Annotated in this window: 52 protein-coding genes; 31 read left to right on the top strand and 21 right to left on the bottom strand. The window is 40.5% G+C overall.

Annotated elements, in window-relative coordinates:
• The first annotated feature begins 1 nt into the window (after window position 1).
• The 3 genes from IQ244_RS07855 (at window position 2) to IQ244_RS07845 (ending at window position 3,482) form a co-directional block, all read left to right on the top strand.
• Window positions 2-196 carry a heavy-metal-associated domain-containing protein gene (locus tag IQ244_RS07855; protein WP_193891679.1) on the top strand — a complete coding sequence of 65 codons (195 nt, stop codon included), beginning with the start codon at window positions 2-4 and terminating at the stop codon, window positions 194-196.
• Between the two features lie 360 nt (window positions 197-556).
• On the top strand, window positions 557-1,645 hold the full coding sequence (locus IQ244_RS07850) for an aromatic ring-hydroxylating oxygenase subunit alpha (RefSeq protein ID WP_193891677.1): 1,089 nt from the start codon (window positions 557-559) through the stop codon (window positions 1,643-1,645).
• A gap of 292 nt (window positions 1,646-1,937) precedes the next feature.
• The gene (locus IQ244_RS07845; RefSeq protein WP_193891674.1) at window positions 1,938-3,482 is read left to right on the top strand and encodes a mercuric reductase; all 1,545 of its coding nucleotides are present in this window, start codon (window positions 1,938-1,940) and stop codon (window positions 3,480-3,482) included.
• 30 nt (window positions 3,483-3,512) lie between these two features.
• Here the strand turns inward: IQ244_RS07845 and IQ244_RS07840 are convergent, their stop codons facing one another.
• Entirely contained in the window at window positions 3,513-3,875 is a 363-nt protein-coding gene (locus IQ244_RS07840; protein ID WP_193891671.1) for a hypothetical protein, read from the bottom strand.
• A 33-nt stretch (window positions 3,876-3,908) separates the two neighbouring features.
• On the opposite strand from IQ244_RS07840, the gene IQ244_RS07835 reads away from it, so the two are divergent.
• The 3 genes from IQ244_RS07835 to IQ244_RS07825 all read left to right on the top strand — a co-directional run bounded on the left by IQ244_RS07835 (window position 3,909) and on the right by IQ244_RS07825 (window position 6,367).
• Entirely contained in the window at window positions 3,909-4,049 is a 141-nt protein-coding gene (locus IQ244_RS07835) for a hypothetical protein (RefSeq protein ID WP_193891667.1), read from the top strand.
• 232 nt (window positions 4,050-4,281) lie between these two features.
• The gene (gene mgtE, locus IQ244_RS07830; protein ID WP_193891664.1) at window positions 4,282-5,682 is read left to right on the top strand and encodes a magnesium transporter; all 1,401 of its coding nucleotides are present in this window, start codon (window positions 4,282-4,284) and stop codon (window positions 5,680-5,682) included.
• A 145-nt stretch (window positions 5,683-5,827) separates the two neighbouring features.
• A complete protein-coding gene (locus tag IQ244_RS07825) occupies window positions 5,828-6,367 on the top strand; it encodes a WcaF family extracellular polysaccharide biosynthesis acetyltransferase (RefSeq protein WP_193891661.1) in 540 nt (179 codons plus the stop codon).
• Window positions 6,368-6,515: 148 nt separating this feature from the next.
• Here IQ244_RS07825 and IQ244_RS07820 read toward each other — a convergent pair whose 3' ends face one another.
• Window positions 6,516-6,809, bottom strand: coding sequence for an acylphosphatase (locus IQ244_RS07820; RefSeq protein ID WP_193891658.1), 294 nt, complete (start codon window positions 6,807-6,809; stop codon window positions 6,516-6,518).
• A gap of 242 nt (window positions 6,810-7,051) precedes the next feature.
• Between IQ244_RS07820 and IQ244_RS07815 the strand changes: the two genes are divergently transcribed.
• From IQ244_RS07815 to IQ244_RS07805, 3 genes are all read left to right on the top strand, one after another.
• Window positions 7,052-7,423, top strand: a complete 372-nt coding sequence (locus IQ244_RS07815) for a DUF1823 family protein (protein ID WP_193891655.1) — start codon at window positions 7,052-7,054, stop codon at window positions 7,421-7,423.
• A 407-nt stretch (window positions 7,424-7,830) separates the two neighbouring features.
• Entirely contained in the window at window positions 7,831-9,489 is a 1,659-nt protein-coding gene (locus IQ244_RS07810) for an alpha-amylase family glycosyl hydrolase (protein ID WP_193891652.1), read from the top strand.
• 259 nt (window positions 9,490-9,748) lie between these two features.
• A complete protein-coding gene (locus IQ244_RS07805) occupies window positions 9,749-10,792 on the top strand; it encodes a 3-deoxy-7-phosphoheptulonate synthase (protein ID WP_193891648.1) in 1,044 nt (347 codons plus the stop codon).
• A 38-nt stretch (window positions 10,793-10,830) separates the two neighbouring features.
• Here IQ244_RS07805 and IQ244_RS07800 read toward each other — a convergent pair whose 3' ends face one another.
• Window positions 10,831-12,741: a cyanophycin synthetase gene (locus IQ244_RS07800; RefSeq protein ID WP_193891645.1), complete on the bottom strand. Its 1,911-nt coding sequence runs from the start codon at window positions 12,739-12,741 to the stop codon at window positions 10,831-10,833.
• 320 nt (window positions 12,742-13,061) lie between these two features.
• On the opposite strand from IQ244_RS07800, the gene IQ244_RS07795 reads away from it, so the two are divergent.
• Window positions 13,062-13,265 (top strand): hypothetical protein, encoded by a 204-nt coding sequence (locus tag IQ244_RS07795; protein WP_193891642.1) that lies wholly within the window; start codon window positions 13,062-13,064, stop codon window positions 13,263-13,265.
• Between the two features lie 637 nt (window positions 13,266-13,902).
• Window positions 13,903-14,757 (top strand): cyanophycinase, encoded by an 855-nt coding sequence (locus IQ244_RS07790; RefSeq protein WP_193891639.1) that lies wholly within the window; start codon window positions 13,903-13,905, stop codon window positions 14,755-14,757.
• Between the two features lie 231 nt (window positions 14,758-14,988).
• On the opposite strand, the gene IQ244_RS07785 is transcribed toward IQ244_RS07790, so the two are convergent.
• Window positions 14,989-16,410 carry an aldehyde dehydrogenase family protein gene (locus IQ244_RS07785; RefSeq protein ID WP_193891636.1) on the bottom strand — a complete coding sequence of 474 codons (1,422 nt, stop codon included), beginning with the start codon at window positions 16,408-16,410 and terminating at the stop codon, window positions 14,989-14,991.
• A gap of 143 nt (window positions 16,411-16,553) precedes the next feature.
• On the bottom strand, window positions 16,554-17,597 hold the full coding sequence (locus IQ244_RS07780) for a nitrilase-related carbon-nitrogen hydrolase (protein ID WP_193891634.1): 1,044 nt from the start codon (window positions 17,595-17,597) through the stop codon (window positions 16,554-16,556).
• Window positions 17,598-18,211: 614 nt separating this feature from the next.
• Here IQ244_RS07780 and IQ244_RS07775 point away from each other — a divergent pair.
• The gene (locus IQ244_RS07775; protein ID WP_193891631.1) at window positions 18,212-18,790 is read left to right on the top strand and encodes a hypothetical protein; all 579 of its coding nucleotides are present in this window, start codon (window positions 18,212-18,214) and stop codon (window positions 18,788-18,790) included.
• A 139-nt stretch (window positions 18,791-18,929) separates the two neighbouring features.
• Here IQ244_RS07775 and IQ244_RS07770 read toward each other — a convergent pair whose 3' ends face one another.
• Complete coding sequence (locus IQ244_RS07770; protein WP_193891628.1) at window positions 18,930-19,379, bottom strand: Hsp20/alpha crystallin family protein; 450 nt, start codon at window positions 19,377-19,379, stop codon at window positions 18,930-18,932.
• A gap of 330 nt (window positions 19,380-19,709) precedes the next feature.
• Here IQ244_RS07770 and IQ244_RS07765 point away from each other — a divergent pair, with 330 nt between their 5' ends.
• A complete protein-coding gene (locus IQ244_RS07765; protein WP_193891625.1) occupies window positions 19,710-20,030 on the top strand; it encodes a DMT family transporter in 321 nt (106 codons plus the stop codon).
• A gap of 346 nt (window positions 20,031-20,376) precedes the next feature.
• Here the strand turns inward: IQ244_RS07765 and hppD are convergent, their stop codons facing one another.
• The 3 genes from hppD to IQ244_RS07750 form a co-directional block, all read right to left on the bottom strand.
• Window positions 20,377-21,399 (bottom strand): 4-hydroxyphenylpyruvate dioxygenase, encoded by a 1,023-nt coding sequence (hppD, locus tag IQ244_RS07760; protein ID WP_193891622.1) that lies wholly within the window; start codon window positions 21,397-21,399, stop codon window positions 20,377-20,379.
• Window positions 21,400-21,539: 140 nt separating this feature from the next.
• A complete protein-coding gene (locus IQ244_RS07755) occupies window positions 21,540-22,625 on the bottom strand; it encodes an NYN domain-containing protein (protein ID WP_193891620.1) in 1,086 nt (361 codons plus the stop codon).
• A 280-nt stretch (window positions 22,626-22,905) separates the two neighbouring features.
• Window positions 22,906-23,712, bottom strand: coding sequence for a phosphate ABC transporter ATP-binding protein (locus tag IQ244_RS07750; protein WP_193891618.1), 807 nt, complete (start codon window positions 23,710-23,712; stop codon window positions 22,906-22,908).
• A 1,059-nt stretch (window positions 23,713-24,771) separates the two neighbouring features.
• On the opposite strand from IQ244_RS07750, the gene IQ244_RS07745 reads away from it, so the two are divergent.
• The 4 genes from IQ244_RS07745 to pstB all read left to right on the top strand — a co-directional run bounded on the left by IQ244_RS07745 (window position 24,772) and on the right by pstB (window position 28,833).
• The gene (locus tag IQ244_RS07745; RefSeq protein ID WP_193891616.1) at window positions 24,772-25,782 is read left to right on the top strand and encodes a PstS family phosphate ABC transporter substrate-binding protein; all 1,011 of its coding nucleotides are present in this window, start codon (window positions 24,772-24,774) and stop codon (window positions 25,780-25,782) included.
• A gap of 444 nt (window positions 25,783-26,226) precedes the next feature.
• Window positions 26,227-27,141, top strand: coding sequence for a phosphate ABC transporter permease subunit PstC (gene pstC / locus IQ244_RS07740; RefSeq protein WP_193891614.1), 915 nt, complete (start codon window positions 26,227-26,229; stop codon window positions 27,139-27,141).
• Between the two features lies 1 nt (window position 27,142).
• A complete protein-coding gene (gene pstA, locus IQ244_RS07735; protein ID WP_193891612.1) occupies window positions 27,143-28,066 on the top strand; it encodes a phosphate ABC transporter permease PstA in 924 nt (307 codons plus the stop codon).
• Window positions 28,060-28,833: a phosphate ABC transporter ATP-binding protein PstB gene (gene pstB, locus IQ244_RS07730; RefSeq protein WP_193891610.1), complete on the top strand. Its 774-nt coding sequence runs from the start codon at window positions 28,060-28,062 to the stop codon at window positions 28,831-28,833. The genes pstA and pstB overlap by 7 nt, the downstream gene beginning before the upstream one ends.
• Before the next feature lie 84 nt (window positions 28,834-28,917).
• On the opposite strand, the gene IQ244_RS07725 is transcribed toward pstB, so the two are convergent.
• The 3 genes from IQ244_RS07725 to IQ244_RS07715 form a co-directional block, all read right to left on the bottom strand.
• Window positions 28,918-29,076 (bottom strand): hypothetical protein, encoded by a 159-nt coding sequence (locus IQ244_RS07725; protein WP_193891608.1) that lies wholly within the window; start codon window positions 29,074-29,076, stop codon window positions 28,918-28,920.
• Between the two features lie 114 nt (window positions 29,077-29,190).
• Window positions 29,191-29,904, bottom strand: a complete 714-nt coding sequence (locus IQ244_RS07720; RefSeq protein ID WP_193891606.1) for an endonuclease NucS domain-containing protein — start codon at window positions 29,902-29,904, stop codon at window positions 29,191-29,193.
• Window positions 29,905-29,909: 5 nt separating this feature from the next.
• Entirely contained in the window at window positions 29,910-30,560 is a 651-nt protein-coding gene (locus IQ244_RS07715; protein ID WP_193891603.1) for a pentapeptide repeat-containing protein, read from the bottom strand.
• A 494-nt stretch (window positions 30,561-31,054) separates the two neighbouring features.
• Here IQ244_RS07715 and IQ244_RS07710 point away from each other — a divergent pair, with 494 nt between their 5' ends.
• Window positions 31,055-31,270: a ribbon-helix-helix domain-containing protein gene (locus tag IQ244_RS07710; RefSeq protein ID WP_193892078.1), complete on the top strand. Its 216-nt coding sequence runs from the start codon at window positions 31,055-31,057 to the stop codon at window positions 31,268-31,270.
• A gap of 145 nt (window positions 31,271-31,415) precedes the next feature.
• Here the strand turns inward: IQ244_RS07710 and IQ244_RS07705 are convergent, their stop codons facing one another.
• Both IQ244_RS07705 and IQ244_RS07700 read right to left on the bottom strand, forming a co-directional pair.
• Window positions 31,416-33,461 carry an FAD-dependent oxidoreductase gene (locus IQ244_RS07705; RefSeq protein ID WP_193891601.1) on the bottom strand — a complete coding sequence of 682 codons (2,046 nt, stop codon included), beginning with the start codon at window positions 33,459-33,461 and terminating at the stop codon, window positions 31,416-31,418.
• A 118-nt stretch (window positions 33,462-33,579) separates the two neighbouring features.
• Entirely contained in the window at window positions 33,580-34,254 is a 675-nt protein-coding gene (locus IQ244_RS07700; protein ID WP_193891598.1) for a Coq4 family protein, read from the bottom strand.
• Window positions 34,255-34,452: 198 nt separating this feature from the next.
• On the opposite strand from IQ244_RS07700, the gene IQ244_RS07695 reads away from it, so the two are divergent.
• Entirely contained in the window at window positions 34,453-36,771 is a 2,319-nt protein-coding gene (locus tag IQ244_RS07695) for a tetratricopeptide repeat protein (protein WP_193891595.1), read from the top strand.
• A 192-nt stretch (window positions 36,772-36,963) separates the two neighbouring features.
• Here the strand turns inward: IQ244_RS07695 and IQ244_RS07690 are convergent, their stop codons facing one another.
• From IQ244_RS07690 to IQ244_RS07680, 3 genes are all read right to left on the bottom strand, one after another.
• Window positions 36,964-37,476: a GNAT family N-acetyltransferase gene (locus tag IQ244_RS07690; RefSeq protein WP_193891592.1), complete on the bottom strand. Its 513-nt coding sequence runs from the start codon at window positions 37,474-37,476 to the stop codon at window positions 36,964-36,966.
• 219 nt (window positions 37,477-37,695) lie between these two features.
• Window positions 37,696-38,985: a serine hydrolase gene (locus IQ244_RS07685; RefSeq protein WP_193891589.1), complete on the bottom strand. Its 1,290-nt coding sequence runs from the start codon at window positions 38,983-38,985 to the stop codon at window positions 37,696-37,698.
• Window positions 38,986-39,364: 379 nt separating this feature from the next.
• The gene (locus tag IQ244_RS07680; RefSeq protein WP_193891586.1) at window positions 39,365-39,925 is read right to left on the bottom strand and encodes a pyridoxamine 5'-phosphate oxidase family protein; all 561 of its coding nucleotides are present in this window, start codon (window positions 39,923-39,925) and stop codon (window positions 39,365-39,367) included.
• 33 nt (window positions 39,926-39,958) lie between these two features.
• Here IQ244_RS07680 and IQ244_RS32960 point away from each other — a divergent pair, with 33 nt between their 5' ends.
• The 4 genes from IQ244_RS32960 (at window position 39,959) to IQ244_RS07665 (ending at window position 43,752) form a co-directional block, all read left to right on the top strand.
• Window positions 39,959-40,081 (top strand): hypothetical protein, encoded by a 123-nt coding sequence (locus tag IQ244_RS32960; RefSeq protein WP_265578910.1) that lies wholly within the window; start codon window positions 39,959-39,961, stop codon window positions 40,079-40,081.
• 306 nt (window positions 40,082-40,387) lie between these two features.
• Window positions 40,388-41,035, top strand: coding sequence for a MotA/TolQ/ExbB proton channel family protein (locus tag IQ244_RS07675; protein WP_416209764.1), 648 nt, complete (start codon window positions 40,388-40,390; stop codon window positions 41,033-41,035).
• Complete coding sequence (locus IQ244_RS07670) at window positions 41,019-41,423, top strand: ExbD/TolR family protein (RefSeq protein WP_193891583.1); 405 nt, start codon at window positions 41,019-41,021, stop codon at window positions 41,421-41,423. Before IQ244_RS07675 ends, IQ244_RS07670 begins: the two co-directional genes overlap by 17 nt.
• Before the next feature lie 283 nt (window positions 41,424-41,706).
• Window positions 41,707-43,752 carry a serine/threonine-protein kinase gene (locus IQ244_RS07665; protein ID WP_193891580.1) on the top strand — a complete coding sequence of 682 codons (2,046 nt, stop codon included), beginning with the start codon at window positions 41,707-41,709 and terminating at the stop codon, window positions 43,750-43,752.
• Between the two features lie 446 nt (window positions 43,753-44,198).
• On the opposite strand, the gene IQ244_RS07660 is transcribed toward IQ244_RS07665, so the two are convergent.
• Together IQ244_RS07660 and IQ244_RS07655 are read right to left on the bottom strand one after the other, a co-directional pair.
• Entirely contained in the window at window positions 44,199-44,762 is a 564-nt protein-coding gene (locus IQ244_RS07660) for a Uma2 family endonuclease (protein ID WP_193891577.1), read from the bottom strand.
• A gap of 307 nt (window positions 44,763-45,069) precedes the next feature.
• Entirely contained in the window at window positions 45,070-46,191 is a 1,122-nt protein-coding gene (locus tag IQ244_RS07655; protein ID WP_193891573.1) for a sensor histidine kinase, read from the bottom strand.
• Between the two features lie 292 nt (window positions 46,192-46,483).
• Between IQ244_RS07655 and IQ244_RS07650 the strand changes: the two genes are divergently transcribed.
• The 4 genes from IQ244_RS07650 to IQ244_RS07635 all read left to right on the top strand — a co-directional run bounded on the left by IQ244_RS07650 (window position 46,484) and on the right by IQ244_RS07635 (window position 52,485).
• Window positions 46,484-46,840, top strand: coding sequence for a hypothetical protein (locus tag IQ244_RS07650; RefSeq protein WP_193891570.1), 357 nt, complete (start codon window positions 46,484-46,486; stop codon window positions 46,838-46,840).
• 301 nt (window positions 46,841-47,141) lie between these two features.
• Window positions 47,142-48,341, top strand: coding sequence for an argininosuccinate synthase (locus IQ244_RS07645; RefSeq protein WP_193891567.1), 1,200 nt, complete (start codon window positions 47,142-47,144; stop codon window positions 48,339-48,341).
• Between the two features lie 514 nt (window positions 48,342-48,855).
• Window positions 48,856-50,574 (top strand): diflavin flavoprotein, encoded by a 1,719-nt coding sequence (locus IQ244_RS07640; RefSeq protein ID WP_193891564.1) that lies wholly within the window; start codon window positions 48,856-48,858, stop codon window positions 50,572-50,574.
• 198 nt (window positions 50,575-50,772) lie between these two features.
• On the top strand, window positions 50,773-52,485 hold the full coding sequence (locus tag IQ244_RS07635; protein ID WP_193891561.1) for a diflavin flavoprotein: 1,713 nt from the start codon (window positions 50,773-50,775) through the stop codon (window positions 52,483-52,485).
• 140 nt (window positions 52,486-52,625) lie between these two features.
• On the opposite strand, the gene IQ244_RS07630 is transcribed toward IQ244_RS07635, so the two are convergent.
• Window positions 52,626-54,209: a DHA2 family efflux MFS transporter permease subunit gene (locus IQ244_RS07630; RefSeq protein WP_193891558.1), complete on the bottom strand. Its 1,584-nt coding sequence runs from the start codon at window positions 54,207-54,209 to the stop codon at window positions 52,626-52,628.
• Between the two features lie 197 nt (window positions 54,210-54,406).
• Between IQ244_RS07630 and IQ244_RS07625 the strand changes: the two genes are divergently transcribed.
• The 4 genes from IQ244_RS07625 (at window position 54,407) to IQ244_RS07615 (ending at window position 56,861) form a co-directional block, all read left to right on the top strand.
• Window positions 54,407-55,072, top strand: coding sequence for a TetR/AcrR family transcriptional regulator (locus IQ244_RS07625; protein ID WP_228058797.1), 666 nt, complete (start codon window positions 54,407-54,409; stop codon window positions 55,070-55,072).
• Window positions 55,073-55,321: 249 nt separating this feature from the next.
• The gene (locus IQ244_RS07620; protein ID WP_193891555.1) at window positions 55,322-55,861 is read left to right on the top strand and encodes a CAP domain-containing protein; all 540 of its coding nucleotides are present in this window, start codon (window positions 55,322-55,324) and stop codon (window positions 55,859-55,861) included.
• A gap of 127 nt (window positions 55,862-55,988) precedes the next feature.
• Entirely contained in the window at window positions 55,989-56,114 is a 126-nt protein-coding gene (locus tag IQ244_RS32955; protein WP_265578909.1) for a hypothetical protein, read from the top strand.
• A 99-nt stretch (window positions 56,115-56,213) separates the two neighbouring features.
• Window positions 56,214-56,861: a Uma2 family endonuclease gene (locus IQ244_RS07615; protein WP_193891552.1), complete on the top strand. Its 648-nt coding sequence runs from the start codon at window positions 56,214-56,216 to the stop codon at window positions 56,859-56,861.
• A 71-nt stretch (window positions 56,862-56,932) separates the two neighbouring features.
• Here IQ244_RS07615 and IQ244_RS07610 read toward each other — a convergent pair whose 3' ends face one another.
• Window positions 56,933-57,514, bottom strand: a complete 582-nt coding sequence (locus IQ244_RS07610) for a Uma2 family endonuclease (protein ID WP_193891549.1) — start codon at window positions 57,512-57,514, stop codon at window positions 56,933-56,935.
• Window positions 57,515-57,671 lie beyond the last annotated feature (157 nt).

Genomic DNA, 57,671 nt, shown 5'->3' with positions numbered 1-57,671 from the left:
TATGACACTTACACTCACAGTTCCCAACATGGCTTGTTCTGCTTGTGCAAACAATATTACCAATGCAGTGAAAACAGTTGATGATAGTGCGATCGTTCAAGCAGATCCTAAAACTAAACTTGTTAGTGTGGAAACTCAAGCTTCTGAGCAAAAAATTAAGGATGCTTTAGCTGAAGCTGGCTATCCCGCGGCCTAATTCTTAATCAGAAACTAATAGACTTATTTGAGAATTTAGAGTAAGGGTTAAAGGATGAATTTCCTTTAGCCCTTATGTTTATGAAATGCTAACTTTCCCTATTAGTTATTAAATCAAAGTATCTGAAAATAGATGAGTATTTTCCGTTGTCTCCCTTTTGCAACTGCTGATAATAATTAGATTTCATCTAACACAAGCTTATATTAGTCAGCAAAAAAATTAACAGCTTATTTATCTGTATATAAAAAATATTCCTTAATTAATTGCGTAACTGTCTTTGCCAGTACTAAAAATAACCGTTTTTGTGGGATTAGCATGATATTCCTAAAGGAACCGCTTCACTTCTAGTGAACCTTGAATATGAATGTTAACTCGCAGAATTTTATTTCGATGCGTAAACCTAAAACTTTTAATAACCCAGAGCATTTTATTGAGGGCTGGTATTGGGTAATCCCATCTCAAAATCTGCGAATAGGTGAGGTAAAAGCTGTTACTATTTTAGGGAGAAACTTAGTAGTTTATCGTGGTCAAGATAAACGGGTAGTTATTTGTGATGCTTACTGTCCCCACATGGGCGCTCACCTTGCTGAAGGCAAAGTAGAAGGTAACGAATTACGCTGCTTTTTTCATAATTGGAAATTTGATAGTCAAGGAATATGTGTAGAAATTCCTTGTTTATATGAGCCATTACCTCTTAAATTAAAGACTTGGCCGACAGAAGAAAAGTACGGCATGATCTGGATTTGGACAGGGGAAACGACACAACAACCACTACCATTTATTCTAGATTTAGACCAAGATGAGTTTGATGTTACCTTTGGTTTTCACTTTTTCAAAAACTGTCATCCTAATATAGTGATGATCAATGCAATTGATGCTCAACATTTTAATACAATTCACAAATTACCATTTGAAATTATTTTTGATAAAGAGGAATACAGTCCAAATGCAATTATTTTCCGTAACACCACAGATGTTCGGGGAGATTATAGCTTTAAAAAACTGATTCGGACGATATCCAAAAGGTCGATTACTTACAATATTTGTTATTGGTATGGTAGTACATCTATCGTGACACTGGGGTTTGATTTTTTTAGTTTCCATATTATGTTTGCCCTGCGTCTTATAGAAGGTGGTAAAACGGAAGGGCGAACTATTTTAATGATGAAAAAACGTAAAAAATTTTTAGGGAAGTTATTTAATCAATTTGTGCTGTGGATACTCAAGCTTTTTGGGCAAAATTTTGTTAAGGGTGACAACAAAATTTTTAAGACAATGCGGTTTAATTTCAAAACTCCGATTAAAGCGGATCAGTCTATTATGCAACTAATCAACCATGTTGAAAAACAAAAACCACTGACATGGGGAACTTGGCAGTTAGTGCGATCGCGCGAAGTTGAACCTAAAGAAAGCCCCAAGAAATGGCGTGATGATTTAGTTAATGATTAAACGGCACTAAAGAGTAAAAAGTTACATCTGACTTTTTACTCTTTCTTTATATATAGGAATATGACTTGATTATTAAAATTACTTGTGCGCTGCGCGAAGCGCGATAAGTAGGGAACAGGGAAAGAAGTAATAGAGGTGTACTGAGTTGTGTTGTTAAGAATTCAGCACCCAGGAGTCAGAATTTAGAAGTATCTATATGATTAGCAAATTAATTCATCAAATCTTTCTCCTGATTCTTTCAACCTTCTGACTCCTGAATACTTACAATAATTAATACTTCATACTTTAAATTATGTCTGAATTAGAAAGAGTTATCGTTCGCCCAGTAGATGAGTACAACCAAAAATTAGTGTCTCATGTACATCCTGCTAATTGGGTAAATCCCCAGCCTGCTGATTATTACGACTTAGTAGTTATTGGTGCAGGAACGGCGGGATTAGTCGTGGCGGCTGGGGCGGCTGGTTTAGATTTGGGTTTGAAAGTTGCATTAATCGAAAAGCATCTCATGGGCGGAGATTGCTTGAATGTGGGTTGTGTACCATCGAAATGTATTATTCGTTCTTCGCGGGTAATTGGGGAAATTTGGAACGCCAAAAATCTGGGGATTAATATTCCCAAACAACAAGTTGAAATTGATTTTCCCGCAGTTATGGCGCGGATGCGGCGGGTAAGGGCGGGGATTAGCCATCATGATTCGGCGGAACGCTTTAAAAATATTGGTGTTGATGTTTTCTTAGATAATGGGAAGTTTGCCAGCAACAATACTGTAGAAGTTGGCGGAAAAACTCTCCGGTTTAAAAAAGCAGTCATCGCTACAGGTGCAAGGGCGGTACGTCCCGCGATTCCGGGAATTGAAAATGTCGGTTATTTGACTAACGAAACAGTTTTTTCTCTGACTCAGCGCCCAGATAAATTAGCGGTGATTGGTGGGGGGCCAATTGGTTGTGAATTGGCGCAAACATTTCAACGTTTGGGTTGTGAAGTCACGCTGTTACATCGCGGTTCTCATCTATTAAATAAAGAAGATGCTGACGCGGCAGAAATTGTCCAAAATGTCTTAATTCAAGAAGGCATTCGTGTAGTATTGAATTGTCAATTGGAAGAAGTAGTTGCTGTTACCGAAGGCAAAAGACTTTACTTTTCTACCAACGGTTACAGAGATTCGGTGACAGTGGATGAAATTTTAGTAGGTGCGGGACGATCGCCGAATGTCGAAGGTTTGAATTTAGAAGGGGTTGGGGTAAAGTATGATACCCGGCGCGGTGTGCAGGTAAATGATTATCTGCAAACAACAAATCCCAAGATTTATGCGGCTGGGGATATCTGTATGGACTGGAAATTTACCCATGCGGCTGATGCAGCAGCGCGGATTGTGATTAAGAATACGCTGTTTTCTCCCTTTGGGTTAGGACGTGCCAAACTCAGCAGTTTAATTATGCCGTGGGTGACATACACATCCCCAGAAATTGCCCATGTGGGAATGTATGAACATGAAGCGCAGAAAAAAGGCATGGAGATAGGGACAATCAAAATTCCTTTTAGTAGTGTAGACCGAGCGATCGCTGATGGTGAAGAAGATGGATTTCTCAAAATCCTCCACAAAAAAGGCTCTGATGAAATTCTCGGTGCTACGATTGTGGCCAGCCATGCAGGCGAGATGATTTCCGAAGTTACAACTGCGATCGTGAATAAAATAGGCTTGAGTAAATTAAGCAGTGTGATTCATCCTTACCCCACCCAAGCTGAAGCAATTAAAAAAGCCGCCGATGCTTACCGTCGCACTCTCTTGACTGCTAATACCAAACGCCTTCTCGGATTTTTGACCAAGCTTTCATAAAAGAGTTCGATAATTTTCGAGTACAGAAGCTCAAGTTTGCTGTTCAAAGGGTAAAAGTTGAGCCTTTGAGGGTAAAGTTTCAGCCTTTTTGCTTGAACGTTGAGGTTCAGAGGGTGAAAGTTGAGCCTTTGAGGGTAAAGTTTCAGCCTTTTTGCTCGAACGTTGAGGTTCAGAGGGTAAAAGTTGAGCCTTTGAGGGTAAAGTTTCAGCCTTTTTGCTCGAACGTTGAGGTTCAGAGGGTAAAAGTTGAGCCTTTGAGGATAAAGTTTCAGCCTTTTTGCTTGAATGTTGAGGTTCAGAGGGTGAAAGTTGAGCCTTTGAGGTGGAAGTGTCGATGAATTTTCTGTGTTGGGTGTTGTAGGATGTTGGATTTTCTCCTGCCTCGGAATTCATTCCGAGGCTCATAGCTCAAGTCATCTCAACAAGATGACTCAACGAGAAATACATTCCAGTCCACGCTTTGTGGACTTTGGCTATGAGCCAGGAACTTTAGTTCTAGGCGGGATGTGGTTGAACATAAAAATTTTTGACTTGTGTGTATACGGTAGCCTTGACAAAGGGATTTAGGGGGATCAGATCACTTGTGTGTACACCGTATGCAGGGAAGAGGTAGCCTGCGGGAAGCAAACTAGGGAGAGGAATTTTGAAAATCCGTCTATTTGCCGTGTTTATAGAGTGAAATCAGATAAAAATAACCTCAAAGTAAAAAAAAATACACTATTTAAGGTTTCATATTCCCACATTGTTTCATAGACTAGGGGCAGCAACCTTATTCAAAACTGGCTGAGGAAAGTGGAAATTGACTGAGACGAACAACTTGAACTCTTCCTTTCAGGATGTGTCCCGGAGAGAATTGCGAGATTTAGTGAGGACTCAACTGCAAATGCTGTTAGAAGCAGCAGATTTGCAAGCCGCAAAAGCAATTCTTGTACCTGTACAGCCTGCGGACATTGCTGAAGCGATTGAAGGTTTACCCGAAGCGATGCACGCTTTGGCTTTTCGGTTGCTTTCTAAAGATGAGGCGATCGAAGTTTATGAATATCTCGACTATAGCGTGCAAGAACGACTAATTGAGGAATTAAGAAGTCAGGAAGTCCGCGATATTGTTGATCAAATGTCTTCGGATGACAGAGCTAGGTTATTTGATGAATTACCTGCAAAAGTTGTCAACCGTTTACTAGAACAATTAAGTCCTACAGAACGTCAAGCTACAGCTTTGCTGTTGGGTTATGAACCTAATACGGCCGGGCGAATTATGACACTAGAGTTTATTTCCCTGAAAGAAAACATTACAGTTTCTCAGGCTCTAGAACGAATTCGCCGCTTGGCTAATGCCAGTGAAATAATTTACTATCTCTACGTTACTGACGTTGAAAGACGGTTGACGGGAATTGTCTCTTTGCGAGATTTAGTGACATCTCAGCCGGAACAAATTATTGGCGAAATTATGACCCGTGATGTTGTGTTTGTTCGCACAGATACAGACCAAGAAGAAGTAGCGAGGATAATTCAAAGATATGACTTTTTGGCTGTGCCTGTAGTAGATAAACAACAGCTTTTAGTCGGTATTGTTACGGTTGATGACATCATTGATATCTTAGAAGAAGAAACCACCAAAGATATTTACGCTTTAGGTGGTGGGGTGCAATCGAGTGGCGATAATTATTTCCAGATGAATTTAATGGAAGTAGCTCGCAAACGAGTGCTATGGTTATTTGTTTTATTAATAACTAATACTGTTACAGGCACAATTATTAAATCGCAAGAAGATATTTTAACCAAAGTAGTCACACTGACAGCATTTATTCCTTTATTAACCGGGACTGGTGGTAACGTCGGCGCTCAATCTTCTACAGTTGTGATTCGCGGGATGAATACTGACGAAATCCGTTCTCTTGGCCCCTTGCAAGTAATTGGCAGAGAAGCGATCGCCGGTTTATTATTAGGCGGTATGTTGGGGATAGTCGCCACCGTCTGGGCTTACTTTTTGCAAGGAAGCATTGAAGTTGCGATCGCTGTTGGTACTAGTTTGGTGGCGATTTCAATTTTAGCTTCCGTCTCTGGTTCAGCCTTGCCATTTTTATTTCGGCTGTTGCGTTTAGACCCAGCTTTGATGTCAGCACCATTTATTACTACCGCCGTCGATGTGTTAGGCGTTTTAATTTATTTTAATTTGGCACGGGTAATTTTAAAATTATGACAAATGACAACCTTAACTGATAAGCTAAAACACATCTAATTTACAGATTAAATTTTATAAATCTCTTGTGGGATGAGCATCTTGCCCGCCCAAATAATACAAATTAAATGCCGATTAGCTTGCAATACAATTTTTTTATTGATATATGCGGTTAGATAACTATACTCTTGATACTTATACACCAGGCGCACCCTTATGGAAACAAGTTTTGTGGTATTTTCTGGGTTCTCCTTTAGTGCAGAATCGTTGGTTAACTGTTTCCAGCTTCAAAGTTCGGTTACTCCGCAGTTTTGGCGCACAGATTGGTGAAAACGTCCGCATCAAACCAGGAGTGCGTGTGAAGTTTCCCTGGCGACTAACTGTAGGTGATCATGTTTGGATTGGCGAAGACGCTTGGATTGATAACCTAGCGACTGTAACCATCGAAAATCATGTGTGCATATCTCAAGGTGTGTATCTCTGCACAGGCAACCATGACTGGAGTCATCCTGATTTTAAATTAATTACTGCCCCAATCCACATTCAAGAAAGTAGCTGGATTGCTGCAAAATCAGTAATTGGGCCAGGAGTTACCGTTGGTAAGGGTGCAGTATTGACCTTGGGCGGAGTGACAGGACGTTCTTTAGACACAATGACAATTTATGCCGGGAATCCCGCCCAACCAATCAAGCAGCGTAAAATGTAATCTTTACCAAGCCCCATTGGTGCGGGTGTAGGAGTGTAAGGAAATAACAGCCCCATCCTATGGTACAACCTGGACTTACGTCTCGCTACACTAAAGTCCAACACCTGAACCCCCTATATCCTTATACCCCTACACCCCTTTTCTTTAACTACTTAACCTCAAACCCCCGCAAACCTTCGAGTTCTTCATACTCAGTCACCACCTCTTGCACTATAGCCGCAGGTGGGCCAGCATGACACCAACGAATCATTTCCTCAACAACCTCCCGCGCCCCTTCAAATACTGCTTCTACCCGACTATCAGGCAGATTTCGTACCCAACCAGTTAAGCCCAACTGGCTGGCGGTATCGACAGTTGCATAACGATAGCCCACTCCTTGAACTCGGCCAGAAATTAAGACATGGGCGCGAATTATTTTTGGCAGTTGTGTGGAATCTTGCATAAACTGGACAATTCTTTACGATTTCCAGTCTACCTGTTATGTGAATCTAGGACAAAATTTTAATTGCCCTCTCAAATTTTGGCAGATAAGTTTTTTAGGCAATATAGCTGCTTTAAGAGTAGCTAAAGATAATGATAAATTATTGTTTATGTGTCGCCATATTTTGGCAGATGCCTGCATCCCTAATTACAGATTACCATCTATCAATCTGCTAATTTTAAATTTTGAATTCTGCCTTACTTATGTCTAATTTACCACCTTTGAATACAGATACAATTTGGGAAATCATCAAGGATAAAATTGATGATGCTACAGTCAATCAGTTAGTCTGGCACTACTTGGGATATCGCTATAACTCCACAACTGACAAATGGGATAATCACGAAGTTCTACCAGAATGGCGAGATGAATACCCAGAACCACCAAACTTTCTCGATAGTCGTCCTGCAACCATGAAGTTAACACGTTCTATCCCCAAAGAATACAAGCAAGGACTTAAAGAAAAGCTAGGTTTTAAAGGTTACAAAATTGGAGAATTTACCCCCAGGGAAACACGCAGAGCAACAGCCGCTAACTGGTTGTTAAGTTATTGGCAACAACAGCATCCTGAATAATAGTTATTGATGAATGTTGAGATAGCAATTCTATTGGATTTTTAAACTATAGGTAGGTGGGCATTTTCCCTAAAACTCTCAATCAACCTAAGAATATATTAGTCAATGCCCACCTTACATAACACCTAAGTTTTTTTGAATCAAATATGAGTATTATTATTTATACTTTATATATAAACTCAATAAAATTAATTTTCTAAAATATATCAACTGATGGTAGATAGTTGATTCTAAACAGATATTCAGTATTTATCGGAATCAAATCGCCAAAAACACCCATTTAGATATTAGCGAGTCTCTCCATAGATAGAGGACGGGATTATTTAATTACTTCCCTAGACCGATTTGCAAATTGATTAATAATTACGAAAATATTGATATTCGCTTTATATAATTGCATCATTTTTATGGCTAATCCCATTGAATTTACTTTATTTGCACCTTATAACAAAGGCGCTGCGTTAATAGGTTCTTTTTCTGATTGGCAAGAAATTCCAATGGAAAAAGGTCAAGATGGTCATTTTCGGACAACAATTGAATTAGAAGATGGTGTTTATCAATATAAATTTCGCGTTCAGTCAAAATCATGGTTTGTTGAAGCAGATCAGTGGGTAGAGGTGACAGATCCATATGCAACTGATATTGACGAATTAAGCGGTCAAGATAATAGTATAATTCGGATTAAAGATGGACAAAAAATTGTTGATACTTATGTTTGGCATCATGATGATAAATCTTTACCAGCAGACCATGAGTTAGTTATTTATGAATTACACGTTGGGGATTTTTCTGGTGGTGAAGATGACCCTTATGCCAGAGGTAAATATAAACACGTTATTGAAAAGTTAGATTATTTATGTGAGTTAGGAATTAATGCTATTGAGTTACTGCCAGTTAAAGAATATCCTGGTGATTATAGTTGGGGTTATAACCCACGTTATTTTTTCGCAACTGAATCGAGTTATGGTTCTACAGAAGGTTTAAAGCAACTAATAGACGAATGCCATAACCGAGGTATTCGGGTAATTATGGACGGGATTTATAATCACTCGGAAGCCTCTAGTCCTTTAACTCAAATAGACCATGATTATTGGTATCATCATGCGCCCCGTGACCCAGATAATAGTTGGGGGCCAGAGTTTAACTATGAGTTCTATGATGAAAATTTAGAAACTTATCCAGCACGCAAATTTATTGGTGATACAGTTCGTTTTTGGGTGGAAGAATATCATATAGATGGGATTCGCTATGATGCAGCCAGACAAATAGCAAATTACGATTTTATGCACTGGATAGTCCAAGAAGCGAAAAAAACTGCCGGTGCTAAACCTTTTTATAATATTGCTGAACACATCCCTGAAACTACAAGTATTACTAATATTGACGGGCCAATGGATGGTTGTTGGCATGATAGTTTTATGCATACAATCACAGCACATCTATTTGGGGAAACTTTTGATTTAGAAAACCTCAAAGATGTTATTGATCCTAAACGTCAAGGCTTTATGGGTGCGACTAATGTCGTGAATTATCTCAGCAACCACGACCATAATCGGGTGATAGTTGAGTTAGGAAATCGGAATATTTTTGATGAGGAAGCTTTTAGACGCATCAAATTAGGTGTCGCTATTTTGATGACAGCTGTTGGTGTACCGTTAGTATGGATGGGACAAGAGTTTGGTGAATACAAACCTAAAACACCAGAATCATCAAAAATTGATTGGACACTACTCGGTAATGATTTAAATCGGAGTTTATTTGATTACTACAAAGGCTTGATTCATTTACGGAAAAATAGCCACGCCTTGTACACCGAAAATATTGATTTTATCCACGAAAACGCCGAAGCTAAGGTATTTGCTTATAGCCGTTGGAATGATGAGGGTTCCCGTGTAGTTGTAGTAGCCAATTTTTCGGAAAACTTTTTAGGTGGCTATCACGTTCCTAACTTTCCTTGTGGCGGTACTTGGCATGAGTGGACTGCCAATTATGATGTCGAGGCTGGCGATGATGGGATTATAACTGATATCGGCCCTTATGAAGCCAAGGTATTCGTTTGGCAATAACAGGATTCTCTGACATTGAGTTAGGCGTATCATAACGCAGTCAAAGGGGCGACATTTGCCCCTTTTTTATTAATGTTTAGATGATGAGCGATCGCCAGCAATTCTTCTCCTCCACAAGTACAATTAAACTATCAATAGACTCAGCAATAAAGTCTGTTTAAATAAAAATCCATGAATCGATTGTTGTGTTTTTGACCTAAAATGTGTATATTACTTTTCACTCCAGCAATGAGATTACAAAAATCTCCAGAGCGTCTCCATGCACAACAAATTATCTAATACTAACATTAAAAGTTCCCATATCTTGTTAACGCCTCACGACGTTAAAACAAGATTGCCAATCACTAAATCGGCAGAACATACAGTTTTAAACTATAGAGAAGAACTAGAACATATTTTAGATTTTCAGGACAGGAGAAAATTTATTGTAGTTGGGCCATGTTCTATCCACGACACCAAAGCAGCGATAGAATATGCCGAAAAATTGAAAGTTTTAGCTGATAAAGTCAAAGATAAACTCTTATTAATTATGAGAGTTTACTTTGAAAAACCTAGAACAACAGTAGGTTGGAAAGGTTTAATTAATGACCCAGACATGGATGATTCTTTCCATGTAGAAAAAGGTTTATTAACTGCTAGAAGCTTGCTATTAAAAATTACTGAATTAGAATTACCAGCTGGTACAGAAGCATTAGATCCAATCATCCCGCAATATATTAGTGAATTAATTACATGGTCTGCGATTGGGGCGAGAACCACAGAATCCCAAACGCACCGGGAAATGTCTAGTGGACTTTCTATGCCCGTAGGTTTTAAAAATGGTACGGATGGTAACATTCAAGTAGCTTTAAATGCGCTCCACTCAGCGAAAAGTCCCCATAACTTTTTAGGGATTAATCATAAAGGACAAGTCAGTGTTTTTCAAACAAAAGGGAATCCCTACGGTCATGTGATTCTCCGCGGTGGAAATCAGCCTAATTACGATGCAGCTAATGTCAAACTAGTAGAAGACAAATTAAAAGAGTCGAATTTACCACCAAGAATTGTGATTGATTGTAGTCATGGCAATACTAATAAAGACTACAGATTGCAGTCTCAAGTATTTGAAGATGTGATTGAGCAAATCGTTGATGGCAATACATCTATAGTGGGGATGATGCTGGAATCTCATTTATATGAAGGCAATCAACCCTTGAATTGCCAACCAGAAGAATTAAAATATGGGGTTTCTGTAACTGATAAATGTATTGGTTGGGAAGAAACAGAAAGAATTATTTTGGCAGCCCATGAAAAATTGAGATAATACTAGAGACGTTGCATGGCAACGTCTCTAGATTAGGTTTACAAAATCGTGCTAATTTCTTTCAAATAAACTCTGGTGAATGGTTCATCTTCTCCCAAAGTATAATCTTCAATTAATCCTTTGCGTTTAATGGAAACATCGTTGCCTTTTTTTATTACCACAGTAGAACCATCAATCAAATCACGCACTAACATCATTTCGGTTTCAGTGGGACTATCTAAAACTACAATGTTGCTTCCTTGATAGAACATCCCCTCTGTATCCAAAGTGTTGGATTCATACTCAGCAATTAACAAATCTAGTTTGGGATTTCGCAGTAAACTTTGGAGATTGCTGTTGTAATCTGGGCGGAGAACTTTTTGTGAGCGATTAACAAAAACTGCTTCACGACAAATAGCGCCTACTGTCCATTCAGGATGTTGTAATAAAATATGGTCAATTGTTGTTTGTAGTTCCTGAACGGAGATTTTGTTAAAGGTAATAGTGGGAATTCTGGCATCAATACCCGACGTAAAAAACGTTTCGAGGATGCGGGATGGAACATCAACGCTTTCACCCACGGCTGGGTTGAGGTGCATTAAAATACCTGGTGCGGCGTTAATTTCCAAGATAGCAAAGTTACCCTGTTTCCAAGATTCCGCTAAATCTTCGGTAATCACATCAATACCCAGACAAGTTAAGCGAAAATGTTGGGCAATGTCTTGAGCCAAGATAATATTATCATCATGAATTGTGTGGGTAGCATTGATACTCACGCCGCCTGCTGAAAGATTGGCAACTTTCCGCAGATAGATAGTCCGGCCTTTTTCGAGAATACTCTTCAAGGACAAACGCTGTTCTTCTAGATACAATTCCATCGCCTCATCAATCTGAATTTTGCTCATTGCTGAGGTGGGTGAATCTAAACGTTCAGGTTGGCGATTTTCTTGACGAATTAATTCGTTAATACTGGAGTAACCATCACCTGTCACCGATGCTGGACGGCGTTCTGTGGCTGCGACAAATTTGCCGTTGACACAAAGCAAGCGAAAATCCTTCCCGGAAATGCTTTTTTCCACAATTATGCGTGTGGATTGATTGTCGGGAATTGCAGCAAAGGCGCGACCGTAAGCAGATTCTAACTCGTAGGAGTCTTGTACTTCGGCGGTGACACCTATTCCTTTGTGACCAACAACAGGTTTGACGGCGACGGGGTAGCCAATTTCTCTAGCTACTATTGCGGCTTCCTTTTCACTAGTGACAATTTCACCCTTGGGAACTGGAAAGCCTAAATTCCCTAAAAAGTCTTTACAGTCATCTTTGCGGGTGGTGAAGTCGGAATCTATATGACTATCACAGTCAAAGGTGGTGGCGACACCACGAACTTGTTTTTTTCCCCAGCCGTATTGCATCAGTCCTTCATCCCAGAGATAAAAGGCGGGAATACCTTTTTCGTCGGCGGTGCGTAATAAGGCGTAGACGGTGGGGCCTCCATAGACAGATTCGCGGAATCTGGTTTGTAAATTAACTAGTTGGTCATCAAAGAGAAAATCTTCGTCTTGACCGATCGCTTCAAACCAGTCCCAAACACAATAAATTACCGCTCTAGTTGTGCGAGGATGCAGTGATTGGATACTAATGCGGGTAAACTTGTCCTCTGGTTTCACATGGAAGTGGTCGAGGTGCAAGTCCATTTCCAGTTTTCCCACTTCTGATGCAGTGCGTGCAAACAAATGGGCGTAAGATTCATAAGTTTGATTGCCTAGAAGAGGATAGCGATCGCTAATCTTGGCAACATAATCTTCTATGGGCAAAGGTTCTCTGTACCCAGTCAGCGCCACATCAAATACTAATGCGCCTCTATCCAAATAGGGGTTAGGCCCTGCATAATGCTGGAAGTTGAAAACATCAAACACATCAGTTCTTCTAGCATTCACACGGACTACATTGGTGCTTTTTTCTTGAATCATTGATTCTCAACCTTTGCTAAACACCCTGAAATTTCAACTTTAATTTATGGTTGCTTAGACTCAATCAATTATTGTAGATTGATTCACATTAACATGGGGCAAGCTATAACTTTGTCTTTGACTTCGTTAACTTCACCCTAGTTCTACTCATTAAGTATTTTCAACTATCTCAGGGCATAATTAAATCCATATGAGCTTGAAGAAAACTCTAGTATTCTACACGCAATCTGCAACGATAAAAATATAACCTTTGAAGGGTGATATTCTCTTTATAAAAATATATAAGTATAAAAATATGGTTTCGAGGAGACAGCCAAATTATGAATAGCACAAAAGCTGCTCTTAGAGATGAAGTTAGACAACTCGCCGAGGAAGCTTTTCACTGTAAGCTGATTTCTGGCTATGGAGATGGGCCAGATAGCAACGAATTCCAAATTGTATATCAAGGTAAACCAAGACATTTACCTCTTGAACAAGCGCGTTTGTTTTTAGTTAACTTGCTTTACAAAATTCGTCCGCAGTAGAAATCTCCCTTGAGATGTTTATATTACAATAGCTAACTTCATAAATCTAGGGCAATAACAAAATCAATTCATGACACTTCTCTTTGTCGCTTTCTACTCATTAGTAGAGCTACAAACTAGTGAAGAATAACTACAATATTGTAGTTATAGCAATTCTCATGCAGATAAAATACACCCCACCCGCGCTGTCGCGCACCCTCCCCTTGCCAAGGGGAGGGGTAGTTTTATACCACACCAGAATTGGAAACGCTATATTCTTCTAGAGAAGAGTTATAAGTAAATTCTTACTACATAAGTAATTGGTAATTCTGCCAAATAAATTACCAATTACTCACAACTCAAAACATGACAAAATTTCATACATAAGGCAAAACAATTTTTTATCTAAGACTCATATTTGATTTGGATAAAAAAACTCAGTACACTTTTATTCCTTCTTACCTTTTCCCCTTTCCCTCCCTACGCAAATCATTTCAGTCATCAAAGCGGATTCTTATATATACATAAAGTTATATACAATTTAACTTTTACTATTAAAAATTAATCTGCCAAATGGATGATTTGATTGGGGTAATTGTCATGTTTTATTGAAATTAATCTAAATTAAATTCTTAAATCCTGTTATCCGAGAGGCATTATGACAGAAGCTACACATAAACGCCAGTTAGTGATTATTGGTGGAGCAGAAGATAAAGAAGGCGATTGTCAAATCCTCCGAGAATTTGTCCGTCGGGCTGGGGGTACAAAAGCTAATATTGTAATTATGACGGCTGCCACAGAACTGCCTAGAGAAGTGGGAGAAAATTACATTAGAGTTTTTGAACGACTAGGTGCAGAAAACGTTCGCATTATTGATACAGAAACTCGTGAAGATGCGACTTCTTCCACTGCTTTAGAAGCGATTAGTAAGGCGACTGGGGTATTTTTTACCGGAGGAGACCAAGCGCGAATTACTAGTATCCTCAAAGATACCCAAATCGATGCAGCGATTCACCAACGCTATGCTGAAGGTGCAGTTATCGCAGGTACTAGTGCGGGTGCGGCGGTGATGCCCGATAAAATGATTGTTGAGGGTGATTCTCAAAGTACACCACGGATGGAAATTGTGGAAATGGGGCCTGGTCTGGGTTTTTTACCAGGAATAGTGATTGACCAACATTTCTTGCAACGGGGACGCTTAGGACGTTTGATTACAGCTTTAATCCATGAACCTGCGGTGTTAGGATTTGGGATTGATGAGAATACAGCGATCGCGGTGACTGATGACCAAATCGAAATTATTGGTGAAGGTTCGGTCACAATTGTGGATGAGTCTGAATCTACATATAACAACGCAGATCAAATTCTCAGAGATGAACCCTTGGCAATTTGTGGTGCAAAGCTGCACATTTTGCCTCACGGTTATAAATTTAACCTGAAAACCCGTCAACCGATTCTGACTAATGGTGTTGTAGCTAGTGATGTTGTGAATGAATCTGTAGGGGTGGGTTAGAAATATAGAGGTATAGGGTGTAGGGTGTAGGGGACGAAAAAAGTAGGTTGGGTAAAGCGACAGCGAAACCCAACAAAACACAATAAGGTTTTTAACGAACCACAGAGACGCAGAGGTCGCTGAGAGAAGATATAGCTGTAGGCAAGGTAGTTAAGACATTGGTAAGCGATAAGACTTAGACAATAAAAGACTTTTAACTCTGTCACCTGTCACCTGTCCCCTGCTATAGCACTACACCTGATGATCAAACCACCAAGGGTCTTGATGGGAATTGGTTTTAATCAAAAAAGCCTTTTTCCGCAAGAACCGTTTGATAGCGGCTGTACCCATACGTGAACCGCCTAAACCGGAGAATTTGAAGGCGTTTTTCTCACCTTCGTGCATAATGGCGGTGAGGGCGGCATCATTAATACTGATAGCACCTGCATCTATTTGCTGGGCAACTGTGATAGCTTCAGTTTCGGTTTCCGCAAACACCGCCGCACTCAGTCCATAAATTGAATCGTTGGCTAAATTTACTGCTTCCTCCACTGTGGTAAAAGGCATTATGGGCATGATAGGGCCGAAAGTCTCTTCGGTCATGACTTTCATTGTATGGTTAACATGAGTTAGCACCGTAGGACGACACCACCAACCACCGCCTAAATCTTCAACTTTACCGCCGCAATGAATCACCGCACCTTTTTCTACCGCATCGGCGAGATGTTCGTTAATGATTCCGGCTTGTCTTTCGGCAATAATGGGGCCGATTTCGCCACTTTCAATAGTGGGATGGGCTAGTTGTAGGCGATGCGCTTTAGCTACTAACTGATGATAAAACTTTTCAAAGATAGGTTCGGCGACGTAAATACGCTCAATTGATAAACATGATTGTCCGGTGTTGACGACGGAACCCCATAAAATCGCTGATGTGGCTAATTCTAAATTGGCTGACTCTAAAACGATCGCCGGATCTTTCCCGCCCAATTCCAAAAAAGCGGGGATAAATCTTCTCGCGGCGGCTTCTGCAACTTTGCGTCCAGTGGCGACACTACCGGTAAAACAGACTAAATCTACATTCTCAATTAAAGCAGCCCCAGTTTCTCCCGCACCTTCCACAAAACTCAAAACATCACGCAAAGCCGGAACTTCATTAATTGCGGCTATGAGTGGGGCGATGAAACGCGGTGCAATTTCACTCGGTTTAACAACTACAGCACAACCCGCCAGTAGTGCGGGAATGGTATCTATCGTAGACAGCAACAACGGGAAATTCCAGGGACTAATTACCCCAACTACAGGGTAAGGCGTTGATGTTTGTTGTAAAGCGATGAACGGAATAGATGTATTTTTCGCCGAATCTTGTAATAATTCTGGCGCTAATCCACACCAGCGATCGATAGTAGAAAAGAATGAGTCGATTTCCATCACCGAGATGGATAATCTACCCGTATCATTGACCAAAGCATCTGTTAGCTTCTCGCGTCCAGCCAAGATTGCTTGCTTCCATTCTTGTAAAGCTGCAACTCTTCCTTCTACGCCTAGTTTTTGCCAACGTATTTGCGCCCTCCTCGCTCGGTTACATTGCTGTGCTAGTAACTTCGGTGGCGGTGGGATAATTACATAATCATATTTTCCCGTTCTTGGGTTACGGACTTCGATTGGTTTTGTCATTGGTCATTTGTCATTGGTCATTTGTCATTTGCCATTTGTCAATGGTCAATAGTTAGCACAAAACAATCTCATTTCAGACTTCAGACTTCATACTTTTTCAGACTTCATACTTCAGACTTCATACTTTTTCACACTTCACACTTTTAAATCACTCCCAACTGAGATAGGCGTTCTATAGTTTGTTGTTGTGTTTGGATGAAGTGTTGGCGTTCAACTTCTTGATTTAGCATAGTATTTGCTGGATAAAATTGAGCTTGGCTGTAACTTTGGGCGTAGAGTTCAAAGCGCTGGCGAGAAAGTAAATTATTTAACCCTGGACGATGGCGATCGCGTCTTAAAGCAGTTAAATCTATCTCAGCAAAGGCTGCCATACTTTCCCCTGCACCTGTCTCTGCTAATACGATACCGCGATAATCGACTATTTTTGAGCCGCCATCAACGGAGGCGATGGGGATGGGGCTATTCGCTAGACCTGCGGTATTAGCAGAAACAACGTAAGCCATATTTTCCACAGCGCGAGAAATTTTTGCTGCGTCTTTTGGTGTGAGGTTTTTGCTGTAAACTTCGGAGGTGGAATGCAGAAAAATCTCTGCACCACGCATTGCTAAACACCGCGCCACTTCAGGATATAAAATTTCTTCGGAAGCTACAGCAGCTAAATTGCCGATAGCGGTTTTCGCCACGGGAAAAACCCCTTCTAAGCCGTAACAATCAAGATATTTATCCCAAACATCATGGGGTGTGGGTGCAAATAACGAATTTAGCCGCCGATATCGCAAGACAATAGCACCAGCCGGGTCAATTACAAAGCAAGTTTGAAAATATAAGCCGGGAAAATTGGGGTCGAGTTCGTAGGCGTTACCAGCTAAAAATATCTGATGTTTCTGAGCAATTTTACCGAGGGCTTCATACTCTGCACCGTGCATTTCTATACAAGCTTTTTCTCCCCACACAGCCAAAGGTTCCCCCATTGGGAAACCTGTCAGGAAATATTCTGGTAAGACAATTAAACGACAGTCAAAACCAATAAAAGCAATACTGGCGGCGATTTGTTGCGCCAAGCGGTTGATAGTATGATGAATGATTTCTTGGACAGTGTGGCGATCGCTGGCTTGATTCACAGTATGACAGGTAACTTGCAGTGCTAACGCACGGTATGATGCAATGGAATTTGGGATATCTGCCATGCTGTTTGCTGCTCAAAACGCCTCACTATCAATTTACTAGGATATGTTCACTCTTCCTAGGCGATCGCGCTACATTCCCATAAATTGTGCTTCTACCACATCAGTCTTAAAGGTTGTTTGAAAAGTATTATTGCTAACATCAAAATATTAAAAACCTAACTTCGTGAACCTCACCTTCCCTACATTCGCACAGCGTGTCGTTCGCGTTAGCGTTGCGTAGCAAAGACAGGGAATGGGGGTTTCTCCGTTGCGGGGAGAGGAATGGAAGTGGGGTTTTTGGTATATTTTTCCACTTTTCAAACATCCTCTTACACTAAACCAGTGTCAGCAATTGCTTACATATCAAAAATTCCGTATTCAACACAAAACAGTTAAGAATAGACGCATATTTAGCACCTACACCTAAAACCTGCGATGATAGTTTTCGCAGTTCTGGCAACTGGCTGGAGAATAAAGTATTTTGAGTGGCTTGATCTGATGTTGCCGATTTAACTATAAACTGACTATTAAACCTGCAACTTTTATTCTGCCAACTTGGCTATTTATCGGGACTGTACCCGGAAGCCAATGGGAAAGCGGGAATAAGTACTAGTAAATGACCAACAATTTTGCTAATGAGAATTTGGACTGCAATAGTTGTACTAACTTCTTCTTGGCTAGTTTCCGGGTTGGTAGCGTCTCAGCCAATCAATGCTACAGTAGCGATCGCCGACGAAAAAATAGCACCATCAGGGTCAATTTCTCAAGCAAACAATACTAAAAATTCGGTTGCGATCGACAAAGCTGAGTTTGGCATAGCGAGAGTTGATGCTAGAGGTAAAGTTAACTTCATCCCCACATTTAGAGTCCCACTACAAGAAGGTAGTAAATATGGGTGGCGAATTCAACTCAAAGACTACCAAGGTGAAGTTACATGGCGAGAAGTCCTACGCTTACCAAAACCCCCAGAAACTTGGGCTACAGATGATGGTGAAAACTTCACAGTCTCTGCTGATGGTACAGAGTCAGTAATGAGGCGCAAAACTTTAGTTAAAGATGGTGTGATTGAAAACTATTGGACGATCGCCGCAGGTGATCCACCTGGTAAACATAAAATACAGGTGTATGTTGATGATCGTCTGATTGCAACTTTCGATTTTGAAGTTTTTCCCGTAGACAGACAACAATCAACAGGTAGAAATCGTAGCTTATAACCAGATAAAAAAGCCTATTTACAATGTGTAAATAGGCTTTTTATTTTAAAGTTACGTCATGCAAGCTAACTTAGTTTTTATAGCTGTGACTTCCAGTTTTTGGGGTTAAGTTCAAAATGAAAGTAATCCAAAATTGAACTTAGCCAATAGATTCAAGATTTAGCTTGACAACTTTTTTCTTTTCTTCCTCAGCTTTAGGCAAAGTCAGAGTCAAAATACCATCTTTATAATCAGCCGTAACATTGGTATTTTGAATGCGAGTAGGTAAAGGAATCAAGCGTTGGAATTTACCATAATGAAATTCACTCTTGGTAACACCTTTTCCTTCTGTTTTGGTTTCAGATTTTCTTTCACCGCTGATGTATACAGCTTTTTCTGTAACTTGTACATCCAAGTCTTTAGCTTCAATTCCAGGCAGTTCTAGCTTGAGATGAATAGCTTCTTCAGTTTCGTGTAATTCAGCAGCCGGAACCTTTGCCAAGCTTTTCTCTAGTAAAGTAGATGGGAGCATTTCGTCTGCAAATAAACTGTTTATTTGTCTTTGAATAGTGTTCATTTCTTGCCAAGGATTCCAACGTACTAGTGTCATGTCTCTACCTCAGTTAATTTCTAATTTTTGTAGGTGATTTAGGTTTAGATCATTTGCGTTGTTTTTATAGTATTCACAATCCAGGATGGTTTAAATTCGGTTTTTTCCACCAATTTAATCATGATTACCGAACGTTATTCCTGGTACGGTAAACCCCCATAATATTGGTGTGGTAAACTGAATATAAATCATCGATTACAGCTTATCTAAGAAGACAAATGTTATCAAAATAGCAGAAATAGTTAATTTACTAACTATAGAATTTTTACTTATTATCCTTGGTCAGAAAAATTCATATTTTCATGATCCCCTTATAATCAATCAATAAACATGACAAGTAGTTGGATTTATCTCATTGCGGCCATCTTGTTTGAAGTTGCTGGTACAACTTCCATGAAATTATCAGAGGGATTTACGAGAACTATTCCCTCGGTGTTAATTTTTATCTGTTATGGAATCTGTTTTAGTTTTTTAACTTTAGCTCTTAGAAAAATTGAAGTCAGTGTTGCTTATTCGGTTTGGTCAGGTTTGGGAACAACTGTAATCGCTACTATTGGCATAATTTGGTTTCGGGAATCGATGTCTCTTGTCAAGTTTTTATCGATAGGTTTAATTATTATTGGTGTAATTGGAGTGAATTCTACTAAATAAAAAAAGCCCTCGTTCATCCCAGAATGAACGAGGTAAGGATAGGAGTAATCAACGAGGACTTCCTGTTATGTTTGTCCTTTTCAAGATAAAGAAGTTTGATGTCGATCGCTACAATAAAAACAGCAGCAATCTCTCATAAGAGTGAGCAAAATAAGCAACCAACCTAAATCCGTTCGTTGTTAATGCTTTAGCATGTTTAGTGTAGTAAACGTTGGCTCATCAAGCCCGCAAGTTATTTCCCATTCATAATTTAGCAGTGGTGCTTAAGTATATGTAGCCAAGTTGGCACGAATAAACAGAACTAGGTTACACACAGTAAATATCCATCAAAACCTAACAAATGAAATTATTGCAAAGTTCCGCGTTTTATTTGTTCGCTTTCAATTGCTTCAAATAAAGCCCGAAAATTACCCTCACCAAAACCTTGCGCTTGGAAACGCCGTTCAATAAACTCAAAGAAAAATGTCGGCTCTTCAAAGATCGGTTGGGTAAAAATTTGCAGTAATAGTGCGTTTTGACTATTAGCTTGCCAATCTACTAAAATTTCTTGTTGAGCGATCGCTTCTAATTCTAATGGCGATAGGGAAAATTCTGTCCGCTTTTTTAGTTGCAAGTAGTAAGTCTGCGGAACCGACAGTAAGGATAAACCACGGCTACGTAATTGGGCGATCGCACTAATCAAATTTGATGTTCGCAAAGCTATGTGCTGAATACCCGCACCGCGATTCACATTCAAAAATTCTTGAATTTGCGAATTACTAGAAGCTGGTTCATTAATGGGTAATTGTACACTGCCATTGCGGGAAACTAGCACTTGGCTGTACAACCCAGAGCGATCGGTTTTAATTTTAAATGCTTGCTGTGGTTGCAAATCTAAAACGTTTTTGTACCAAGCCACAGCACGCTCTAACTCCCCAACTGGTACATTTAACACTAGATGATCGATAGCGGTAAACATGGGGCGATCGCGTGTTTCCCATTTTTCCCCCACTGCTTTTTCGATCAAGGTATGAGTCATTCCGCCCCAAGCCGCAATTTTGCCACACTTGTAACCGCAATATTCGTGGCTGGGTTCTAAGATTGTAGCTCCTTGTGCGGCTGCTTGAGCGATCGCTGCTGCCACATCGGGTACATTAAAAGCAATATCCGCCACACCAGGGGGATGTTGACGCAAAAACTCCGCTACCGGACTGGTGGGCAATAATGGTGAAGACAACAAAAAACAGATAGCACCACTTTGTACAATTTCTGTACAAGTGTGATTTGAACTTATTCCACTAGTGACGGCGGAAAACCCTAGATAATATACGAACCAATCCCGCCAAGCCGGAGCATTTTCTACATAGAAGTGAACGTGAGCAATTTCCATAAATCCTGAAAATCTAGCATGAGAGCTTATCTATGTGTAAATTCTGCCTGTTTTGCTAGATTATCAAGTCCTTCCTAAGCAATAATTATGTAAGCATCCTACATGATTACACTTGAATAAGCAAGGAATTGGGTAGGAGGTTATTTAACTGCTATTTCCCATCCTTTGGGAGTTTGCTTGAGTTGTAAAGATGTACAAGATTGCAAAAATTTAATAAAATTGCAACTCAACTGCAAGGTTTTAATTTGTGCGCTAATGGGTTTACCATATTGCTGCATAAACTCACTACCTAAAGGGCCTATTTTAATGTAGTTTCCAGGAGCGTTGTGAGTTAATTTACTAACAATTCTTTTCAGTGCTTGCTCTAATTCTACTTTGCTATTAATATTTGCTGATAAAGATTTAGCCGTGCTTTCTATTACCATATCTTTATCTTCAGGAACTTCAAATAAGGTGATATATACCGGAGCATTTGGCTCAATTTGATGCAGCACAAATTCTGCTGGATAATTTACGAATATTTCCCTAGCTTTCTTCCCTGGTAAATATTTGGCAGCCACCTGAGTAATACTGATTTTATACTTATTTTTATAAGTTTGAGAAAGTGTAGCTAAGTTAATCCAATAACTGCGAGTGCATTTTTGTTCAGTTTTAATTAACTCTTTAATTTGTTGAATAAATTGGGCGATCGCCGGAATCTCTTGTCCAGTATTAGCACCCTTTCTCACAACTTGACCTGTATAACTATTCAATACTGTAATATCTTCACCTTGTTGACTCACTTGATATACTGTTAAACCATGTTGACGTAGATGGTTGCACAGATTCGTCATCACTTTATCAGAAGAACAAACCAAAACTTCTCTAGCTTTTGGGTATCTTTCGTGAATAGATGAACCAAAAGCAATCATTTTTCCATCAGCATTATCTTTACCTATAGGGACATGAATTAAATCGTAACCACGTCCATGTAACTCTACATCTAGTTTGCCCATGCTACACCAATTGGCAAAGGCGATTTTAATTTGAATGGGACAAGTACAAACTGTGGTTAAAAATTTTTCGGTTTCAGCATTCAGTTGGAGGTTTTCTGCATCTAATAATAAAACTGCTACCTCAGTTTTGTTACTAAAAGCAGAACAGACAAGCGCTTGTTCGGCTTCAGATAGCTGAATTTCGGTAATACTCCCTGAGCCATTCAACTCAGTTGTTTTAGCATAGCTCATAAATTACCTGGGGTAATTTAGCTTAGATGATTAAGTTATGATCCAAGCCAAGAAATTATCCATGTTATATCTGTGCAGTAAACTATCTGATAACCGTGAAACTCCCTAAAATAAATCCGCGGATATCCCCCACTTCTCAAAGAAGTCAGGGAACTGAAAATTACTAATTTTTATAACAAATAAATATAGGACTCATATTTAGATTTCGGAAAAAACAGTACACAAAAACTACTCTTTCTTCAGCCTGATGTCATACTTCATACTTCATACTTCATACTTTTTATCGGTTTTCATATTTATTACCACCAAGACGGCTTAACACATATTCCCGTGTGCGGACATCCAGAGCGTTAGTAAAAATTCTTTTTGTCAGTCCAAATTCTACCATTTGTCCGATGCGATATTCATTTGTGTTGAAAAAAGCTGTGAAATCAGATATGCGCGTGACTTGCTGTAAATTATGGCTAATAACCACCATTGTTAATTCCGATCGCAAGCGCAAACTCTGAATTAAACTTTCTACTTTTGTAGTCGCTATCGGATCAAGTCCAAAACAAGGTTCATCCATCAAAATGACTTTCGGTTTCACCGCTAAAGCACGGGCTATACAAAGTCGTTGTTGTTGTCCACCCGAAAGCTCTAAAGCAGATTTATGCAGTTTATTTTTGACTTCATCCCAAAGATCAGCGTCTTTGATTGCAGATTCGACAATTTGATCCAATTCCACTTTCGGCCGCCATCCCAGGATTTTCACCCCATAAGCCACATTATCATAAACGCTCATGGGAAACAGATTTGGTTTGGGCAAAACCATACTGACTTGGCGGCGTAATCGATTTAAATTAACTCGACGTTCATAAATATTTTGATTGTAAAATTCTACTTTCCCTTCAACTTGAACGTCAGCTTCTAATTCGTTCATCCGATTGAGGCTTTTAATAAAAGTAGACTTACCACAACCACTAGGGCCAATAATTGCTGTTACTTTGTCCTGGTAAATATCCATTGATACGCCTTCCAGGATTTTTTGGGTGTTGTAGTAAAGGCTAAGATTTTTAACTTTGATTGCTGGAATTAGCTTATTCATGCCAGAAAATCGTAAGTGTATAGATATTGACTAAACGCAATCATAAAAATCCGTGGCTCTGTATTACTACACTGGTGATAAAGCTGTAAGTTAATTTTCTTCAATTTAGCTATACAGCAAATATACTGATATTAGATACCTGTATAAGATTCTGGTAAAAAATTATCATCTTCCTCAAGATTTACTGTAAAATATGCTACCATGAAATCCTACATTTTTCGGTTTTTTATTGCTGAATTTGGGAATTTTTAGCATTAAATCTCAGCTATTTTTAGCAAAAAACAATATTTTAGACTTGTTTAGTAAACTCTTCTTTAAAAAAAGGCAATTGTTTTTTAAAATTTGAATAAATTTGTGCAAGCGCGTCATTATTTTTGCAAATAAATCATGTATTTGTAGTAACTAGCTTAGAGGTAGGACGGATGCGATCGCTACAACACGGAGACTGAAATATAGATATTACATACTTACGCCAGAAGATAGAAAAAAAATCAGCGTTAGTGTGTTTTCTAGCTACAGAGTGAATTTTGTGTGCCGTTATAGTAATTATGCTTGTTTATTTAACCGTATAAAATATTATACCTCAACTCAGGTAAATACTTAAGCAAGCAAAAACTTAAGGTATAAGTTACAGCTACGTTTTAATAATACCTTAAGAGCTTCTTTTTTAGCAGTTTAATTAATACAAAATTCCTGGACAATACAGAATATTTTTAATAAATCAAGTACACCATTTAAGCCTTAAAACTAGGTGGACAGGCTATTTTAATTCTGAATTCCAAATTCTGACTCCTAATTATGCTTGATTATTGACTCAGCAGAGATCCGGTTAACAATACATCTCCCAAAGAACACAGAAAATTTAGTGCTACTTAACCGCATCATCATAATCAAAAACACGTCAAAGCTTAACTAAGTTATAACCGACAATTAACTTCTTTATTACCTTGGTAAGTCACTTTTTTTACAGTGATAGGTAAAGTCTTGAGCAGTTATTAACCTGATCAATTTTTTAGACTTTTGTAACCACAAAGCATCAAACAAAAGGGGATCATTGTTGTGAGTAAAATTAGCTTGAAGCTTAATAGCTGGACAGTAGCTGCCGGGATTTCGATGATAGCAACTACTTTGGGTTTATCAATGTCTGCGGTTCAATCCCAAAGTGTGAAAACTATTACAATTGATGGTTCTAGTACCGTCTTCCCCATCACAGAAGCAGTAGCAGAAGAATTTCAAAAATCTCAAGGCGGTAGAGTGCGGGTGACAGTTGGTGTTTCCGGTACTGGTGGTGGGTTCAAAAAATTCTGTCGGGGTGAGACAGATATTTCCGGCGCTTCCCGTCCGATTTTGCAAAAAGAAATCGAAGCTTGTAAAGCAGCGGGTATTCGCTATATGGAACTACCAGTAGCGTATGATGCCATCACAGTAGTTGTTAATCCCCAAAATACTTGGGCGAAGAATTTGTCTGTAGCCGAACTCAAAAAAATATGGGAGCCAGGCGCACAAGGTAAAGTTAATAATTGGAGTTTAGTCCGTAAAGGTTTTCCCAATGCACCTTTAAAGTTATTTGGCCCTGGTGCTAATTCGGGAACTTTTGACTATTTTACCGAAGCTATTGTGGGTAAAGCTAAATCTAGCCGTGGTGACTTCACAGCCAGTGAAGACGACAACGTACTTGTACAAGGTGTTTCCCGCGATAAAAACGCCATTGGCTACTTTGGTTACGCCTACTATGCAGAAAACCAAAAAAGGTTAAAAGCAGTACCTGTTAATGGTGTATTACCATCGCCAACTACCGTAAAAAATGGTAGTTACTCTCCCTTGTCTCGTCCTTTGTTTATCTACGTCAGTTCCAAGTCTGTGGATAAACCAGAAGTGAAACAGTTTGTGCAATTCTATTTACGCAATGGGGCAAAATTCGCCCAAGAAACAAGATATGTAGCGCTACCAGCTTCCGCCTACACCACAGCCCAAAGCCATTTTGGTAAAAAGAGATTTGGGACTGTTTTTGGTGGTAAAGAAGCAGTTGGGTTGAAAATTGACGAACTGCTGCGTCGAGAAGCTCAATAATTTAATTTATTTCCTGATTTTATCGTTTTTCATTAGATCTCCGACTTCTTCTAGAAGTCGGAGATTTAGAAGTATCGATTCAGTAATCAAAAACCTAACCCCCCAGCCCCCTGGTGAGTTTATTTAGCTCTTCTCTCCTTCCCTTGTCTACCGTGTACACACAAGTCGAAAATTTGCAGTCTGAAACCGTATCCCCCTGGAACTTTAGTTCTAGGCTAATAGCCAAAGTCCACGCTTTGTGGACTGGAAGACATTTTTGCTTGAGTCATCTGAAGATGACTTTGGCTATGAGACTCGGAATTCATTCCGAGGCGGGACAGATGCACTCAACGAACATTTGTGTGTACACAGTAGCCGAAGCGGAGAGGGGTTAGGGAAGAGGTTATTCCAGAATTACTAAATTAGTGTTCTAGAAGTATCAAAGTTGAATCTGGTATTCTGAGCATGACTATTGCCAAAAAAACTCGATTTTCTGCCAAGCTATTACGTGATTTGCGAGAACGAATCATAGAATTTATCCTATTTCTCGCAGCGCTGTCTTCAGTAGCAACAACAATAGCTATTGTTGGTATCTTGCTTTACGAGTCGGTGAAATTTTTCCATCAAGTATCGTTATGGGAATTTTTGACAGATACTCAATGGACACCATTATTTGATGATAAGCATTTTGGTATTTGGCCTTTAGTGGCTGGTACATTAACTACAACAGCAGTCGCCTTATTCGTCGCTATTCCCTTGGGGACAGTCATCGCGATTTACCTGAGTGAATTTGCGCCTCCCATAGTTCGGGAAGTAGTTAAGCCAGTTTTGGAATTACTTGCAGGTATTCCGACTGTGGTTTACGGTTACTTTGCACTGTTATTCGTCACGCCATTGTTGCAAATTGTGTTACCAGACTTATCTGGTTTTAATATGCTGAGTGCAGGTTTAGTTATCGGGATGATGATTATTCCCTACGTGAGTTCCCTGAGTGAAGATGCGATGCGTGCTGTTCCGACACATTTACGGGAAGGATCTTACGCAACGGGAGCGACACGCTTACAGACAGCATTACGTGTGGTTTTACCGTCAGCAATTTCAGGTATTTCCGCTGCGTATATTTTGGGCATTTCCCGCGCTGTGGGGGAAACAATGGTGGTGGCTATTGCGGCGGGGGGACAACCAAATCTCACCTTTAACCCCTTGGAACCTGCTGCAACCATGACTGCTTATATTGTCGGCGTGAGTCTGGGGGACTTACCCCACGGCAGTTTGGAGTATGAAACTATCTTTGCAGTGGGACTAACGCTAATGCTGATGACCTTGGTATTCAACATTATTGGTTATTTCCTCAGCAAGCGCTATCGAGAAATTTATTAAGATGGTTAGTCAAACTATTCCCCACATTCGCAAAATTATCACGCGCAACAAGCGATCGCAAAATATTTTTAGCATCATTGGCTTGTTGTCCATGTTAGTAGGTATTGCCACCTTACTAGCACTAATCTTTGATTTGTTTAGTGATGGATGGCCGCGCCTTTCTTGGCAATTTCTCACCTCATTTCCCAGCCGGAAAGCCGAACAAGCAGGTGTGCTTTCGGCTTGGGTAGGGACAATGTTAGTTATGCTAGTTACAGCATTCGCTGCAATTCCCATCGGTATTGCATCAGGAATTTATCTAGAAGAATACGCCCGCAAAAACTGGGTATCTGCTTTAATCGAAATTAATGTTACCAACCTCGCCGGAGTTCCTTCCATCATTTACGGACTTTTGGCTTTGGGTGTATTCGTCTATGGCTTAAATTTAGGTCAAAGTGTAATTACTGCTGGGTTAACCTTGGCATTATTAATTTTACCAGTAGTCATTGTCACTACCCGCGAAGCCCTCCGCGCCATTCCTAATAGCATTCGGGAAGCCGCCTACGCCACTGGTGCTTCTAAATGGCAAATGATTTGGGATCATGTTTTGCCATATTCTACCGGGACAATTTTAACTGGAATTATTGTCGCATTAGCCAGAGCGATCGGGGAAACTGCACCCCTTGTTACCATTGGCGCACTCACATTTATCGCTTTTTTGCCAGACTCCCCCATCACAGGACAATTCCCTTATGTTTCCTTTGCTTGGTTGCTGGCTCCCTTCACAGTACTACCAATTCAAATGTTTGATTGGGTGTCTCGTCCCCAAGCCGAATTTCAGGTGAACGCCGCCGCCGCAGGTATTGTGCTAATTGCTATTACCCTCGTCATGAATGCTGTTGCTATTTACATCCGTTATCGTCTACGCCAAAAAATCAAATGGTAGAAACTCCTCTGAAAGCTTCTGTTGATTACCTCAATTTTTACTATGGTGGTAAAGTTCACGCCCTCAAAGACATTCATTTACCCATTGCAGACAAGCAGGTAACAGCCCTAATTGGCCCTTCTGGATGTGGTAAAACCACCTTGCTACGTTGCTTTAACCGGATGCACGACTTATATCCTGGAAATCGCTACAAAGGCGAAATCACCCTCAAACCAGATGGAATTAACCTCTTAAGTCATAAAGTAGACCCCATTGAAGTGCGGATGCGAATTAGCATGGTATTTCAAAGACCAAATCCTTTTCCTAAGTCAATTTACGAAAATGTTGCTTATGGCTTAAGGGTACGGGGTGAATCAAAACGTGGTGTGATTGATGAAAAAGTAGAAAAAGCTTTACGCAACGCCGCTTTGTGGGATGAAGTTAAGGATCGCTTAAATGATTTAGCCTACAATCTTTCTGGTGGTCAACAACAGAGGTTATGTATTGCCCGTGCATTAGCTACTGAACCAGAAATAGTATTATTTGATGAGCCAACATCTGCATTAGATCCCATTGCCACAGCCAGTATTGAAGAGTTGATTGGCAAGTTAAAAGAAACAGTGACAATATTGATTGTAACTCACAGTATGCAGCAAGCCGCACGAGTTTCTGACTATACCGCGTTTATGTATTTGGGTGAGTTGATTGAATTTAACAAAACAGAAGTGATTTTTCATCATCCCACAGATAAAAAGACCGCAGATTATGTCAGTGGGCGATTTGGGTAATTGTGGGAGTTTATAGTTTGGGCATTATTATTAATGCCCTTATAATCATGTTGAGCGGATGTATGCAAGAAATCATCAAGGAGTTCACCTTCTTTCTAGATTAAGTTTAACTGCCAAGTCAACTAATTTATCGATACTTTGATGATCTTGAGCTAACCCAACTTGATCAAGATAACTTTCGATAGGTATTGGTAAAGCGTTAGCATAACGGCTTGTTTGTGTCCAATAAGTAATTGTTTTCACAGTACGGAAATCAGAATCGCATTTGAGATACATTCTACCTATACCTGTTTGTTTGTTAAAACGTAGAAGACTTTTGGGAATAGGTAGTCAGAGGTAGTATTGTAGATAGTTTACTTATTGAGTTTGGGTGCGAGAAATAAATTTTAATTGACAACAAGGGTTGCTTTTACCACGCCCATAAAATATACTTTTAATTTCCTTAATTTCTTTTATTTTTTGGCCGTAACCTAGAATTTTTTCTCTAAGTCTCAAAACTTCTATTTTTGCTATAGGAGAAAGCTTATCTAAGAAATTCAGCAATACTCTTGGCGCTAAAACTATTGATTTTTCTGGTGACGATGTTTCTTGATCATTTTGAATTAATGTAAAAGGAATTTCTTTTTTTACAGTAATTTCTCTACGTCCTTTATGATTTAACTGTAAGTAAAAACTATTGGTATAATTGAGGATATTAAATCTAATAAATTCAATTTGTAACAAACTATAGCGACGGTCAATAAAATTATGCTTATGAAAATCTGGTGCAATTGCAATTAGACGAATTGGCTGACTGTAGTCTATCAAATCTTTAAAAGGTTGTTCTAAACTAAAACTGTGATAATAACGAGTGAGTTGGTGAATGATGTAGCGATCCTCACAATTTTTCAGTTCTAAGATTACAAGTTGATTATTTTTAGTTTTAGCAATAATATCACAATATCCTTCCTGAATGCTGAATTGGCGTTGAAGTGGAACCATATCTAAAGTATCTTCTAGAGTATCCCAAAGAAAATTTTCTAGTAGATATTCTTCGGTAAACATCCAGCCTTGTTGAGTTTTTTTCAGCACTGTCTTCAGTCCTCTAAATCTGTTATCTCCTCAATCAGTTCCATCCCCATCTCAATTGGATCAAAGTCGGGACTAAATTTTGTTTTCTGATTGTAGTAAGAATAGCGAATATCGACTGTGGTAGGAGTAGGTAATTCTATATCTCTCAAGTCCGCATCTAAAAAATCTGCTCCTTGAGAGTAAAAACTTTTAAAAGTTGCTTTACGTAAATTACTCTTACAAAATTTGGTATGAGAAAATTTACCAGACAGATAAGTTGACCGAAAATTAGCTTCAGTAAAGTTTGATGCCGTAAAATCTGTATCGTTGTTATAAATCATAATATTTTGCAGATTTGCTTTCATAAAGTCAGAAACTCGACAAGAAGAACGACTTAAATTGGCTCTTCTCAAATCTGAATTACTAAAGTTACATTGATCAAGCTTACAGGTAGATAAATCGGCTCCTTGAAGATTACAATTACTCAAATCTGACCCTGTTAAATCAACTTTGAGTGTTGCTGATCTACAAAGTACAACAGCCGTGAGATTAGATCTTCTAAGAATAATTTCGCGTAAATTTAGAGATTTAATTTCTTGACTAATTATATTTCCTGTTACTCCACGCAAGTCTGAATTAGAGAAGTTACGATGCCCCTCTGTATAAAGCCTCAGCAATGCTTCAAGTGTTCTTACTTATTGAGCAGGTTGCTGTTCTGCAATTATGAGATTATCAGTAGATTCTTTTGGCATAAATTTTCATGAAAATTCGTCAGCTTGTTTTCTTATAATTCCCAATTATCTTTGTTTAAACACAATGATTTGTGCAAGATGTTGTGAATGATGAAATTTGATGAGATAATCAAGCGATCGCACCCATTTTCAATGAGACTTATCCATAACAACGAAAAATTAAGGGTTTGTATATATCTTGCACCAAGCGACTGAATTCGTCGGGGTTAGGTGCAAGATATATGTTTAGGCGCTTTTGGTATGTGGAATTTAAGCTACTATATCGGTAGGAACTATATTTACGGCGTTGCTGATTGAGGGGATGATTTTTGTCTCACGCAAAGGCGCAAAGACTCAAAGAGCAAGAGTTTGAAAAGTAAAATTTTATGATTTCATCCCGCATTTATGCAACGCCATATTTACTACTAATTAGTAGGAAGATGAAAGTCGAAAAACTATCCATCTCTTTGCCACCGTATTTAGTGGAGTTTATTGAAAATTACAAGCTGAACAAAGGATGTAAATCACGCTCTCAAGTAATTGAAGCAGCCTTAGAATTGCTGCGAAACCAAGAACTGGAAGAAGCTTACCGCCAAGCATCTGCTGAAGTTGACAGTACTTGGGATGTAACTTTAGCCGATGGTTTGACAGTTTAAAAGCAGAGATAATGATACTAGTTGATGCGGCATTGAAATTACATTTAGGATTGAGTTGAGTTGGAAGAGGCGATCGCACCCATCTTAAATCAGGACTGAGAATGAAAGCAACAGATTTCTCATTCCCAATCCCTCAAACCAGTCACTATCGCCAGTCTTCCCAATTTTGATTAAAAATTGAAGTGTCAGGAAAGGCGGTGGGATTGCCGTTTTTCTCTAATAAACTTTTCAATGCTTGCAGTTGCGGTTCTGGTTTGGGTAAATCATCCACTAGTTGGTATGGTGCAATATTATTTTTGATGGCAAAAGCTACCATAGTTCCCGCCGCTGCGCCAGAAGACCATTCAAAGGAATGTACTCGATAAGCAGCCGAAGCAATATGGCTGGTAGCAATACTCTTACCACCAACGATTAAATTATCAATTTTTTGGGGAATCATTGCCCTGAGTGCAATTTGAAAAGGATAAGCTTGTCCTGCGCCACGCCTTTCTCCAGGGCGTTCTTTGTTACCTGGGGTTTCTGGGGGACTTTGAGTCATGCAAGGATGAAAGTCGATGGCGTAGTGACCGATACCCACAGAATCAGGAAATATAGTGGAACGGCTGCGGCGTAATGCTTTATCTGGGGAGACTTGCCCAGTAATTACTGACGCAGCTTCTAACCCTGCTAGTGTCGCTTTTAACTGACGATAAGTATCCGCAGTTAAAGTTTTGCGGTAGTACTCATCGTTATAGTTGCGGCGAGAAATATCAACTTCCCAAATAGTAAAGCCTTGGGGTTGTCCCCAACTAGGACGACCAATTATCCGCCTAGCTTCTCGCATATAAGGATATTTTGACAAGCCGTGTACTGTTCCCATTGGTGACTTTAACCCTGTCAGCAATCGATTTCGGGTTTGGGGTTCTTTTACACCCTTACCTAACTGAGAATCTGTAGTTCCAGCTACTAGCCAGTAATAATATGCCAGGGCGTTTTCTTCACCTTTGCGGAGGGTTTCTGATCTGAGTCCTCCCATCCAACCGCCTGGCTTTAACTGTCCAGCCGCTTGCAGTTGTTGGCGCGTGTAAATCAAGTTATCTTTGGCGGTTCCCGGACGGTAATCGTTACCCCAAGTCCAGTTTTGCATAGAGATGTCCCCTGGTGTGGGTGCGGTGAATCTCACACCGTTGAATTGTGTGGGTTGTCCGGGAGTAGGATTCCAGATACGGCGGTAGGTAAAAACTAAGCCAAAGTTAGCTAATCTTTTTAATTCATAGCTGAAATATGGTGAATACTGTAAATAAAATGGGGGCATTGTTTGGGGTTGTGGTTCCTTGGTAGCCTCCATTGCAAAGGTATAGGTAAAACCTTGAGTACAGTAAGGATCATTACTGGCGCTAGAAGCAGAGGGTTCGAGGAACGAACGCCCATCAATCCCTAAACGATAGGGAACATCTGCTAAGGCAATAATTTCGCCAGTTTCGCTTGTGTCCACAACATACCACTGAGGAGAATCGCTGGTGGTTGACTTTTTGGCAACCTTGGGAACAAAGCGAATAATCTTTTTGCTCAAGCGAGATGAGTTTTGGTATTGGTAAGCATCTTTAATAGTTTGCCCTAGGGTAAAGGTGTTGAGGGGTGGTGCGCCTTTAGCTGCTTGATGTTGAATAGCGATCGCACTATCAATGATTTTCCCATTAGCATTAATATTTACTTCCTTAATTACACTATTCGGAAACCATTCCAACTTCCCCTTGCCCTTTTTTTCTGCATCCTTCAACATCTGCGTCAGAATTGTGTGTGCATCACGGGGTAAAAAACAAGAATCACTTACCCAGCACTCACCAGGGTTAAGTTTGCCATAATGGCGTTGAATCCGGTTGCGTAATTCAGTATACCCGCGAGAATAGAATTGGCGATCGCGTTGAGTTGGTCGTTCATCTAACGCAGATGTCCCCTGAGAAGAAATTTGTCCCCCCAACCAATCGGTAATTTCTGTTAAACACACTGTTCGGCCTGCTAGTAACCCCTCGTAAGCTGTGGCTACCCCAGAAAGTCCACCACCGACTACCAACATCTCACAATTCACGGTTTGATCTGGGGTTCTCGGTGGTGCAGCAACAATAGTAGATTCAGGTACGAGATATGTTGAGATTAAGCTAAGACTGAAGAGTGTTGCTTGAAAACCAGCTACTTTGTGTCTGCGCTTCATGATGGGAAAACTTTTTCTACTCCTTTGCCAACTTGTAGACGGTACCATCTTGGAAATGTTCACAACAAGTCACTCTAGATGGTTGAAGGCAAACGCAGATGAAGTGCAGCAAGTCGATTTAAGGAATATACTGGTCAACAACTATAATATCTAATTCCTTTCTCCACACAGTTAAAGGCTTTTCCCAATTATCTTCCCACTTCTGCGCTAAAAAAGGTTTCGCTTTAGCTCCCATACGGTAGCCGATGGCGATGTTTTCCAACAGATTCCCTAATTCCTCTGGAGCAGTGAATAGGGTGCGTAGTAGACCGCCAGCAATTAGTAAGATAGGCAAAGGAATCCGAATTTGCGCTAGGCAAAATGCTTGCAAGCCTAGTTCACCGTTAACATTACTACCTAATCCTGTCACCAAATGCCAGATATCGTGAGTTTGACGTAAGCGAGTTAGTATATAGCTGGTGTCATCAGTGATTGGCAATGAACGGTAGTAATTTGGGTCAAAGCCAGTTTGCTCAATATACTCAGCAAAGCACCGTCCTAGAGATTCTGAAGGGAGTTGGGCTAAGGCTGTCATATCTGGGGGAGAAGCTAAATATCGCTCTTGTACAATTTCCTGAACTTCCGGTAAAGTTTTAATATAATCAATAGCTAACTGAGTTGCTTTGAGCTTGATCATCCCATCTTCAACATCCGGCGTAGCATCTGCCCGCCCTGGATCAAGTGCTAAGGTAACGGCTCCTTTTAAAGTCTTCAAAAAATCTAGTTGTATGGCGCTATTTTTACCAAGTAGCATAGTTTTGACTCGCAGAAGTTGATTCTTGACGAAGAATGTTCAGTATAGCAAGGGAATTAAATTATGCACTCTAGTTGTCTAATTGGTATGTAAGAGGGTATAAGGGGGAAAATTTTCAACGCCTACACCCTATCAATCACTGATAACTCAATTCTGTTATAGATTGGAGAAAAGCCCGAACAAATCAAGATGGTTGTGATGCACAGCAAGAATCAATTTGTTTTAGCATTAGTCTTGAAAAGCGCGATCGCCTTTTCACCCTTGCTGCTGTCTACTGGTTTGGCTAGTGGACAAACTACACTACCCATCGCCAAAGAACAAACGGTAGCCCAGGTACTCTCAAATTCCGAACGGGAAGAATTAACCCGACTGCGGGAACGTGTTCCAACTAATGGGAATCAGACAACTATCTTACTTAATATCTGGTTAATCATACTCAGTCTATTTCCTGTAGCCGTGATTGCTTTATTTTGGCTGTTAAGGCGAGTCGCCATCCGGGAAATTGTTGACAGAGCAATGGGACAGCTACAAGGCATAGAAAAGTTACAAAATCAGATAATAATTGTTAAGCAAGAAGCCGAAAATCTAATTCAAGAAGTCAAAAAAATCAATCGAGAATTAGACAATGAATCAGCAGCTTTGCAGCAGAAGATAAAACACGAACAAGATAATTTATCTACTTTTTCGGCTGATTTAGTACAGTCCAAAAATAGCATCTTATCTGGCTTAGAAACAGAAATCAAACATCTGCAAACAAATCTAGAAAATCTAGAAGCCGAATTTAGTCATCAATTACAAGAATTTCAGCTAACTACCCAACAAAAACGCGATACAAGTTTAGAAAATATCGGAAATTTAGAATCTGACTTTGCTTCGCAAATCTCGGAAATAAAAATAGGGACGGAAAAACACAAGAATTTAACTTGGGACTATTTAGAAAAATCAAAAAAAGAGTTTATCACTCAACTCACCAATTTACAATCTGATGTTCAACAACAAAAAGATGTCTTAATTGAGGATTTGTTAAAAACTCAAGCAGACTTTATCTCTGAGTTAGCAGGAATTAGAGTAGATGCAGAACAACAAAGAGATAAAACTAAAAACAATATTTCAGAATTAGAACAGAGTTTGAATTTGCATATATCTGGCTTACACTCTGAAAGTAAGCAGCGTAAAGATAATCTGCTGGAAGAATTGGGTAAAACTCAACAAGAATTTATCTCGGAGTTGGCGGGAATTAGAGTCAATGCAGAACATCAAAAAGATAGAACAATACAAAATCTCACCGAATTAGAACAGAGTTTGAATTTGCATATATCTGGCTTACGCTCTGAAAGTCAGCAGCGCAAAGATAATTTACTGGAAGAATTAGATAAAACTCAAACAGAATTTATCGCTGAGTTGGTGGAAATTAGAGTCAATGCAGAACATCAAAAAGATAAAACACTGCAAAATATTGCCGAATTAGTCAATAGTTTGACATCGCAACTCTCCGGTTTACCATCGGAGTATGAGCAACAAAAGCAGGTTTTATTAGAAAATTTAGCAAAATTGCAAGTAGCAGTACAATTAGATATCCAAAACCATAAAGATTTAATTATCGAAAATTTGGAAAAATCTGGTTTAGAGTTTGCTGCACAATTTTCGGAGTTGCAGGTAAATGCTCAACAACAAAAGTTATTTATTCTCGAAAAACTGGAAAAATTAGAAACGGAATTTGTAGCTCAACTTTCAGAGTTACAATTAGATGCTCAACAACGCAAAGAATTAATTCTGCAAGAAATTACAGAATCAAAAGAACAACAAACTCCACAACCGCCAGTATCAGTAGAGGCTGATTTGCAACAGGGTGATGATTTATTTGCCCAAAAGCAATATGAAGCAGCGATCGCCTGCTACAATCAAGCAGTCACAATCCAGCCAGAGAATGCAACTGCTTGGTTTAAACGCGGTCTAACTTTCGCCAGATTAAAGCGCTACAAAGAGGCGATCGCATCTTATGATCAGTCTATCAAGCTACAAGCAGATAATCATCAAGCATGGTGCGATCGCGGCGTGGCTTTTGGAAATCTCCGCCAGCATAAGCAAGCCTTTGCTTGTTTTAATAAAGCCACAAAAATCAAACCCGATGATGCAACTGCTTGGTTAAATCGCGGTCTATCCCTCATAGAATTAGAAGAATATGAAGAAGCATTAGCTTCATTTGAGCAAGCATTAAAATTTCAACCAGACTCGCCCAAACTTTGGGATAAACGCGGTTATACCTTGGTAAGATTAGGACTAGATGATGATGCGATCACGGCATTTAATAAAGCCATCGCAATTAAACCAGATTATGCTATTGCTTATTACAACAAAGCAGCTTGTTATGCACTCCAAAAACAAGCCGAATTAGCAATTGAATGTCTGCAACAAGCAATAGATATTAATCCCAGATATAAAGAAGATGCGGAAGGTGATATAGATTTTGATGAGATTACCAATAATGAAAGATTCCAGCAGTTGATTACTGGTTAAAACTTTCTTGATTAGCAGTAAATTTTTGTGTCCGATGTTCAGCTTTTCCTAATTCTTCTTCCTTGCTTGACTACACTTATTGCTTAATCGTACCTAATAGCTGTTAGCGATAGCTTAACGCACCGGAATTAGCACATTGAAGGTGTGTTACTTCGTTAACGCACCCTACAAGATCAGCGCGATCGCACTTCTTTAAGTATAGTTAAAATCCAGTTTCATCTTAAAAGAAATACTACCAACGCGGTTAATAGTTTCGCTATTAGGTACAACTTGCCAACCGAATCTTTTATATAAATGCAACGCGGGATTTGTGCTTCTAACAGTGAGTGATATACAAGGGTAGGATATTTTAGCTGCTGCGAGTAAATGAGTCAGTAATTTAGTTCCTATACCTTGATTTCTATATTCTGGAAGAGTTGCGATCGCAAGTTCCGGTGTAGAATCATCAACATAGCCATATCCTGGATTTTTCCCTGTTAATAACCGTATCCATGCTGCTCCCACTGGTTGATTGCTGCTTTTATAGATAGCAACAAATCCCAAATCGTCTTTACGTCCCCAACCTTTAACATACTTTGATAAATCAGGATGAATCATCACATCCTGTATTGTTTTTCCTTCTTCTCTCATTTGCGCTGCTTCGTACAGCATTTGCCATAAAAACGGTTCATCTTGTAGTGTGAGGAGACGAATCGAATAATCCATATTCTAAATTTTGCTGACGCTAGAATGCTGCGATCGCCAAAAACATACCATAAATTAATATGCAAAACCCCTAGATATTCATCTTAGGGGCTTACGTCAATTAAAATTTTTCTTTGTAATCTAGGTTAGGACATCGGTAAGCGATAAAACTTAGACAATAAGAGACTTTTAACTCTTTCACCTGTCACCTCTCACCTGTCCCCTGCTATACCAGAAGTATTAAGGCTTGCTGGCTACTCTTGGTTGGTCTAAATAGCCATAAACAATTCGAGAAACTTGACTGATAAAATCTCGCGCTTTTAAATCATTAAAAGGTCTTCTCACAAAAATTCCGGCTAAGTAGCGCTTACCAGATGGCATTTGAATAATCCCCGCATCACCGAGTACAATGCCTAGAGTTCCGGTTTTGTGAGCAATTACCGCACCTTTACCCAGACCAGCCGGTAATAACTTTGTGTTGTGAACACGGCGCATAATATCCAAAACTTTGCCACGACTGGAATCAGTCAATAATTGATTTTTAGCAACTAATGCTGACAGTCTGACTAAATCTTTGGCGCTGGTTGTATTAGTACCCTTGAAGTCGCCGAGTAAGTTCCGCACGACGGTGTTTTGCAGTCCCCAACCACGAAAACGCTGATTTAACTTAGCTTTACCACCCAATCGGTCAATCACCATATTGGTAGCTGTGTTGTCGCTGATGGTAATCATTTTAGTCACGGTTTCTATCAGACTAAAACGAGTTCCCGCACGCTTATATTGAAATTCGCCTGAACCTCCAGTTACTAGGTCACGCCGCATAACTAAAGTTTCGTTCAGTTTGACTCTACCTGCATCTACTTCTTGAAATAACGCAACTAAAATCGGAAACTTAATTGTGCTGGCTGCGGGAAAGACTTTTTCGCCGTTTAAATCGAGATAGTTACCTGTCTCTAAATCTAAAAAGAACATTCCTGCATCTAGAGAACGATAACGAGAGGCTAAGGCTTTGACTTGTGATCGCAGTTCTGGTATTTCTTTACCTAAAGGTACAACTCCCGCAAACAAAGAAATATCACTAACTGAAACCGGAATTTGCTCTTCACTAGTTGAAGAAACAGGATTATTAACGGGATTTGTAATGCGTTCTACCGATGGAAATTTCACTATCCAGTGGGTAGAAGAATCACCTTGTAACAGCAACTTGCTAGGGTCAACGGTGTATCCAGGTGCTAATTCAACTACTAGTCTTGTTGTCGTATCGTCAACCTTCCCAACACGAATTTCGCGGACAGCGGAACCAAAGTTTTTCCGAACTGTATTTGTATCTAGTTTGGTACCAGGAAGATCGATAACTAGCCGTGTGGGGTTTTGAATTAAAAATGCTCTTGGTTTAACACCAGATGCCGTAGTAATATTCAGTTGATTTTGTGCGGTGTCAAAGCTCCAAGATTCTAAGCGAGATGCTCTTACTGGAGAAGAAAGCAGGACAATACTGACAACGCTAAACAGAAATAAGCGTAATCTCATGCGTGTGATTATGTAGAGCGAAAGTTGAATTTACTTGCACCAATTTTCGAGGATGTCCCGGTTGATCCGGAATAAACTCGAATCATAATTCGTAGCAAATCATTACGTCAAGACACGGAAACCACATAATAGTTCCTTTACACCAAATTTAATTAGGAATAGAGGCAGAAAATAGGACTGATATGTATCGATTTTTGACGCTATGTTTTATAAACTTAGTTGTAGAGTGTCAGCAATCATAAAATTTCTCCATAAAGGTTATTTTTGTCAAAAGTCTACAATCTATGGTCAAAAATCAACCTTCTTTGGACTAGAGAATATTGACAAAAAATTTGAGATTTTTTGGGTCAGATTAACTAGAAATATATGAAACGCCGCTTTAACCCTCAGAGAATTGGCTTAATGGTGTCGGTAAACCATCAATGCTGATGCTGTTTTTCTGTTGTTGATATTCTCGAACGCCCTTTTCCCCTTTTTGACTAGCCCAATTTACTAATGTTTGGCGTTGACCTTGATATTCGTAAAGAGGAACGCCAAAACCACAGGAACTTTGCACAATCTCAATATCAGCTACGATAATTTGACGAGTTCCTGGTATTTGAGGAAACACTGAATATACAGATTCCCATTCAGGGTAACTCGGCAAAATTACGTATCCTTTACCGTAAAGTCGCAGAATCCGTGGTGGTTCTGTAAAGGCGCAAAACATAAAGGTGATGCGACCATTTTCTTGCAAATGGGCTGAAGTTTCGTTACCGCTACCTGTGAGGTCAAGATAAGCTACTCTGTGGGGTGATAAAATCCGCAAGCAATTGAGACCTTTGGGAGATAGATTAACGTGACCCGTTGGACTCAGAGGCGCGGTTCCTACAAAGAAAAGGTTTTGGGCTGCAATAAACTCTTGTAGTTCTTCTGTTATGGAGTTAAATAGTTTAGCCATAGATGATTAAGAATACAAATGTAAGATATATCTTTGATAACGCCAAATGATGTAATTTTTTGGGCGTTGGGTAAGTTGGTACGCAAAATATACTTTAACTCTCAACGTCGGGCGATCGCTTCTCAACCAAAGCTACAGGCGGCTTTGCTGCTCTAATTTATTGCAATTTCTTTTTAGTTAATCAGTTAAGATAAAATGCTCTGTCGCAAAAGCCAAGCAATAAAGCCAAAAAATCCCTTAGTTAACTTTTATCAACTATCCGCAGAGGAAAATACTTTAACAGTAAGGATTTGAGCTAAGAAAATCTTGATAAATGATGATTAATCATGTCATTAAAAGTAAACTGAACAGGAAATAATTTTTGATTTTTTCTCTAGCTTATTGATAAGATATATCATTTAGTACTGAGAAATTGGTAGTCTAACTGTAACGTTGTCCCTTTAGTTCGTAGAGATATTGCCCATGTATCAGTTGTTTGTAGCAGGTGGCGTAGTCATGTGGCCCCTGCTGGCGTTTAGTGTGGTGGGAATTGCCTTAATTATTGAGCGAGTACGTTTTTGGTATCGCATCAATACCCGACAAAACCGCATAGTCAGAGAAGTGTTGAATCTCTACCGCCTTGATAATGTTGTTGGCGCGTTGGATAAATTGCAAAAGAATGCAGATTTGCCCATGACACGGATTTTTTTAGCGGCGTTGCAACTAGAAGAACCAACCCCAGAAGAATTTCGCCTTGCACTAGAAAGTGAAGCGCAAGCCGAAATCCCGGTTCTCAAACGTTTTCAAAATATGTTTGACACAATTATTGGTCTTGCACCACTTTTAGGTCTACTAGGTACTGTATTGGGTTTGATTGCTTCTTTTGCATCATTAAACTTGGGTGATGTAGGCGGGACAAAAACCGCAGGAGTTACCGCGGGTATTAGTGAAGCGCTAGTATCCACAGCTTCAGGTTTAATTGTGGCTATTTTTATACTTTTATTTGCTAATACCTTTCGAGGGTTATATCAACGTCAGATTGCCGCAATACAAGAATATGGCGGACAATTAGAGCTACTCTATCGCCGTCGCTATGAACGAGGAGACAGAACCTATGCGTCTACAAGATGAGCCGGATTTACCACCGCAAATTAACATCGTGCCGATGATTGACGTGATATTTGCGATTTTGACATTTTTTATTATGTCTACCTTATTTTTAACTCGCTCAGAAGGTTTACCAGTCAACTTACCCAAAGCGGCGACAGCCAGACAGCAGCAAGTTCCAGCTAAAATTACAGTCACAGTAGATAAAGATGGAGTAGTAAGTGTCAACCGTCAACCCACCACCGTTGATGGGTTAGCGGGACAATTGCGTACCTTGGTAGGCGATAACCAAGAAGCATTAGTGATTGTGAATGCTGATGAAACAGTCACACATGGTAAGGTAGTGGCGGTGATGGATCAAGTTAGACAAGTCCCAGGTGCAAAGTTAGCGATCGCCACACAAAAGCCTTAGTTACATTGTCATTAGTCCTTTGTCAATCCAAATGACTAATGACACTCTCAGCCTATCTCCTACTTTTGCCTGCTGCTATAATCAATAAAATTCAGCTGATGACTCTCGTAGTTTTCCAGAATTGAGGAAAACTCATGAGCATTTACCAAAATTGACTATATAATTAATTCCCCACTCCCCACTACCAGCGGGGTCTACCATCAATACGTGAGAGTCAATCATATCTAGGGAAATATCGGGGTTAACTTAGTAAAAATTTTTATGCAGTTGCGCCTGTCAGATAATGATCTGCTGCTTAAATCCCGATTGTCCAAATCCCCTAAATCCTAAAGGAAAGCAGTCATGCCAGACTTGTAGTACCCCTTTGGTACCACTGTTAAGAAATCGCTTCCGGGTGATTCGGGTGCTTTCCGATGAGGGAGGATTTGGCAGAACTTATTTATCTGAAGATACCGATAAACTCAATGAACTGTGTGTCATTAAGCAATTAGCGCCGAAATTTCAAGGAACTTGGTCGCAGAAAAAAGCAATGGAGTTATTTGCAGAAGAAGCAAAGCGACTGCAAGAACTCGGCGAACATCCGCAAATTCCCACACTGATTGCTTACTTTGAACAAGATAACTGCCTTTATTTGGTACAACAGTTTATTAATGGGCAGAACTTGTTAAAGGAGTTACAACAGCGCAAAGTCTATAAAGCGAATGAAATTCAAGCAATTTTACTTGATTTACTGCCTGTACTCAAATTCATTCACGATCGCGGTGTGATTCACCGAGACATTAAACCAGAAAATTTAATTCGCTGTCGTTATGATGGGCGCTTAAGTTTGATTGATTTTGGTTCTTCTAAGCAGTTAACCGAGAAAGTCAAGAATAAAAGCGGGACATCTATCGGTTCTCATGGTTATTCTCCACTGGAACAAATCAGAGACGGTAAAGCTTACCCAGCTAGTGATTTATTTAGTTTGGGGGCGACCTGTTTTCATCTCTTAACGGGAACTTCTCCTTTTCAATTGTGGATGGAACATGGCTATGGCTGGGCGCACAGTTGGCGACAATATTTGCGGAGTCCCTTGTCGCCAGAATTGGATGGCGTGATAACAAAGCTGTTGCAAAAAGACTTAAGTCAACGCTACCAATCAGCCGATGAAGTAATCAAAGATTTAATTCCCTCACTCCCACGCGCCTTACCAGCCGCCGGACAGTCATCGGGAAAATTCACAGTCACTCAACCAAGTTCAAAGTTCTCCTTTAAATATGCTTTTGTCAAAAGTTTAGTTTTAGGCGCTGCTTTTATTTTGTTATTTGGTTTTAGTGATTCTTGGTATCAAAAATATCGCCAGATTCAAACTAGTTTGTTATCGAGACTAAAGCCATCAAATAATAGTTCTACTCAAAGTGAAGTTGTTTTTGGTCAGTCGCCCAATTTCCCAGTGAGAAATATTTCTTTAGCTAATACCCTCAAAGGAACAGCAAAATTTGTTGTATCTGTCGCCATTAGTCCCGATGGGCGGACAATTGCCAGTAGTGGCGAAGGGGAACGTACTATTAAAATGTGGAATATTGCCACTGGAAAAGAAATACTCACCCTAAATGGACATTCGCAAAAAGTTAATGCTGTGGCTATTAGTCCCAATGGCAAAACTTTAGTGAGTGGGAGTGATGATCAAACGATTAAAGCCTGGAATTTGGCAACAGGGAAAATAGTCTACACCCTAATGGGACATACTGATTCGATTCAAGCATTAGCTATTAGTCCCAATGGGAAAATTTTGGTGAGTGGTAGTGATGATAACACCCTAAAAATGTGGAATTTAGGCACAGGGAAGTTAATTCGCACACTTAAAGGGCATAAATACTGGGTACGTTCACTGGCGATTAGCCCAGATGGTCGAAATTTAGCCAGCGGTAGTTTTGATAAAACAATTAAACTTTGGCATCTTTACCAAGAAGACCCAGCCCGCACACTGACGGGAAATCCCAATACAATCACATCAGTAGCCTTTAGTCCTGATAGTACCACCTTAGCCAGCGCCAGCCGCGATCGCACCATTAAACTTTGGGATGTCGCATCCGGCGAAGTCATCCGTACCTTAACAGGCCATGCAAACACCGTTACCTGTGTGGCTTTTAGCCCAGATGGTATAACTTTAGCCAGTGCCAGCCGCGATCGTACAATTAAACTGTGGAATTTAGCGACAGGCGAAGTCATCAACACCTTAACAGGTCATGCAGATACGGTGACATCTGTCAATTTCACTGCTGACGGTAAGACGATTATCAGCGGCAGCGAAGATAATACTATCAAGATTTGGCGTATAGCACAGTAATCAAAGGCAGAAGGCAGGAAGCAGGAGGTAATTTATACTTGAAACTTCAGCCTTTGAACATGAACGTTGAGGTTCTGAAGGTGGACGTTGAGCCTTTGAGGTCGAAAGTTGAGCCTTTGAAGGTGAATGTTGAGCCTTTGAAGGTGGACGTTGAGCCTTTGAAGGTGGACGTTGAACTTCTGAGGTCGAAAGTTGAGCCTTTGAGGGTGAATGTTGAGCCTTAAAGGCTGACAGTTGAACCTTTGAGGCTGAAATGAGAGGAAAATTACCTCATGCTTTAGTTTATGTTGGGGATATGTGAGCGATCGCCCTTCATCAAAGACAATTACAATACCTCTAAAATCCTTCTTTGCGCCTTTGCGCCTTTGCGTGAGACAAAAAGACCTCTGTAAAATCGAACCACAGAGGACACAGAGAACACAGAGGGAGAGGAAAGAGGTAGTAATTTATCTACCGAAGATTTCATTGACTGTAATTGTGACATCAGGAAAACCTGGAATTGATAAACTTTCCCCACCAGAAAACTTTTGTATATCCTGATATTCTGTAGCGCTTGGTTGTTGATAAACTTCCACAACTTGCTCGTTAATATCTACTAACCAAACTGCAATTATATTGGCTTCTGCATATAAAGGAATCTTCTCTTCCCTGTCATAGATTATTGTCGAATCAGCCACTTCAATTAATAAGAAAATATCTTGGGGTTGGGGGTGTGCAGCTGCATAAAAATCATCACGGGGTTTGAGTAAAGCCACATCTGGCTGCGGTTGTGAATTATCGCTCAGTTCCACAGGGTCTTGAATAGCAATGAGAACTCTATCTCTTAACTTACTAGACAAGAGTTTATTTAAGCACTTTACACAAGCAGCGTGTTTTGTCCCAATCGGCGACATCTCAATAATTTCTCCGCGTATCAGTTGCACCCGGTCATCTTCTGTAAGAACACCCGATTCAATCATTTTATGATATTGCTGCACTGTGAATTTATGTCTTAATAACTGCACAGTCATCACCGCCTCCACTGTCGCTTGTATCTTAATTATGGAATACCACTGCTAAAAGCAAGCTGAAATACACCTTAGCTTTTCAGGAATTTATGAGGTTGAAAATAAAGAGCGACACTACGTTCCTTAATTACAAATTCCGAATTAGTCAAACTTTCTTCTCACCCTCCGCGCCTCTGGTTACTGAGCGAAGTTGAAGTATGCGCTTTTGCGTGAACCTTAAAATTTCTACTGGCAATGGATATACTTTATGTCATCGAGAATTGATATAACAGAACTCTTGCAAAAGTGTTTTGTGGTATGGAGTTTCGTGTTAAGTTGACATCTGTGGAGGGGAGGAGGCTAAGGGTAAATCAATTGAGAACACACATCCTTGATGGGGGACATCGCGAACTGAGAGTATACCCTTGTTTAGCGACACGGCGCGTCGTGAAATTGTCAGCCCAATCCCCACTCCAGATTTATCTGTTCCCATCTGAGAAAAAGGCTTAAAGAGTTCTTCCGGCTCACCAGGCGGGAGTCCTCCACATTGATCCTCTATTTCAAGCAAAACACGCCCACCTAGAGCCTTACCGCGTATCCATACAATCCCACCCTTCTTGGTGAACTTAATGGCATTTTGAACCAGATTCGATAGGGCAGATATTATTAGGTGACGATCTATTAAAACCTCCAATTCCGGCGCTACCTCAACACGCACCTCAATTGATTTCGCACTTGCTTCAAACCATGCAGTAGCCTCAACTTCACTGACTAGGTGAATAACTCGACATCTCTGATATTGGACAGTTGGGTCGTTCCACAGTCGCACCTCAACAAGTGAACGATCAATAATTTCTCTCATACGCCTATGGGCATTTTCAAGAACATGAGATGTACTTCCATTGGTTCCGACTTTCCCTGTGATTATAAGTTGGGAAGCTAAAGTAGCGGAGGTCAAAGCATTTCGCAACTCATGTGCTAAAAATCCCAGACGTAGAACCTCATCCCGCTCTGCATTCTCGCGCTGACCTCGATTAAACTCTGTAACCGCTTCAGCAATAGCGATATCGAGGCAGAAATTTAATCGATTGAATTCACGAGGGGATGCTGTTTCACTACTATTCTCCTGAATATACTGAGTGATAGATTGACAAAGAGCGCCGTAGCCATGAACAACCTGAGAAATGCTGTAGCCAAGTTTTAACGACTCTTTCCCCCGGCGCTCTGCGGAGGCTCTGTGAACACTTTCTATAGAACTGTTATTGTTATGTGCTTCCCCAGATTCATCTATATCAGAATCAGCACGTAATACCTCAATGAGTTCATCGTAGAACACAGGTAATCCTCTTTCCATTTCGTCGCTCGAACTTCTGGAATCAGCAAGATGCACGATCTTTTTTGAACACAAGGCGAGAATTTCGTTACGTTCTGCTAATAAAAATTCATGTAACATTATAAATCTTCATTAATTTTAGACTGATTCTAGCATCAGGAGATCGGTAGAAAAGCGATCGCTTTGTTGGTTAATTAAAATAAATCTGGCTACGTTTTTTCTGCATCGTTAATCAACTTATACAATTCAACTATCAATCAAACTCTTGTATATACTCGATTTCAAACGTCTGGTTGTTACACTTTTCAAAAGAAGAGCAATTAAAAATATTTGGAAATATTTTTGAGAACAGGCTGTACATTCATCAAATGAATCTAAGCTTGAAAGTAAACATCTATATCAAACAACACTAATGCCACATACATTGATTAATTTAACATTGCCAATAGTCATTCAAGAAATTGAGAATGTCTTATATGAGTACCCTGAGCATCCTTATCAATTAGCTTTTTCGATTCATGAGTTGCGTCAAAAGTTAATTGCCCACATTCTAAGTCATGTCCCTAACCGCTATGTAGTCGAAGGGGTACAGGAATTATCCAGCACCCCCAAAAGCCGCGACTCTTTCCCTCTACAGGAGCGGATACAGATAGAAACAGTGGTTCACGGTAGTATTCTGCATATCCTGCGCGAAAACGCTGATTGGCTAAGTCGCCAACTCCTAACTCTGTCTCTTGTTGGGTCAATTCTGCTCCCTAGTCTGATTTAATCACTTCATACTCTTGGGTAACAGTTCAAAAGTCTTGCCATATACACCCAGATTTGGACAGCACTCGCCTGATATCACTCACCGCCTGTGGCAGCAGTTGCAATTGGGTTCACAGCGCCATTTTGGTAAAATTGTACGCTAAGAAATTCAATAAACCTCGACCGAGAAGAGTCGTTGCACGGTCGAGGCAATCAAAGCGCTCTCTACAACTATTAGGGCGATCGCACAACCTTAGACAATCTATCTGTATTAGTCCGATATAATATTGTGTCATTCTTTGTTGTCCTAACTGGAGAAACCAATGGGTCGCGCCAAAAAGGTTGTCTTAGCATATTCAGGTGGTGTAGATACTTCTGTGTGCATTCCTTACCTCAAGCAAGAGTGGGGTGTGGAAGAGGTGATTACTCTCGCAGCAGATTTAGGCCAGGGAGATGAATTAGAGCCAATTAAAGAAAAAGCTCTCAAGTCGGGTGCTAGTGAGTCTCTGGTAATTGATGTCAAAGACAGCTTTGTGAAAGATTATGCGTTTCCGGCAATTCAAGCCAATGCACTTTACGAAAATCGCTATCCCCTGGGAACGGCGCTGGCTCGTCCCCTAATTGCCAAAATATTAGTAGAAGCAGCCCAAAAATACGGTGCTGATGCGATCGCACATGGTTGTACTGGTAAGGGTAATGATCAGGTACGCTTTGACGTTTCCTGTGCTGCCTTAAATCCCAGCTTGAAGATTTTAGCACCCGCGCGGGAATGGGGGATGAGTCGTGAGGAAACCATCGCTTATGGTGAAAAGTGCGGTATTCCTGCACCTGTGAAAAAGTCTTCGCCTTACAGTATTGATAAAAACTTGCTCGGTCGCAGTATTGAAGCGGGTTTGTTGGAAGATCCAGCCGTCGAACCCCCAGAAGAAATTTATCAGATGACAAAGGCGATCGCTGATACTCCCAATGAGCCAGAATATATTGAAATTGGCTTTACTAAAGGTATCCCTACCACTGTCAACGGTACAGCCAAAAACCCTGTTGAATTAATTGAAACACTCAACGAGTTAGCAGGCAATCATGGCATCGGTCGCATTGACATGATTGAAAATCGCCTGGTGGGTATCAAGTCACGGGAAATCTACGAATCACCAGCCATGATTGTCCTAATTCAAGCACACCGCGATTTAGAAAGCCTCACTTTAACCGCAGATGTCACCCACTACAAACGCGGTATTGAAGACACTTATACCAAATTGGTCTATAACGGTTTGTGGTACAGTCCCCTAAAAGCCGCCCTGGACGCGTTCATTCACCAAACACAAGAGCGTGTTTCGGGAACTGTGCGGGTGAAGTTGTTCAAAGGTAACGCCACTATAGTCGGTCGTTGGAGTGACAACACCCTTTATACCCCAGACTTAGCCACCTACGGCGCTGAAGACCAATTTGACCACAAAGCCGCCGAAGGCTTTATCTATGTTTGGGGTCTTCCCACCCGCATTTGGGCGCAACAAGATAGATAATTTCGGCTAACTAATCAAATAAATTAGGCGTTGCTGATTAGTAGGATGTTTTTTACCTCACGCAGAGACGCAGAGGCGCGGAGAATAAGAGTTTGAGAGATTGAATTTTTAATTTTCATCCTCATATTCAGCAATGCAGAAATTATATTTTGATGTTTCGCACTTTGCGCCTTTGCGTCTCTGGGCGAAACATTTTTTTATGCAGATAATTTTAAACACATCGGTGTGGAAATCTATGCTTTTTGTTACGGAAATATGATCAAAAAAATAAGTTATGTATGATATGTTAGGGATTTTAAATTATGCCAACAAATATTAACATTTAAAACGTAATACTCTGACTGTGACTGATTTACAAGGAAAATTTCTGAGTTAAAAATAATGCTGAAAAACAGCAATAATTGATACAACTGCCAATTTGAGAAAACTAGTCTTCATTACAACTTTAAAAATGATTTAGTCGCACAATGGGGGCAGAGAAAGATTACTAAATATTTGCGCTCGGAGACGAATAATGGTAGCGATCGCAGAAAATGTTCAGCATCGGCTTACTGTCCAAACTGTAGAAATTGCCCCAAACACCACGGCGATTCGCTGTCTTGACTGGGATCGCGATCGCTTCGATATCGAATTCGGATTGCAAAACGGTACGACTTACAATTCCTATTTAATTCGGGGCGAACAAACAGTTTTGATTGATACTTCCCACCAGAAGTTTCGCCAACTGTATTTAGACACCCTCAAAAGTATCGTCAACCCCAAGACTATTGATTACATTATTGTCAGCCACACAGAGCCAGACCACAGCGGCTTGGTGGAAGATGTATTGCAATTAGCACCAAGAGCCACGGTTTTAGCTTCTAAAATTGCCCTACAATTTTTGGAAGGTTTGGTACACGAACCCTTTTCCAAGCGGATTGTCAAAAGTGGCGATCGCATTGATATTGGCAAAGGTCACGAAATAGAATTTGTGAGCGCGCCTAATTTACACTGGCCTGACACCATCTTTAGTTTTGATCGCAAAACCCAAACCATCTATACTTGCGATGCTTTTGGGATGCACTTTTGTGATGATCGCACCTTTGACGAAGATTTAGAAGCGATCGAAGCAGACTTTAGGTTTTATTATGACTGTCTCATGGGGCCAAATGCGCGATCGCTATTGAATGCGATGAAGCGGATGGGCGAACTCGGCAAGATTAAAATCATCGCAAATGGTCACGGGCCTTTACTTTATCATCATCTAGATATCCTCACCGAGTGTTACCAAAACTGGAGCCAAAGACAAGCCACAGCCCTTACCACCGTTGGCTTATTCTACGCTTCTGATTATGGTTATAGCGATCGCCTCGGTCAAGCTATTTCTGAAGGGATTCAAAAAACTGGCGTTGGTGTAGAAATGCTTGACATCAGCACCGCCGAAGCCCAAGAAATTCAAGAACTCGCAGGTAGAGCCGCAGGTATTATCATTGGGATGCCTCCTTCTACTTCCGTTGCGGCGCAAGCTGGGATTAGTTCTTTAATATCTGTCGCTAAAGACAAACAATTCTTTGGCTTGTTTGAATGCTTTGGTGGCGATGATGAACCAATCGATACCCTCCGCCGGAAATTTATTGACTCAGGTGTCAAAGAAGCCTTCCCCGCCATTCGGATTAAAGAAGCGCCCACCGCATCTACATATCAATTATGTACTGAAGCCGGCACAGACTTAGGGCAAGCCGTCACCCGTGAACGTAACATCAAGCAAATCAAAGCCCTTGATGTGAACATGGAAAAAGCCCTAGGACGGATTAGCAACGGCTTATATATTGTCACCACCAAAAAAGGTGATGTTAGCAGTGCAATGTTGGCTTCTTGGGTGAGTCAAGCCAGCTTGCAACCTTTAGGATTTACAATTGCCGTTGCCAAAGACCGCGCCATTGATGCTTTGATGCAAATAGGCGATCGCTTTGTGCTAAACGTCTTAGAAGAAGGCAACTATCAAGAACTGAAAAAGCAGTTCCTCAAGCGTCTACATCCCGGTGCTGATAGATTTGCAGGTGTGAAAACCCAAACCGCCAAAAATGGTTCACCCATTTTGACAGATGCGCTGGCATACATGGAATGTGAAGTGCAAAGCAGCTTGGAATGCAGCGACCATTGGATTTTATATTGTACAGTCCAAGACGGTCGTGTTTCCAAACCAGAGGGCTTAACCGCAGTTCGCCATCGCAAAGTAGGTAATTACTACTAAAGAAGGTAGGAGGCAGGAGGCAGAAGGCAGAAGGTAAAAGATAGTTCTTGTCACTACTGCATCCTATACTCCTGCACTCCATCTTCCCTGCTGCCAATATTTAACAAATCTATGCAATCTTCCAATTCATTCACTCGCTTTATTCAATCCGTTAAAGCTCGGTTTTTGCCCTTTTTATCTCCACATCACCCAACACCTATGAGCAATTCCAAACCCCGTGACGTACAGGTTTTTCCCATTGCGACAAACACCAGAGTTCTCAGAGCGCGTAGTCAGTCACGTTTGCGGTTTGAAATTGAATACGCATTAGAAAGAGGTACAACCTCTAATTGCTATGTCCTGGAAGGTGATAAAACTGCGATTATTGACCCACCTGCTGATACCTTCACCACAATTTTTTTGGAAGCGTTACAGCAGACTATCCATTTGAAAAAATTAGATTACGTTATTCTGGGACATTTTAGTCCCAACCGAGTGGGAACCCTCAAAGCATTGCTGGAAGAGGCTCCCCAAATTACCTTTGTTTGTTCGCTACCTGGTTCGGCTAATTTAAAGGCGGCTTTCCCAGATGACAATTTAAATATTTTGGTGATGCGGGGGAAAGAAAACCTAGATTTAGGCAAGGGTCATGTATTGAAATTCTTCCCCACTCCCAACCCCCGCTGGCCAGAAAGTCTTTGCACCTACGACCAGCAAACGCAAATTTTGTTCACGGATAAACTTTTCGGCGCACATATCTGCGGTGATGAAGTCTTTGATGACAACTGGGAACAAATCAAAGAAGACCAACGCTACTACTACAACTGTTTGATGGCTTCCCAGGCGCAGCACGTCGAAGCCGCCTTAGAAAAAATTTCTGATTACCAAGTGCGGATGTATGCGGTTGGTCACGGGCCAATAGTTCGCACTAGCTTAATTGAATTGACCCAAGCTTACGCAGACTGGAGCCGTTCTCAAAGAGATCGAGAAATTTCTGTTGCCCTACTATACGCCTCAGCTTACGGTAATACCGCCACATTAGCACGGGCGATCGCTCTGGGATTAACTAAGGGCGGCGTTGAAGTTCAATCTATCAACTGCGAATTTGCCAATTCTGAAGAAATCCAGGCGGCGGTAGAAAAATCAGACGGTTTCATTATCGGTTCGCCTACCATCGGTGGTCATGCACCCACACCAATTCACAGTGCTTTGGGGATTGTCTTAAAAGTTGGTGATAACAACAAAGTTGCGGGTGTCTTCGGTTCCTACGGCTGGAGTGGTGAAGCCGTGGAAATGATTGAAGGTAAATTGCGGGATGCTGGCTATCGCCTGGGTTTTGAAACCTTAAAAGTTAAATTCAAACCCGACGATGTTACCCTCAAATTCTGCGAAGAACTTGGTACAGACTTCGCCCAGGGTTTGAAAAAAGCCAGAAAAATACGCGTTCCCCAACAATCTGCAACCCCTGTAGAACAAGCCGTAGGCCGCATTGTTGGTTCAGTTTGTGTAATCACCGCCAAGCAAGGCGACGTTTCTACCGGGATGTTGGGCGCTTGGGTATCACAAGCCACCTTTAACCCACCTGGTTTAACAGTAGCGATCGCCAAAGAACGCGCCATAGAATCTCTCATGTATCCTGGCGGTAAGTTTGCCTTAAATATCCTGGCAGAAGGCAATCAACAAGAATACATGAAACATTTCCGCAAGAATTTCGCCCCCGGTGAAGATAGATTTGCCATTTTCGGCACTACTCCTGCTGATAATGGCTCTCCAGTTCTGACCGATGCTCTCGCCTACGTCGAATGCTCCGTTGAGCAACGTATGGAATGTGGCGACCACTGGGTAGTTTACGCCACTGTTGACAACGGTAAATTAATTAAACCTGATGCGGTGACAGCAATTAATCATCGCAAAACAGGTACTCATTACTAACAAATTTCCCTTTCCCTACCGCCCTGCGGACATTACAACTAAAGCCAGTGCTGAATTTTCTAGGCAGCACTGGCTCTTTTTTATTTCTTCGTGTCCTTTGTGGGTCGTTTTTTCGTTGCTTGTGCGTAAGCCTTAAATTACTAATGCCCAACTGGGGCTTTGGCTCCTGCGCCACCTTTACCTAAGAATAGCAACAAAGGTAAAGAACAAAGAAACGCCACGCCTACAACTCGAAAAATATCTGCGAATGACAAAACAGCAGCTTGGATATTTACAGTTTGCTCCAGTAAAGCCAAGGCTTGTGTTTGGGCGGTTGTTGCATCCATTCCTTGACTTTGCATTGCTCCTGCGAGCATATCAAGACGCTGATTGGTTTCAAAATTATAGGGACTGAGATCGGTTAATAAAATAGCACGATGAAAGGCTTCGCGTTTATCTAGCAGAGTTGTGAGTATGGCAATGCCGATGCTACCACCCAACTGTCGCGTCAGGTTGTAAAAGCCAGAACCCGCAGAAATATCTTGCTTGGGTAGCGGCCCCAAGGTAGCTAAACTTAGAGGTAAGAACATTAAGACTGTGAAAGCTCCCCGCCAGACTAAAGGCCAAAATAAATCATCTGTGCCTGTTTGGATGGTAAGTTTTGATAAATCAAACATAACAAAGGCGGTTCCTACTCCACCGATCGCAATCAATAATCGAGCATCTATTTTGGTGGATAATTTGCCTAGGAGAATCATCACAATTGCTGATGCTAACGCCCCAGGAGCCAGCAATAATCCTGTTTGTGTGGCGGTGAAATGTAGGACACTTTGAGCAAAAATCGGCACGGCGAAAAGTGCGCCATAAAGTCCCATACCGACAATTGCTGATAAAAAGCTTCCCGCCGCTAAAGAACGATGACGCAGTACTCTCAACGCCACAGCCGGATGTGATGTTTTGAGTTCCCACCAAATAAATAGCCCTAATCCCATAACACTGGCTATTGTCAAACTAATGATGAACCCAGAGGAAAACCAATCTTCTTTTTCACCTTCTTCTAAAACAGTTTGCATACAGCCAATGGCAATTACCAATAGCCCAATTCCTAACCAGTCTACGACTTGACTTTGGGTTTTACTTTTGCTGTCTTGGGGCAGAAACATCACAGCCATCACAACTGCTAAAATCCCAAAGGGAATGTTAATGAAGAAAATCCAGCGCCAGCCTAAAGCATCGGTGAGATAGCCGCCTAAAGTTGGGCCGATGGCTGGGCCGGATATTACTCCTACGCCAAATACGGCTTGTGCTAAACCTTGCTCGGCTGGCGGAAAGGTTTCAAATAAAATGGCTTGGGCTTTGGCTAATAGTCCACCACCAAATAACCCTTGAGCAATGCGCGATAAAATCAGCATCGGCAAGTTAATTGACAGTCCACAAACTACGGAAGCAACTGTAAAGCCAATCAGGGAAAAGATAAAGTATGTCTTTTTGCCAAAGTAATCTCCTAACCAAGCAGATAAGGGAATTAAGACGACATTGGCGATCGCATAACCAGTTACTACCCAGCCAATTTCACTTACGGTTGCGCCTAAACTGGCTTGCATGGAAGTCAACGCTACGTTAACAATACTGGTGTCAATTACTTCTAAAATTGCACCTAAAGATGCGGTAAAGGCGATCGCCCATTTCAGCCTTCCCTGTACATAGCCAGCTTGGTTGAAGGTAGAAGTTTTAATATTAGCCATTTTTAATAGCAGTGATATTTAAATTCAGAAATTCTGAGAATTAGCTTTGATTTTTCACTCTTGTTTATAATACGAGACTGTATCGTATTGTATTAAGATAAGTCAAGGGTAAACTTTGGTAAAACTCAAAAAACTGTCTCAAGATAGATAGCAATGGAGAGTTAAAGGGAACATGAACTGTACTTAAGTATTTGATAATGAGTTCATCTTTGAATCTACCCAAAGACCGCAATGGCGATATTTTATGTCTGAAGTTTGAGACTAAAGCGATTATGAATAAGCACATCAGTTCACCGGGAAGACCACGTAGTATCAATGCAGATCAAGCCATTCTGCAAGCGACTCTGGAACTACTGGCGGAGGTAGGATACCAAAGTATGAGTATGGAAGCGATCGCTATTCGGGCGGGAGTAGGAAAAGCGACAATTTACAGGCGCTACACCAGCAAAGAGGAACTAGTAGCAGATGCGATCGAAAGCTTACGGGAAGATGTGCAAATACCTGATACTGGTAGCTTTTGGGGCGATATGGATATTGTTATCGATCATGCAGCCCAGAGAATTCAGAGTCCCCTTGGCTGTCAGACACTCGCTTTAATCATTAGTACAGCTTCTAGTAATCCGCAGTTTGCTCAAGTCTACTGGAAAAAATATACAAAACCCCGACGTGATGCCTTTGCCGAGGTGCTGCAACGCGCTAAATTAAGAGGTGAAATTCAACCAGATGCCGACATTGAATTAATTATTGATTTGGTGAGTGGGTCGTTATATTATGCGATTGTCTTTAAACCAACACAGAAACCACTGGCAGCTTATATGCGTCAGACAATGGAGCTAATTATTCAAGGTGTTGGCAAAAATTGACAATCGAAACTTTTGGACTCGATATTCTATTGATTTATAAAGATACCCCATTGGGTGGAGTGATCGCCCAACTTATTTACTATTTGCCAGGTTTGCAAATCGATGAATATGTTAATTAACTGGCAGTTTTACTAGATATAGCAGTATAAATCTCTAGATGCTGACCAATAACCCATTTGTTTAATATACATAAGTCCGGTTACATTATCTGGAAGTGTGTTCTTTCAGTGTGTTTAGGGCTACCTATTAATGATTAAGAATAAAATTTCCGGTGCTGGTGTAGCAACTCTAGCCTTGATTGGAGGTGCGATCGCTTTTCCCGCACCAGTTCAAACTGCTACTTTGCAACGTACCCAAATGTCAGATAATAACTTTCAACTGGCACAATCTACGGTGAATACGGCAACCCTCGAAAGTCAAGTATTCAGTCAAATCAATCAATATCGAGCTTCTCTAGGTCTACCAGCATTAGCCCGTAACTCAACTATTGACAATCAAGCCAGAATTCACAGTCAAAATATGGCCAATGGTCAAGTTGCATTTGGTCATGATGGTTTTGGCGCAAGAATTCAAGCGATCGCAGTGACAATTCCCTACAGAGCAGCAGCAGAAAATGTGGCTTACAACCAGGGATATAGAGATCCTGCAACCCAAGCCGTGCAAGGCTGGCTGAGAAGTTCAGGACATTTGGCTAATATCAAAGGTAATTACAACCTTACAGGTGTTGGTGTGGCGGTAAATAGCAGAGGTGCGGTTTACTTCACCCAAATATTTATCCTCAAACGATAGGAAGGAATTCAGTTAAAACTTAGTTAAAACTTGGGATGCGTTACGCCAATAAAGTAACGCATCCTATTTTTGCTGTATGGTTCTTAGATACATCGAATTGCTCTTGCAAACTTATTGAAAATTAACTATGGAACCTATTTCTCTGATTATCGCTGCTTTGAGTGCTGGTGCGATCGCTCTTGAAGTTTTCCCAAAGTGCGATCGCACTTTGGGAAAACATTACAGGCGATACTCTTTCAGAGTCACTCCGTGAACGCGCTTTGGAAGTCAAAGATTTATAATCAACTAAAATCCTCTTCCCCTCTGTCTCCTGATATATTAACGCGGACTTACTGATTTATTGGGATTGTTAATGCTGAATTTGGAGCAAAGCGACGTGAGCCAAACACAAGCTGAAGTAAAAACATTTACGTTTGATGAATTTATCGAATGGTATCCAGAGAACTCACAACAGCGCTACGAATTACATCATGGGGTAATTGTTGAGATGCCTAAACCCAGAGGCAAGCATTCTAAATTAACAGGCCACCTGATTGAAAAACTACTTATAACTATTAGAGAAACAACGAAAGGTGATATTTGGTTTATTCCTAGAGAATCGATTGTTAAACCTAATCGTAATCAGTCAGGTTATGAGCCAGACATCATTGTTCTCAACCAAGAAACTATAGGTACGGAAACACGTTGGGAAAGTGAATCAGTTATTCAAAATGCAACCTCGGTCAAATTAATAGTGGAAGTTGTTAGTACTAACTGGCGGGACGATTACTATGATAAGTTTGGCGACTATGAAGAAATGGGTATTCCCGAATACTGGATTGTTGATTATGCAGGGTTAGGGGGACGTGATTTTCTTGGTAATCCCAAACAACCTGCTCTTTTTGTGTGTGAATTAATCGATGGGGAATATGTCAAGAGGCTATTTAGAGGTAATGATGTCATTGTTTCCCCCACTTTCCCTAAACTCAACCTAACTGCACAACAGGTTTTTGATTTGTGAAAATCGCTAGGTTCAGGCATACTTCGACAGGCTCAGTAACCAAAAGTCCAAACAGCGAATCGCGTCATCAACTATTCTTCTACTGGTGCAAATACCACACCTTCATAGAGTAGTGCGATCACCAACTCAAATTCTATGCTCGATAGAGTAATCATATCTCCCTCAGTGTAGGGATAGTAAAGCCACATTCTTCCCTCTCCGCGAGAGTAGCGTTCAACAGAGATTTTTTCGGAATCTATCAATAAATATTCTTGTAAAGAAGGAATTGTTAAGTAATTAGTGAATTTTTCGCCCCGATCTTTGCTACTCGTACCAGGGGAGAGAACTTCAGCAATGATTGTGGGATTTTGAATAAATTTGCGCGCATTCAGGTCTTGAGAGTCGCAACTAACAATCACATCAGGATAATAATAGATGCTTTTAGCATCAAATTGGACTTTCACATCTGACACATTGATTCGGCAACCTCTAGCACGTAAATGTGGGTATAAGGTTCTGTAAAAATTCAGTGCAATGTCATTGTGGGGAATTGTCCCACCTGTCATCGCAAAAACTTCGCCGTTGACATATTCATAACGAAGTTCTTGCTGGGGTTCCCATACGAGATATTCCTCGATGGTCATTTTTTGCGGTTGTGGGGAGATGGCTACCATAGCAAGATTGTTTCTGGGTTGTTTTGATTTTAGCTTGGAGGGCTACATGGTTATAGCCTCTAGTAGTGTACCAACCCAAAATTGCTCCGTGGAGATGAGCAAGGGAGCAGGGGAGAAGAAACTTGCACTAAGTCTTTCCCCCCCTGCCCCTGAAGCC

The sequence above is a fragment of the Nostoc sp. LEGE 06077 genome (genome assembly GCF_015207705.1).
Taxonomy (GTDB): domain Bacteria; phylum Cyanobacteriota; class Cyanobacteriia; order Cyanobacteriales; family Nostocaceae; genus Nostoc_B.
Note: the sequence above shows the minus strand (reverse complement) of the source record. Positions and strands in the feature narration are given on the sequence as shown.

Bases quoted from the DNA above. Each gene is read 5' to 3' on its own strand.
- IQ244_RS07790 (WP_193891639.1), top strand. From the start codon at position 13,903: ATGACAGAAGCTACACATAAACGCCAGTTAGTGATTATTGGTGGAGCA.
- IQ244_RS07805 (WP_193891648.1), top strand. From the start codon at position 9,749: ATGCACAACAAATTATCTAATACTAACATTAAAAGTTCCCATATCTTG.
- hppD (WP_193891622.1), bottom strand. From the start codon at position 21,399: ATGGAAATTGCTCACGTTCACTTCTATGTAGAAAATGCTCCGGCTTGG.
- IQ244_RS07800 (WP_193891645.1), bottom strand. From the start codon at position 12,741: ATGATTCAAGAAAAAAGCACCAATGTAGTCCGTGTGAATGCTAGAAGA.
- IQ244_RS07670 (WP_193891583.1), top strand. From the start codon at position 41,019: ATGCGTCTACAAGATGAGCCGGATTTACCACCGCAAATTAACATCGTG.
- IQ244_RS07700 (WP_193891598.1), bottom strand. From the start codon at position 34,254: ATGCTACTTGGTAAAAATAGCGCCATACAACTAGATTTTTTGAAGACT.
- IQ244_RS07755 (WP_193891620.1), bottom strand. From the start codon at position 22,625: ATGAGCTATGCTAAAACAACTGAGTTGAATGGCTCAGGGAGTATTACC.
- IQ244_RS07770 (WP_193891628.1), bottom strand. From the start codon at position 19,379: ATGACACTAGTACGTTGGAATCCTTGGCAAGAAATGAACACTATTCAA.
- IQ244_RS07610 (WP_193891549.1), bottom strand. From the start codon at position 57,514: ATGGTAGCCATCTCCCCACAACCGCAAAAAATGACCATCGAGGAATAT.
- pstA (WP_193891612.1), top strand. From the start codon at position 27,143: ATGGTTAGTCAAACTATTCCCCACATTCGCAAAATTATCACGCGCAAC.
- IQ244_RS07845 (WP_193891674.1), top strand. From the start codon at position 1,938: ATGTCTGAATTAGAAAGAGTTATCGTTCGCCCAGTAGATGAGTACAAC.
- IQ244_RS07620 (WP_193891555.1), top strand. From the start codon at position 55,322: ATGATTAAGAATAAAATTTCCGGTGCTGGTGTAGCAACTCTAGCCTTG.
- IQ244_RS07655 (WP_193891573.1), bottom strand. From the start codon at position 46,191: ATGTTACATGAATTTTTATTAGCAGAACGTAACGAAATTCTCGCCTTG.
- IQ244_RS07690 (WP_193891592.1), bottom strand. From the start codon at position 37,476: ATGGATTATTCGATTCGTCTCCTCACACTACAAGATGAACCGTTTTTA.
- IQ244_RS07635 (WP_193891561.1), top strand. From the start codon at position 50,773: ATGAGCAATTCCAAACCCCGTGACGTACAGGTTTTTCCCATTGCGACA.
- IQ244_RS07840 (WP_193891671.1), bottom strand. From the start codon at position 3,875: ATGAATTCCGAGGCAGGAGAAAATCCAACATCCTACAACACCCAACAC.
- IQ244_RS07825 (WP_193891661.1), top strand. From the start codon at position 5,828: ATGCGGTTAGATAACTATACTCTTGATACTTATACACCAGGCGCACCC.
- IQ244_RS07615 (WP_193891552.1), top strand. From the start codon at position 56,214: ATGCTGAATTTGGAGCAAAGCGACGTGAGCCAAACACAAGCTGAAGTA.
- IQ244_RS07665 (WP_193891580.1), top strand. From the start codon at position 41,707: ATGATCTGCTGCTTAAATCCCGATTGTCCAAATCCCCTAAATCCTAAA.
- IQ244_RS07785 (WP_193891636.1), bottom strand. From the start codon at position 16,410: ATGACAAAACCAATCGAAGTCCGTAACCCAAGAACGGGAAAATATGAT.
- IQ244_RS07640 (WP_193891564.1), top strand. From the start codon at position 48,856: ATGGTAGCGATCGCAGAAAATGTTCAGCATCGGCTTACTGTCCAAACT.
- IQ244_RS07750 (WP_193891618.1), bottom strand. From the start codon at position 23,712: ATGAATAAGCTAATTCCAGCAATCAAAGTTAAAAATCTTAGCCTTTAC.
- IQ244_RS07850 (WP_193891677.1), top strand. From the start codon at position 557: ATGAATGTTAACTCGCAGAATTTTATTTCGATGCGTAAACCTAAAACT.
- IQ244_RS07765 (WP_193891625.1), top strand. From the start codon at position 19,710: ATGACAAGTAGTTGGATTTATCTCATTGCGGCCATCTTGTTTGAAGTT.
- IQ244_RS07810 (WP_193891652.1), top strand. From the start codon at position 7,831: ATGGCTAATCCCATTGAATTTACTTTATTTGCACCTTATAACAAAGGC.
- IQ244_RS07775 (WP_193891631.1), top strand. From the start codon at position 18,212: ATGAGAATTTGGACTGCAATAGTTGTACTAACTTCTTCTTGGCTAGTT.
- IQ244_RS07710 (WP_193892078.1), top strand. From the start codon at position 31,055: ATGAAAGTCGAAAAACTATCCATCTCTTTGCCACCGTATTTAGTGGAG.
- pstC (WP_193891614.1), top strand. From the start codon at position 26,227: ATGACTATTGCCAAAAAAACTCGATTTTCTGCCAAGCTATTACGTGAT.
- IQ244_RS07835 (WP_193891667.1), top strand. From the start codon at position 3,909: ATGACTCAACGAGAAATACATTCCAGTCCACGCTTTGTGGACTTTGGC.
- pstB (WP_193891610.1), top strand. From the start codon at position 28,060: ATGGTAGAAACTCCTCTGAAAGCTTCTGTTGATTACCTCAATTTTTAC.
- IQ244_RS07695 (WP_193891595.1), top strand. From the start codon at position 34,453: ATGCACAGCAAGAATCAATTTGTTTTAGCATTAGTCTTGAAAAGCGCG.
- IQ244_RS07630 (WP_193891558.1), bottom strand. From the start codon at position 54,209: ATGGCTAATATTAAAACTTCTACCTTCAACCAAGCTGGCTATGTACAG.
- IQ244_RS07705 (WP_193891601.1), bottom strand. From the start codon at position 33,461: ATGAAGCGCAGACACAAAGTAGCTGGTTTTCAAGCAACACTCTTCAGT.
- IQ244_RS07855 (WP_193891679.1), top strand. From the start codon at position 2: ATGACACTTACACTCACAGTTCCCAACATGGCTTGTTCTGCTTGTGCA.
- IQ244_RS07680 (WP_193891586.1), bottom strand. From the start codon at position 39,925: ATGGCTAAACTATTTAACTCCATAACAGAAGAACTACAAGAGTTTATT.
- IQ244_RS07685 (WP_193891589.1), bottom strand. From the start codon at position 38,985: ATGAGATTACGCTTATTTCTGTTTAGCGTTGTCAGTATTGTCCTGCTT.
- IQ244_RS07650 (WP_193891570.1), top strand. From the start codon at position 46,484: ATGCCACATACATTGATTAATTTAACATTGCCAATAGTCATTCAAGAA.
- IQ244_RS07815 (WP_193891655.1), top strand. From the start codon at position 7,052: ATGTCTAATTTACCACCTTTGAATACAGATACAATTTGGGAAATCATC.
- IQ244_RS07660 (WP_193891577.1), bottom strand. From the start codon at position 44,762: ATGACTGTGCAGTTATTAAGACATAAATTCACAGTGCAGCAATATCAT.
- IQ244_RS07625 (WP_228058797.1), top strand. From the start codon at position 54,407: ATGAGTTCATCTTTGAATCTACCCAAAGACCGCAATGGCGATATTTTA.
- IQ244_RS07820 (WP_193891658.1), bottom strand. From the start codon at position 6,809: ATGCAAGATTCCACACAACTGCCAAAAATAATTCGCGCCCATGTCTTA.
- IQ244_RS07645 (WP_193891567.1), top strand. From the start codon at position 47,142: ATGGGTCGCGCCAAAAAGGTTGTCTTAGCATATTCAGGTGGTGTAGAT.
- IQ244_RS07795 (WP_193891642.1), top strand. From the start codon at position 13,062: ATGAATAGCACAAAAGCTGCTCTTAGAGATGAAGTTAGACAACTCGCC.
- IQ244_RS07780 (WP_193891634.1), bottom strand. From the start codon at position 17,597: ATGGCAGATATCCCAAATTCCATTGCATCATACCGTGCGTTAGCACTG.
- IQ244_RS32955 (WP_265578909.1), top strand. From the start codon at position 55,989: ATGGAACCTATTTCTCTGATTATCGCTGCTTTGAGTGCTGGTGCGATC.
- IQ244_RS07675 (WP_416209764.1), top strand. From the start codon at position 40,388: ATGTATCAGTTGTTTGTAGCAGGTGGCGTAGTCATGTGGCCCCTGCTG.